At 31.2% G+C, this 57,671-nt stretch carries 55 protein-coding genes (2 of these 55 running past the window's edge); 35 read left to right on the top strand and 20 right to left on the bottom strand.

Annotated elements, in window-relative coordinates; translation table 11 throughout:
- A protein-coding gene (locus WHA43_RS08925; protein WP_105046711.1) for a branched-chain amino acid transport system II carrier protein crosses the window boundary here: on the bottom strand, positions 1-469 show its start. Its footprint begins 824 nt before the window's first position; only the first 469 of its 1,293 coding nucleotides appear in the window; it begins with the start codon at positions 467-469; its stop codon lies beyond the left edge, outside the window.
- A gap of 82 nt (positions 470-551) precedes the next feature.
- Between WHA43_RS08925 and WHA43_RS08920 the strand changes: the two genes are divergently transcribed.
- The 4 genes from WHA43_RS08920 (at position 552) to WHA43_RS08905 (ending at position 4,796) form a co-directional block, all read left to right on the top strand.
- Positions 552-884 (top strand): hypothetical protein, encoded by a 333-nt coding sequence (locus WHA43_RS08920; RefSeq protein ID WP_105046710.1) that lies wholly within the window; start codon positions 552-554, stop codon positions 882-884.
- 33 nt (positions 885-917) lie between these two features.
- On the top strand, positions 918-3,317 hold the full coding sequence (locus WHA43_RS08915) for a TonB-dependent receptor (protein ID WP_105046709.1): 2,400 nt from the start codon (positions 918-920) through the stop codon (positions 3,315-3,317).
- Positions 3,318-3,337: 20 nt separating this feature from the next.
- Positions 3,338-3,895: a type 1 periplasmic binding fold superfamily protein gene (locus WHA43_RS08910; protein ID WP_105046708.1), complete on the top strand. Its 558-nt coding sequence runs from the start codon at positions 3,338-3,340 to the stop codon at positions 3,893-3,895.
- 124 nt (positions 3,896-4,019) lie between these two features.
- Positions 4,020-4,796 (top strand): alpha/beta fold hydrolase, encoded by a 777-nt coding sequence (locus WHA43_RS08905; RefSeq protein ID WP_105046707.1) that lies wholly within the window; start codon positions 4,020-4,022, stop codon positions 4,794-4,796.
- A gap of 178 nt (positions 4,797-4,974) precedes the next feature.
- Here the strand turns inward: WHA43_RS08905 and thiL are convergent, their stop codons facing one another.
- Positions 4,975-6,024: a thiamine-phosphate kinase gene (gene thiL, locus WHA43_RS08900; protein ID WP_105046706.1), complete on the bottom strand. Its 1,050-nt coding sequence runs from the start codon at positions 6,022-6,024 to the stop codon at positions 4,975-4,977.
- A gap of 180 nt (positions 6,025-6,204) precedes the next feature.
- Here thiL and WHA43_RS08895 point away from each other — a divergent pair, with 180 nt between their 5' ends.
- The 10 genes from WHA43_RS08895 (at position 6,205) to WHA43_RS08850 (ending at position 16,890) form a co-directional block, all read left to right on the top strand.
- Positions 6,205-7,434: a choice-of-anchor B family protein gene (locus tag WHA43_RS08895; RefSeq protein ID WP_105046705.1), complete on the top strand. Its 1,230-nt coding sequence runs from the start codon at positions 6,205-6,207 to the stop codon at positions 7,432-7,434.
- 39 nt (positions 7,435-7,473) lie between these two features.
- Positions 7,474-8,775: a hypothetical protein gene (locus WHA43_RS08890; RefSeq protein WP_226742878.1), complete on the top strand. Its 1,302-nt coding sequence runs from the start codon at positions 7,474-7,476 to the stop codon at positions 8,773-8,775.
- Between the two features lie 3 nt (positions 8,776-8,778).
- Complete coding sequence (locus WHA43_RS08885) at positions 8,779-9,531, top strand: MbnP family protein (RefSeq protein ID WP_105046703.1); 753 nt, start codon at positions 8,779-8,781, stop codon at positions 9,529-9,531.
- On the top strand, positions 9,531-10,592 hold the full coding sequence (locus tag WHA43_RS08880; protein ID WP_226742877.1) for a cytochrome-c peroxidase: 1,062 nt from the start codon (positions 9,531-9,533) through the stop codon (positions 10,590-10,592). Before WHA43_RS08885 ends, WHA43_RS08880 begins: the two co-directional genes overlap by 1 nt.
- A 104-nt stretch (positions 10,593-10,696) precedes the next feature.
- Positions 10,697-11,026 (top strand): HesB/IscA family protein, encoded by a 330-nt coding sequence (locus WHA43_RS08875; protein ID WP_105046702.1) that lies wholly within the window; start codon positions 10,697-10,699, stop codon positions 11,024-11,026.
- A 48-nt stretch (positions 11,027-11,074) separates the two neighbouring features.
- Positions 11,075-12,523, top strand: a complete 1,449-nt coding sequence (gene sufB / locus WHA43_RS08870; protein ID WP_105046701.1) for a Fe-S cluster assembly protein SufB — start codon at positions 11,075-11,077, stop codon at positions 12,521-12,523.
- A gap of 11 nt (positions 12,524-12,534) precedes the next feature.
- Positions 12,535-13,371 (top strand): N-acyl homoserine lactonase family protein, encoded by an 837-nt coding sequence (locus tag WHA43_RS08865; protein ID WP_105046700.1) that lies wholly within the window; start codon positions 12,535-12,537, stop codon positions 13,369-13,371.
- A gap of 12 nt (positions 13,372-13,383) precedes the next feature.
- Entirely contained in the window at positions 13,384-14,136 is a 753-nt protein-coding gene (sufC, locus tag WHA43_RS08860) for a Fe-S cluster assembly ATPase SufC (RefSeq protein ID WP_105046699.1), read from the top strand.
- Positions 14,137-14,216: 80 nt separating this feature from the next.
- Positions 14,217-15,530 carry a Fe-S cluster assembly protein SufD gene (gene sufD / locus WHA43_RS08855; protein ID WP_105046698.1) on the top strand — a complete coding sequence of 438 codons (1,314 nt, stop codon included), beginning with the start codon at positions 14,217-14,219 and terminating at the stop codon, positions 15,528-15,530.
- Between the two features lie 226 nt (positions 15,531-15,756).
- On the top strand, positions 15,757-16,890 hold the full coding sequence (locus WHA43_RS08850; RefSeq protein ID WP_226742876.1) for an ATP-binding protein: 1,134 nt from the start codon (positions 15,757-15,759) through the stop codon (positions 16,888-16,890).
- A 42-nt stretch (positions 16,891-16,932) separates the two neighbouring features.
- Here WHA43_RS08850 and WHA43_RS08845 read toward each other — a convergent pair whose 3' ends face one another.
- Positions 16,933-18,252 (bottom strand): serine hydrolase domain-containing protein, encoded by a 1,320-nt coding sequence (locus WHA43_RS08845; RefSeq protein ID WP_105046696.1) that lies wholly within the window; start codon positions 18,250-18,252, stop codon positions 16,933-16,935.
- 97 nt (positions 18,253-18,349) lie between these two features.
- Between WHA43_RS08845 and WHA43_RS08840 the strand changes: the two genes are divergently transcribed.
- Positions 18,350-19,564, top strand: a complete 1,215-nt coding sequence (locus WHA43_RS08840; protein WP_105047355.1) for an aminotransferase class V-fold PLP-dependent enzyme — start codon at positions 18,350-18,352, stop codon at positions 19,562-19,564.
- A 73-nt stretch (positions 19,565-19,637) separates the two neighbouring features.
- Here WHA43_RS08840 and WHA43_RS08835 read toward each other — a convergent pair whose 3' ends face one another.
- On the bottom strand, positions 19,638-21,164 hold the full coding sequence (locus WHA43_RS08835; protein ID WP_105046695.1) for a G-D-S-L family lipolytic protein: 1,527 nt from the start codon (positions 21,162-21,164) through the stop codon (positions 19,638-19,640).
- Positions 21,165-21,182: 18 nt separating this feature from the next.
- The gene (locus tag WHA43_RS08830) at positions 21,183-23,981 is read right to left on the bottom strand and encodes a TonB-dependent receptor (protein WP_105046694.1); all 2,799 of its coding nucleotides are present in this window, start codon (positions 23,979-23,981) and stop codon (positions 21,183-21,185) included.
- A gap of 187 nt (positions 23,982-24,168) precedes the next feature.
- On the opposite strand from WHA43_RS08830, the gene WHA43_RS08825 reads away from it, so the two are divergent.
- Both WHA43_RS08825 and serS read left to right on the top strand, forming a co-directional pair.
- Positions 24,169-25,101: a bifunctional riboflavin kinase/FAD synthetase gene (locus tag WHA43_RS08825; RefSeq protein ID WP_211290325.1), complete on the top strand. Its 933-nt coding sequence runs from the start codon at positions 24,169-24,171 to the stop codon at positions 25,099-25,101.
- Positions 25,102-25,158: 57 nt separating this feature from the next.
- Positions 25,159-26,430, top strand: a complete 1,272-nt coding sequence (gene serS, locus WHA43_RS08820; RefSeq protein WP_105046692.1) for a serine--tRNA ligase — start codon at positions 25,159-25,161, stop codon at positions 26,428-26,430.
- Between the two features lie 59 nt (positions 26,431-26,489).
- Here serS and WHA43_RS08815 read toward each other — a convergent pair whose 3' ends face one another.
- Entirely contained in the window at positions 26,490-26,633 is a 144-nt protein-coding gene (locus WHA43_RS08815; protein ID WP_170039571.1) for a hypothetical protein, read from the bottom strand.
- A 121-nt stretch (positions 26,634-26,754) separates the two neighbouring features.
- On the opposite strand from WHA43_RS08815, the gene WHA43_RS08810 reads away from it, so the two are divergent.
- Genes WHA43_RS08810 through mgtE form a run of 4 tightly spaced genes read left to right on the top strand, consistent with a single transcriptional unit; the run spans position 26,755 to position 31,082 of the window.
- Positions 26,755-28,563 (top strand): tetratricopeptide repeat protein, encoded by a 1,809-nt coding sequence (locus WHA43_RS08810; RefSeq protein WP_105046691.1) that lies wholly within the window; start codon positions 26,755-26,757, stop codon positions 28,561-28,563.
- A gap of 43 nt (positions 28,564-28,606) precedes the next feature.
- Positions 28,607-28,933 carry a DUF4286 family protein gene (locus tag WHA43_RS08805; protein ID WP_105047354.1) on the top strand — a complete coding sequence of 109 codons (327 nt, stop codon included), beginning with the start codon at positions 28,607-28,609 and terminating at the stop codon, positions 28,931-28,933.
- A 3-nt stretch (positions 28,934-28,936) separates the two neighbouring features.
- Positions 28,937-29,740 (top strand): 16S rRNA (adenine(1518)-N(6)/adenine(1519)-N(6))-dimethyltransferase RsmA, encoded by an 804-nt coding sequence (gene rsmA / locus WHA43_RS08800; RefSeq protein ID WP_105046690.1) that lies wholly within the window; start codon positions 28,937-28,939, stop codon positions 29,738-29,740.
- The gene (gene mgtE / locus WHA43_RS08795) at positions 29,730-31,082 is read left to right on the top strand and encodes a magnesium transporter (RefSeq protein WP_105046689.1); all 1,353 of its coding nucleotides are present in this window, start codon (positions 29,730-29,732) and stop codon (positions 31,080-31,082) included. Before rsmA ends, mgtE begins: the two co-directional genes overlap by 11 nt.
- On the opposite strand, the gene WHA43_RS08790 is transcribed toward mgtE, so the two are convergent.
- On the bottom strand, positions 31,071-31,601 hold the full coding sequence (locus tag WHA43_RS08790) for an RNA methyltransferase (RefSeq protein ID WP_105046688.1): 531 nt from the start codon (positions 31,599-31,601) through the stop codon (positions 31,071-31,073). The genes mgtE and WHA43_RS08790 overlap by 12 nt on opposite strands.
- 139 nt (positions 31,602-31,740) lie before the next feature.
- On the opposite strand from WHA43_RS08790, the gene mutS reads away from it, so the two are divergent.
- On the top strand, positions 31,741-34,314 hold the full coding sequence (mutS, locus tag WHA43_RS08785; RefSeq protein WP_394372829.1) for a DNA mismatch repair protein MutS: 2,574 nt from the start codon (positions 31,741-31,743) through the stop codon (positions 34,312-34,314).
- Positions 34,315-34,375: 61 nt separating this feature from the next.
- On the opposite strand, the gene WHA43_RS08780 is transcribed toward mutS, so the two are convergent.
- Complete coding sequence (locus WHA43_RS08780) at positions 34,376-34,867, bottom strand: hypothetical protein (protein ID WP_105046686.1); 492 nt, start codon at positions 34,865-34,867, stop codon at positions 34,376-34,378.
- A 261-nt stretch (positions 34,868-35,128) separates the two neighbouring features.
- Here WHA43_RS08780 and WHA43_RS08775 point away from each other — a divergent pair, with 261 nt between their 5' ends.
- Positions 35,129-35,410 (top strand): Sec-independent protein translocase subunit TatA/TatB, encoded by a 282-nt coding sequence (locus WHA43_RS08775; RefSeq protein ID WP_105046685.1) that lies wholly within the window; start codon positions 35,129-35,131, stop codon positions 35,408-35,410.
- A gap of 1 nt (position 35,411) precedes the next feature.
- Here the strand turns inward: WHA43_RS08775 and WHA43_RS08770 are convergent, their stop codons facing one another.
- Genes WHA43_RS08770 through WHA43_RS08755 form a run of 4 tightly spaced genes read right to left on the bottom strand, consistent with a single transcriptional unit; the run spans position 35,412 to position 37,421 of the window.
- On the bottom strand, positions 35,412-36,053 hold the full coding sequence (locus WHA43_RS08770) for an O-methyltransferase (protein WP_105046684.1): 642 nt from the start codon (positions 36,051-36,053) through the stop codon (positions 35,412-35,414).
- A gap of 18 nt (positions 36,054-36,071) precedes the next feature.
- On the bottom strand, positions 36,072-36,344 hold the full coding sequence (locus WHA43_RS08765) for a hypothetical protein (RefSeq protein ID WP_105046683.1): 273 nt from the start codon (positions 36,342-36,344) through the stop codon (positions 36,072-36,074).
- A 3-nt stretch (positions 36,345-36,347) separates the two neighbouring features.
- Positions 36,348-36,914 (bottom strand): sigma-70 family RNA polymerase sigma factor, encoded by a 567-nt coding sequence (locus tag WHA43_RS08760; protein ID WP_105046682.1) that lies wholly within the window; start codon positions 36,912-36,914, stop codon positions 36,348-36,350.
- Positions 36,915-36,947: 33 nt separating this feature from the next.
- Complete coding sequence (locus WHA43_RS08755) at positions 36,948-37,421, bottom strand: nuclear transport factor 2 family protein (RefSeq protein ID WP_105046681.1); 474 nt, start codon at positions 37,419-37,421, stop codon at positions 36,948-36,950.
- Between the two features lie 139 nt (positions 37,422-37,560).
- Here WHA43_RS08755 and panB point away from each other — a divergent pair, with 139 nt between their 5' ends.
- Genes panB through WHA43_RS08730 form a run of 5 tightly spaced genes read left to right on the top strand, consistent with a single transcriptional unit; the run spans position 37,561 to position 40,644 of the window.
- Entirely contained in the window at positions 37,561-38,379 is an 819-nt protein-coding gene (panB, locus tag WHA43_RS08750; protein ID WP_105046680.1) for a 3-methyl-2-oxobutanoate hydroxymethyltransferase, read from the top strand.
- Between the two features lie 59 nt (positions 38,380-38,438).
- Positions 38,439-39,383, top strand: coding sequence for a 2-hydroxyacid dehydrogenase (locus tag WHA43_RS08745; protein ID WP_105046679.1), 945 nt, complete (start codon positions 38,439-38,441; stop codon positions 39,381-39,383).
- A 6-nt stretch (positions 39,384-39,389) separates the two neighbouring features.
- Positions 39,390-39,845 (top strand): DUF1801 domain-containing protein, encoded by a 456-nt coding sequence (locus tag WHA43_RS08740; RefSeq protein ID WP_105046678.1) that lies wholly within the window; start codon positions 39,390-39,392, stop codon positions 39,843-39,845.
- Positions 39,846-39,849: 4 nt separating this feature from the next.
- Positions 39,850-40,239 carry a VOC family protein gene (locus tag WHA43_RS08735; protein ID WP_105046677.1) on the top strand — a complete coding sequence of 130 codons (390 nt, stop codon included), beginning with the start codon at positions 39,850-39,852 and terminating at the stop codon, positions 40,237-40,239.
- Positions 40,240-40,245: 6 nt separating this feature from the next.
- Complete coding sequence (locus tag WHA43_RS08730; RefSeq protein WP_105046676.1) at positions 40,246-40,644, top strand: DoxX family protein; 399 nt, start codon at positions 40,246-40,248, stop codon at positions 40,642-40,644.
- A gap of 142 nt (positions 40,645-40,786) precedes the next feature.
- Here WHA43_RS08730 and WHA43_RS08725 read toward each other — a convergent pair whose 3' ends face one another.
- From WHA43_RS08725 to WHA43_RS08710, 4 genes are read right to left on the bottom strand one after another with little or no spacing between them, the layout of a single operon-like run.
- Entirely contained in the window at positions 40,787-41,644 is an 858-nt protein-coding gene (locus WHA43_RS08725; RefSeq protein WP_105046675.1) for a class I SAM-dependent methyltransferase, read from the bottom strand.
- 46 nt (positions 41,645-41,690) lie between these two features.
- On the bottom strand, positions 41,691-43,568 hold the full coding sequence (gene mnmG, locus WHA43_RS08720) for a tRNA uridine-5-carboxymethylaminomethyl(34) synthesis enzyme MnmG (protein WP_105046674.1): 1,878 nt from the start codon (positions 43,566-43,568) through the stop codon (positions 41,691-41,693).
- A gap of 44 nt (positions 43,569-43,612) precedes the next feature.
- Positions 43,613-44,026: an rRNA maturation RNase YbeY gene (gene ybeY / locus WHA43_RS08715; RefSeq protein ID WP_105046673.1), complete on the bottom strand. Its 414-nt coding sequence runs from the start codon at positions 44,024-44,026 to the stop codon at positions 43,613-43,615.
- 2 nt (positions 44,027-44,028) lie between these two features.
- Positions 44,029-47,349, bottom strand: a complete 3,321-nt coding sequence (locus WHA43_RS08710) for a DUF4175 family protein (RefSeq protein ID WP_105046672.1) — start codon at positions 47,347-47,349, stop codon at positions 44,029-44,031.
- 116 nt (positions 47,350-47,465) lie between these two features.
- Here WHA43_RS08710 and gltX point away from each other — a divergent pair, with 116 nt between their 5' ends.
- The 3 genes from gltX to WHA43_RS08695 all read left to right on the top strand — a co-directional run bounded on the left by gltX (position 47,466) and on the right by WHA43_RS08695 (position 50,573).
- Positions 47,466-48,986 carry a glutamate--tRNA ligase gene (gltX, locus tag WHA43_RS08705; RefSeq protein WP_105046671.1) on the top strand — a complete coding sequence of 507 codons (1,521 nt, stop codon included), beginning with the start codon at positions 47,466-47,468 and terminating at the stop codon, positions 48,984-48,986.
- A gap of 3 nt (positions 48,987-48,989) precedes the next feature.
- Complete coding sequence (locus tag WHA43_RS08700) at positions 48,990-49,526, top strand: hypothetical protein (RefSeq protein WP_105046670.1); 537 nt, start codon at positions 48,990-48,992, stop codon at positions 49,524-49,526.
- A 129-nt stretch (positions 49,527-49,655) separates the two neighbouring features.
- Complete coding sequence (locus tag WHA43_RS08695; protein ID WP_105046669.1) at positions 49,656-50,573, top strand: SPFH domain-containing protein; 918 nt, start codon at positions 49,656-49,658, stop codon at positions 50,571-50,573.
- A gap of 74 nt (positions 50,574-50,647) precedes the next feature.
- Here WHA43_RS08695 and tatA read toward each other — a convergent pair whose 3' ends face one another.
- The 4 genes from tatA to rnr all read right to left on the bottom strand — a co-directional run bounded on the left by tatA (position 50,648) and on the right by rnr (position 54,264).
- Positions 50,648-50,836, bottom strand: a complete 189-nt coding sequence (gene tatA / locus WHA43_RS08690) for a twin-arginine translocase TatA/TatE family subunit (RefSeq protein ID WP_105046668.1) — start codon at positions 50,834-50,836, stop codon at positions 50,648-50,650.
- A gap of 41 nt (positions 50,837-50,877) precedes the next feature.
- A complete protein-coding gene (locus WHA43_RS08685) occupies positions 50,878-51,567 on the bottom strand; it encodes a head GIN domain-containing protein (protein ID WP_105046667.1) in 690 nt (229 codons plus the stop codon).
- Positions 51,568-51,655: 88 nt separating this feature from the next.
- Positions 51,656-52,069: a hypothetical protein gene (locus WHA43_RS08680; protein ID WP_105046666.1), complete on the bottom strand. Its 414-nt coding sequence runs from the start codon at positions 52,067-52,069 to the stop codon at positions 51,656-51,658.
- Positions 52,069-54,264, bottom strand: coding sequence for a ribonuclease R (gene rnr, locus WHA43_RS08675; protein ID WP_211290324.1), 2,196 nt, complete (start codon positions 54,262-54,264; stop codon positions 52,069-52,071). The genes WHA43_RS08680 and rnr overlap by 1 nt, the downstream gene beginning before the upstream one ends.
- 245 nt (positions 54,265-54,509) lie before the next feature.
- On the opposite strand from rnr, the gene WHA43_RS08670 reads away from it, so the two are divergent.
- The 4 genes from WHA43_RS08670 to WHA43_RS08655 form a co-directional block, all read left to right on the top strand.
- Complete coding sequence (locus tag WHA43_RS08670) at positions 54,510-55,109, top strand: RNA polymerase sigma-70 factor (RefSeq protein ID WP_105046664.1); 600 nt, start codon at positions 54,510-54,512, stop codon at positions 55,107-55,109.
- Between the two features lie 101 nt (positions 55,110-55,210).
- Positions 55,211-55,420: a PLDc N-terminal domain-containing protein gene (locus tag WHA43_RS08665; RefSeq protein ID WP_105046663.1), complete on the top strand. Its 210-nt coding sequence runs from the start codon at positions 55,211-55,213 to the stop codon at positions 55,418-55,420.
- A 40-nt stretch (positions 55,421-55,460) separates the two neighbouring features.
- Positions 55,461-56,597, top strand: coding sequence for a FecR family protein (locus WHA43_RS08660; protein WP_146104914.1), 1,137 nt, complete (start codon positions 55,461-55,463; stop codon positions 56,595-56,597).
- A 67-nt stretch (positions 56,598-56,664) separates the two neighbouring features.
- On the top strand, positions 56,665-57,671 hold the start of the coding sequence (locus WHA43_RS08655; protein WP_105047353.1) for a SusC/RagA family TonB-linked outer membrane protein. Its footprint extends 2,260 nt past the window's final position; 1,007 of the gene's 3,267 nt are visible here — the first part of the coding sequence; its start codon is at positions 56,665-56,667; its stop codon lies off the right edge, out of view.

Below are 57,671 nucleotides of genomic sequence, written 5' to 3'. Positions count from 1 at the left end.
TTATCAATAAAATGATAACAATAATTGGTGTTAAAAATTTTCCAATAACATCAATAATTTTAGAACGATTGATGACAAAAACAAACACCAATCCAAAATAAATACTACTTGTAAGCAAAGGACTTACATCAAAAAAAGGCTGAATAGCCATTTCATGTGTTACAGCAGCCGTTCTTGGACCAGGAATTGCAATGGCAATTGTATACGTTAGCAAACAAAAAATAGTGCTAAAAACAGGAGACACTTTTTTGCCAAAATCAAACAAAGTTCCTTGTAATTTGGCATGTGCAAAAATGGATAAAATGGGAATAAAAACTGCTGTTAATGCAAAACCCAACAAAACAATCCACCAATTAAAGCCTGCTTTTAGACCCAAAGAAGTGGGTAAAATTAAATTTCCTGCACCAAAAAAAAGTGAAAAAAGCGCAAATCCACTAATCCAAATTTCTTTACTTTTAAACGAATTCATTTGTGATAATTTCGTTAAAAATAACAATGTTTCGCTTTAAAAAAGTGATTTCTCTTATATTTGCTAAACTTTTTGATAAAAAATGTTTCTAGTCATTAAAAATTTACTGCAAAAAACACTCAGCATTGTGCTTTTATTCGCGCTAATGTTACCTTTTGCATTGAAATTAGAACACGTTTTTCAAGATCACAATCACAGCATTTGTTCTAGCAAAATAGAAAGTCATATTCATCAATTAGAAGATGATTGCGATTTTTTAAATTATACGATAAACTCAGCAAATAGTCCATCAAACTTAGTTTTTGAAACTAAAATTGACATTCTTTTTGCTGAAAAAAACTTCATTTACACAACTGCCTTTTCTTCATCAGAAAAAGCAACATCTTTCCTTAGAGGACCACCAAGTTTGTCATAAAGTATTCGCTTTATTACAAACTAAAACAAACAGATGAAAAAAATACTCGTCGTGTTTTTTTGCATGAATGTCTTTTGGGCATTCAGTCAAAAATGCACCTATAACATACAAGGAACTATTGTAGATTTCCATGATGGAACTGCCATTGACAATGCAACCATTTTAATAAAAAACACCAATAAATTTGCTGTTTCTGACAGTGAAGGGAATTTTACTATCGCCAATGTTTGCAATGGAAAAATTACCTTGGTTATTTCGCATATTGGTTGTAAAACTTCCGAAAAAACCATCAAAATTGATAGAAATTATAAAGGAAAATTTTTATTAGAACATCATTCAGAAGAACTAGAAGAAGTTACTTTAAAAGGAAAAATAGTGGTCAAAAAAGTGACATCACTTTCAGAAACTGTGTTATCTAAAAAAATATTAGAAAACTACAGTGCTGCTTCTTTGGGTGATGCTTTGAAAGAAATTGCGGGAGTTTCATCAATCAATACTGGAAATGCAATTGTAAAACCCATGATCAATGGGATGCACAGCAGCAGAATTATTGTGATGAACAATGGAGTTCGTTTGCAAGACCAAGAATGGGGAATTGAACATGCACCAAACATCGATTTGAATTCTTCTGAAAACGTTTCTGTCATTAAAGGTGCAGGAGCTTTGGCTTTTGGAAGTGATGCTATTGGTGGAGTTGTGATTTTAAATCCCAAAAATCCTATCAGAAAAGATTCGCTTTTTGGAAGCACAATAACTAGTTTTCAAACCAATGGAAATGCCTATAATATTGCTACTTCATTGCATAAAACGTATAAAAACGGCTATTTTTTAGATGCCAATGCTACTCACAAACGTTTTGGAGATTTTAGAGCGCCTGATTATTTTTTAACAAATACAGGATCAGCTTCTACAGCATTTTCGTTGAATGCTGGTTATAAAACTTTTGAAACTGGCTGGAATATTTTTGTGAGTTCTGTTGCAAATGAAATTGGGATTTTAGGAGCTTCGCATATTGGTGGAATTCAGGATTTGGTGAATGCGTTAAACAGTCAACAACCTTTGATTCAGAATGATTTTAGCTACACTATTGATAATCCAAAGCAAGATGTGACTCATTTTATAGCCAAAGTAAGTTATTTTAAACGCTTTCAAAATATTGGAAAATTAACGTTGCAATATGATTTTCAAGAAAATCAACGTTTTGAATATGATCGTAGAATTGGCGAAAATCGATTTATTCCTGCTGTAGACTTGAATTTACAAACACATACTGCAACTGCCGATTTTTTGTTTGATGCCAAAAATTCATGGACTTTTCAATCAGGAATGTTGTTTCGTTTTCAAGAAAATGTGGCAAATCCTGCAACTGGTGTGCGTCGTTTAATTCCTGATTATCAAAAAACAGATGTTGGGGTTTACACAACCATCAAACATGAATTTTCAGAAAATTGGTTGTTTGATGCTGGTTTGCGCTATGATTTTAATTTTTATGGTGTAAAAAAGTTTTATCAAACAAGTCGTTGGAATGCTTTAGGATATGACGTGTTGTTTCCTGAGTTGGTAATTCAGGATTTAGGAACGCAATTATTGACAAATCCGGAGTTGAGTTTTCACAATTTCGCGATTTCTTTGGGTGCTAAAAGAACACTTTCTGATGAAAATTCGTTATTATTCAACTATACAATGGCAACAAGACCTCCAAACATTTCAGAATTGTTTAGTGATGGTTTGCATCATTCAGCAGCAAGAATCGAGTTAGGTTCTTTAACATTGAATTCAGAAAAATCGAATCGTTTTTCAATGTCTTTTTTAAGAGAGAATAGTTCTTCAAAATGGCAAATTGATACGTATGTAAATGCCATTCAAGATTATATTTTCATTGCTCCAAATGGCACAGAACAAACCATAAGAGGCGCTTTTCCAAAGTGGGAATATCGTCAAACAGATGCAATCTTGTTTGGTTTTGACATCAATATTCAAAAAGAATTTTCAGAAAATTGGGGATATTCTTTAAATACTTCTTACATCTATGCACAAGACACTGAAAACAAAATGCCTATTATTGATATGCCTCCTTTTCAAATGAGAAATTCGATAAGTTACAAAAACACTGATTGGCATGGATTTTCAAGCACCTTAATTAGCGAGTTTGTAGGTAGACAAAATCGTTTTCCTGATTTTAATTTCAATCAATTTATTGCAAAAACAAACACGACAGTTTTAGTAGATATTAGTACGCCACCAAATGCGTATCATCTGTTTCATATCAACAATACCCTAAATTTTGATTGGGGAAAACACTCCAAAATTCAGGTGAGTTTAAACATCAATAATCTTTTAAACACTTCTTACCGAAATTATCTGAACAGACTTCGATTTTTTGCAGATGATTTGGGAAGAAATTTTCAACTTCAAATCAAAATTAATTATTAAAAATTTTAAAAATACATATCATGAAAAAATACATTTTTTTATTTAGTTCATTAGTAATCATGTCATTAACCTCTTGCTCAAGTGACAATCCAGAGATCGTAAACGAAGAAGAATTGATTACTACTTTAAAAGTAACATTAACACCTCAAGGTGGAGGAAGTGTAGTTACTTTACAATTGCAAGATTTAGATGGTGATGGACCAAATGCTCCTGTAACCACTGTTTCAGGACCTTTGCTAGCAAATACAACCTATACTGGAGTAACACAAGTATTGAATGAAACTGAATCTCCTGCTGAGGATATCACTTTAGAAGTGGAAGAAGAAGGTGATGAGCACCAGTTTTTTTATACGTTTTCTAACAGTATTGCCACTATAAATTATACAGATGTAGACAAAAATGGCAGACCCATTGGAATCACTTTCAATTTAACAACTACAACTGCAGGAATTGGAAATTTGACAGTTACTTTACGTCATGAACCAAATAAAACTGCATCAGGAGTAAGTGCAGGAAACATTACCAATGCTGGAGGAGAAACTGATGTTGAAGCAACTTTCTCTTTAACAGTAAACTAGTAGGATAAATTTCCCTTTTCACCTTTCCTTTGGAAAGGTCAGATTTTTGAAAAAAATCTAGGATAGGAAAATATTTTATAGATAAAAGCGGGTTTTTACTCGCTTTTATTTTTTTCTTTGTAGCATGATTTTACCATTTAAAGGAGCCAATATTTATTTTGAAACTCATGGAAAAGGACCTGCAATAGTTTTGCTGCATGGTTTTTTAGAAAATTCCACGATGTGGAAAAACTTAATTCCTGAACTTTCTAAAAAAAACAAAATAATTATTATTGATTTATTAGGTCATGGAAATTCTGATAGTTTGGGATATATCCACACTATGGAACTTTTTGCAGAAACTGTTGCTGCTGTGTTGAAACATTTAAAGATTAGAAAATGTGTTTTGATAGGACATTCTTTAGGAGGTTATGTTGCGTTGGCTTTTGCTGAAAAAAATCCTGAAAAAATAAAAGGGTTGTGTTTGATGAATTCCACTTCTAACGAAGATTCTGAAGAGCGAAAAGACATTAGAACACGTGCTAATAAAATGGCACAAACCAATTTGAAAAGCATGATTCAAATATCAATTTCGAATTTATTTTATCAAGAAAACGTTTCGAAATTTACTTCTGAAATTGAAATCCTAAAACAAGAAGCGCTCAAAACTACTTTACAAGGATATTTGGCTGCACAAGAAGGGATGAAAATTCGCCCAAATAGAAATCACATTTTGACAGAAGCTACATACAGAAAACTAATAATTATCGGCGAAAAAGATCCTGTAATTGATGTAACTATTTCTTTGGAAGAAGCTCTAAAAACCAACACAAATTATGTAATTTTTGATGGTGGACATATGAGTTTTATTGAAAACGCCCAGGAACTTTTGGCTGCTTTGAAAACGTTATTGAAAAAATAAAATCAAATTAACGAAAATATAATGTTTGTTTTTGTATTTTATATATAATTTTCTTTTTGGAGTTTCTTTGTGAAACTTCGTGCCTTCTTTGTGAAACTTTGTGTAATAGTTATTCCACAAAATCCTCAAAGTAGACACAAAAAACACAAAGCTGTATGTTTTATAAAACTAGCTTAATTTAACTTTCTTTCAACGCATTCCAGCCTTGAGCGCGTAATTCAATTTCTTGACCTCCTCTTGTAATCAATTGCAAACCTTGATTTTGTTCAGTAATATGACCAATAATTGACAAGTTTGGATTGCCTTTTATTTTGTCATAAGCATCAATTGGAACTGTAAAAAGTAGTTCATAATCTTCACCTCCACTTAAAGCAATCGTAGTTGAATCCAATTCAAATTCTTCGCAAGCATTGATCACTTGTGGGTCTAAAGGTAATTTGTCTTCGTAAATTTTGCATCCTACTTTGCTTTGAGTGCATATATGAAACAATTCTGATGAAATTCCGTCAGAAACATCAATCATAGAAGTTGGTTTTACATCCAATTCTTTTAACAAATCGGCAATATCTTTTCTGGCTTCAGGTTTTAATTGACGTTCTATTAAATACGTGTAATTTTCTAAATCTGGCTGATTTTGAGGGTTTACTTTAAATACTTGCTTTTCTCTTTCCAAGACTTGCAATCCCAAGTAAGCTGCTCCAAAATCGCCCGTAACTACAATTAAATCAGTAGGTTTTGCACCATCTCTAAAAACCAAATCTTCTTTGTTTGCCTTACCAATGGCAGTAATTGACAACAACATTCCTTTGGTGGATGAAGTGGTATCGCCACCAATCAAATCAATATGATACGTTTCACAAGCTAACTGAATACCTGCATACAATTCTTCAATAGCTTCCAAAGGAAATCTGTTAGAGACTGCTAACGAAACTGTAATTTGCTCTGCAGTAGCGTTCATTGCATAAATATCAGACAAATTAACCATTACAGCTTTGTATCCTAAATGTTTTAAAGGCATGTAGCTCAAATCAAAATGCACACCTTCAATCAACAAATCTGTAGAAATTACGGTTTGTTTTGTAGAAGCATCCAAAACAGCAGCATCATCTCCAACACCTTTTAGGGTTGATTTGTGAGAAATCGAGAAATATTTCGTGATGTGATTGATGAGTCCAAACTCACCCAATTCAGCCAATGACGTTCTTTGTGGATTTTTATCTTCTAACATGTTGCAAAAATAGCAAGTTCTTTGCTTTTAATTGATTTTTTAAGAGTGAAATTTATCAATAAGCAATTGCTTTTCAATTCTTGTGCAATAATTAATTACATTTGTTGAAACAGATTTGATGCTGGTAAAATAGATATCTTAATTGTTTCGTTATAAACACAAAACTCAAAAATTATATTGATGAAAAAAATAGCCTTTTTCATAAGTTTTTTAGCAATTATTTCTTGTTCAAAAACAGAAATCATTGAAGATGAGCCCAATGTTGATTATGTTCCTTTGGCAAAATGTGTAAACGGATTTGCAGACATTTATCCTTGCAATAAGTACGATTTGATGGCGCATATAACTTTATCAGATTTAGATGGATCAAATACTCCCTCAAGTAATTTGTCAGGAAATGATTCTTGGGGTTGGACAGATCCAACAACTAAAAAAGAATATGCTTTGGTAGGTTTAAACACAGGTGTTTCTTTTGTAGATATTAGCAATCCATCTGCGCCAATCGTTTTGGGTTTTTTACCAACAGCAACCGTAAATAGCGATTGGAGAGATATCAAAGTTTACAATAATTATGCGTTTATCGTAAGTGAGGCAGCAAACCACGGAATGCAAGTTTTTGACTTGACAAAGTTGCGCTCTGTAACAAATCCTCCTCAAAATTTTACTGCAGAAACTACATTTACAGGTTTTGGAAGTGCGCATAATATTGTCATCAATGAATCAAAAGGATATGCTTTTCCTGTTGGTACAAGTAGAAGTGGCACTTATGCAGGAGGTCCTTTATTCATCAACATTCAAAATCCTTTGAATCCTATAAGTGAGGGCGGGTTTAGAAATTATAGTCATGATGCTCAAGTTGTTACTTATGCAGGCCCAGATTCTGAACATACAGGAAAAGAAATTTTAATAGGAAGCAATGAAACCGAAATTGTCATTGTAGATATTACCAACAAAGCAAATCCTATCAAACTTTCTTCAATCAATTACGCAAATGTTGGTTATGTACATCAAGGTTGGTTTACACAAGATATGCGTTACTTTTTATTGGGTGATGAAATAGATGAAATGCGTTTTGGAAACAAAACACGAACCATTATTTTTGATTTTTCTGATTTAGACAATCCTCAGTTTTCATTCAATTATTTTGGTCCAACAGACGCCATTGATCATAATGGTTATGTTAAAAACAACACGTTTTATTTGGCAAATTATACAGCTGGTATTCGCATTATTGACATTACCAATATTGCCAACAAAAGCATGACTGAAGTTGGTTTTTTTGATACCTATCCAACAAATAATATTGCTGGTTTTAACGGAGCTTGGAGTGTGTATCCGTATTTTGAAAGTGGAAATATCGTAATTAGTGATATTGATAATGGCTTATTCATCGTCAGAAAATCACAATAATATTTCTTGATTTTTATGAAAAAATTACTGTTTTTTTTGATGCTTTTATTCATAGTAAATTGCTCAAAAAATAACGGAATTTTTTTTCCAGAAAATGAAGAAAACTCACCAAAAATATCAATTGTAAAAACCTTTGGAGGATCAAAAAATGATGCTTTTCAATCAATCGTAAATTCAACAGATGGTGGTTATGCCATTTTAGGATTTACGCAAAGTAATGATCTTGATATTACTGATAAAACCGATGAAAGTTTTGATTATTGGGTTTTGAAGTTTTCTACTGATGATTCTTTGATTTGGAGTAAAACTTTTGGAGGTTCTGAAGATGACAGAGGAGCAGACTTAATTGCCACAAATGATGGTGGTTTTGCCCTTTTTGGATACAGCAAAAGTATTGATGGTGATGTTACTGAAAATAACGGTGATCAAGATTTCTGGATAATAAAAATCACTGCAAATGGTGACATTTCTTGGCAAAAATCGTTCGGTTTTTCTGGAACAGATACTGGTTATGCAATCACTGAAACCAATGATAACGGCTTTTTACTTTCGGGAGTTTTAGATGTTTCTGCTTCTGGAGGACAAGGAAATAAATCCGTTCAAAAACATGCAGGTGGTGACGTTTGGGCAATAAAATTAGACGCATTAGGCAATAAACAATGGCAAAATTATTACGGAGGCACATTTACTGATACTCCTTTTGGTATCACAAAAACCAATGACAATGGATTTATAATTTGCGCTTCTTCTGATAGCAATGATTTTAATATTTCAAACAATAAAGGTCAATACGATTTTTGGATTTTAAAAATTGATGCAAACGGAACCTTAATTTGGGAGAAAAATTTTGGTGGTTCAGAAATTGAAGAACCAAGAGGAATTTGCCAAACCAATGATGGAAATTTTATGATTGTTGGCGATACTAGAAGTTCTAACCAAGACGTTTTTAGCAATAATGGTGCTGCTGATTTGTGGCTCATCAAAATGACTTCTGATGGAAATTTGTTGTGGGAAAAAACTTTTGGAGGAAGTAGTTTTGATGTAGGTAGGGCAATTTTTCCATCTCAAAATGGCGGATTTTTAATTGCAGGAAACTCTAGAAGCCAAAACGCAAACTTTACCAATTTAGGTCAAAATGATGGTTGGATTTTAAAAATCGATAATGCTGGAAATCAAGTTTGGCAACAATTTTTAGGAGGTTCTGAAAACGATTTTTTAAATGATATTATTGAAATGCCAGACAATTCAATCATTGCCATTGGTGAATCTAATAGTAATAATGAATTAATTCCCATCAATAAAGGCTTTTCTGATGGTTTACTCATCAAACTAAAAAACTAAAAAATGAAACGGATTTATGTACTTATTTTTCTGACTTTTCTTTTTAATTCATGCGAAAAAAAAGACTGTTGCGTTAATTTTGATCCAGTAAATGTTACTGTAAAATTTACCCACAATTGGGATGGAATTCCCATAAATCAAAACGATTTTGACAATTTTAAATTTACGACTGAAAACGGAGAACTCATCAGTATTGACTTGTTGAGATATGTAGTTTCTAATGTAACTATTGGGCAAATTAGCAAGAAATATCAACTCATCAATGTTGGTGAAAATACAGGAACTGAAATTGTGTTAAATCAAGTTCCTAAAGGAAACAATTTTGTAAAATTTCGTTTTGGATTTGCAGATGTTGACAATGTAGATGGTGTGTATCAAGACTTAAATTCTACGTCATTCAATGTGCCAATGATGATGGGTGGAGGGTATCATTACATGCAATTTGACGGAAAATATAAAGACTCAAATAATCAGGATGCAAATTTTAACTATCACACAATCAGGGCTGTAAATATGTCAAATCCAATGAATTTAATTTTGGAAGATACTTCTTTTGAAGTTGAAATTGGTACAATCGAGTTTTCAAAAAACACAACAATCGAAATCAAAATGAATGTGGCTGAGTGGTTTAAAAATCCGAATTTATGGGATTTGAATGTGCTAAATACTGTTTTAATGCCCAATTTTGATGCTCAAAAATTGATGAGTGAAAATGGTAGAAATGTGTTTTCTTTGGGTGAAATTTCAAATGAATAATGACTAAAAATTGGGTTTTTCTATCTCTCATTTTTCTTTTGATGAATTGCTCATCCAAAGAAGAAGATTTATATGCACCTGTTGCTTATAATCTAGAAATTCCTTCGCTTTTTTCACAAAAATTGATTGCGCCAATTATTCCCGCAAACAATCCTTTGACACAAGAAGGTGTTGCTTTGGGAAAAAAATTGTTCTTTGAAAAATTGCTTTCAAAAGATAATACACAATCATGTGCAACTTGTCACAATCCACAAAATGCTTTTTCAGATTCGCAACAATTTAGTGTAGGAATTGATGGAAAAAAAGGATTTAGAAACGCAATGCCTTTGTTCAATTTGGCTTGGAATTTTGATGAATTATTCAATTGGGATGGAAGTGAATTTAGCTTAGAAAATCAAGCTTTTGAACCTGTCAGAAACCCAATTGAAATGCACGAAACTTGGAAAAATGTAACTCAAAAATTGCAAAATCATCCTGAATATCCAACCTTATTTAAAAAAGCTTTTGGAATAGCAACCATAGATTCTGTTTTAATCACCAAAGCAATTGCACAATTTGAACGCACTTTGATTTCTGGAAACTCGAAATTCGACCGATTTTTAAGAGGCGAAACCACCTTAACTCCTGAAGAAGAAAATGGATTCAACGTATTTATGGACGAAGCAAAAGGCGATTGTTTTCATTGTCATGGCAGCAACAACAATCCACTTTGGACAGACAATTTGTTTCATAATAATGGTCTTGACAAAACTTTTTCTGACCTTGGTTTGGGCGCAAAAACTGGCGATCCAAAAGACAATGGAAAGTTTAAATCACCATCAATCAGAAACTTAGCATTTACAGCACCTTATATGCATGATGGAAGATTTACTACTTTAGAAGAAGTTATCAATCATTATTCTGAAGGTTTGCAATTTTCATCAACCATTGATCCTTTAATGAAAAAAGTATCACAAGGTGGCGTGCAATTATCTGCAAAAGACAAAGCCGATTTGAAAGCATTTTTACTTTCGTTATCAGATGTTGAGTTTATCAACAATCCTTCTTTTAAAAATCCATAAGAAAAATCAATAGTTACATAGTAGTTGATAATAAATTATTAACAATTTTTATTGATGAAATGTGGTATATTTGCACTCAATTTAGATTTAATCTATTTAAGTTTATGATAAAAGTTTCTGACACAGCAAAAAAGAAAGTCATTGAATTAATGACGGAAGATGGCTTTGATGCCTCAAAAGATTTTGTAAGAGTTGGTGTAAAAAGTGGTGGTTGCTCTGGTTTGTCATACAATTTAACTTTCGACAACCAACAACATGAAAACGACAAAGTTTTTGAAGAAAATGATGTCAAAATCATTGTTGACAAAAAGAGCTTTTTATATTTAGTAGGAACCACATTAGAATATTCTGGAGGTTTAAACGGAAAAGGATTCGTTTTTAACAATCCAAATGCCAATAGAACTTGTGGTTGTGGAGAGAGTTTTTCTCTGTAAATGCCCATCCCAAACCTTCCAAAAGGGAAGGAGTAAAACGAAAAAATTATGAGTAAATATACTGAAGAAGACTTAAAAGAAGAATTAAAAACCAAGCAATATGAGTATGGTTTTTATACAGCAATAGAAAGTGAAACCTTTGCAAAAGGATTGAATGAAGATGTAGTTCGTGCAATTTCCAAAAAGAAAAACGAACCAGAATGGATGACGAATTGGCGATTAGAAGCGTATCGCAGTTGGACAAAAATGAAAGAACCAGAATGGGCAAACGTCAACTACCAAAAACCAAATTTTCAAGAAATTGCCTATTATTCTGCACCAAAAAAGAAACCAACACTAAATTCTTTAGACGAAGTTGATCCTGAAATGTTGGCTACATTCGAAAAATTAGGAATTTCTTTAGCAGAACAAAAAAAATTGGCAAATGTAGCTGTAGATATTGTGATGGATTCTGTTTCTGTAGCAACAACATTTAAAAAAACCTTGGCAGAAAAAGGAATTATTTTTATGCCAATTTCTGAAGCGATTCAAGAACATCCAGAGTTGGTAAAAAAATACATTGGCTCTGTAGTACCAACTACTGATAATTTTTATGCAGCATTAAACTCGGCTGTTTTTTCTGATGGATCTTTCTGTTACATTCCAAAAGGCGTAAAATGTCCTATGGAATTATCAACCTATTTTAGAATCAATGAAGGTGGAACTGGTCAGTTTGAAAGAACATTAGTGATTGCTGACAAAGGAAGTTATGTATCATATTTAGAAGGATGTACAGCTCCACAAAGAGATGAAAATCAATTGCATGCAGCAGTTGTAGAATTGATTGCGTTGGATGATGCTGAAATTAAGTATTCAACCGTTCAAAACTGGTTTCCAGGTGACGCAGAAGGAAAAGGTGGTGTCTATAACTTTGTAACTAAAAGAGGTTTGTGCGAAACCAATGCAAAAATTTCTTGGACTCAAGTTGAAACTGGCTCTGCAATTACGTGGAAATATCCAAGTTGTATTTTGAAAGGAAATAATTCTGTTGGCGAATTTTATTCGATTGCAGTAACCAATCATTTTCAACAAGCAGATACAGGAACTAAAATGATTCATTTGGGAAAAAACACCAAATCAACCATCATTTCTAAAGGAATTTCTGCTGGAAAATCACAAAATAGTTATCGTGGTTTAGTACAAATAAATTCAAGAGCAGAAAATGCTCGAAATTTTTCACAATGTGATTCTTTATTGATGGGTAATGAATGTGGTGCTCACACATTTCCGTACATCGAAGCAAAAAACAATACTGCAAAAATAGAACACGAAGCTACTACAAGTAAAATTGGAGAAGACCAATTATTTTATTGCAATCAACGTGGTATTGATACTGAAAAAGCAATTGCGTTAATCGTTAACGGATTTAGTAAAGAAGTATTGAACAAATTGCCTATGGAATTTGCTGTAGAAGCTCAAAAATTATTAGAAATTTCATTGGAAGGTTCAGTAGGATAAAATAAAAAAAGATGAAAAAAATTATTATATTATTTTTAGGTTTAGCTATCGTAAGTTGCAAAAACACTGAAAAGAAATCAGAAGAAAACACCAAACCCGAAGTAAAACTTTTTCAATTAGTGGGAGGCTCTATTTTGGTAAAAAAATTAGAAGTTTTTTCTCAGGATACAACTTACACAGGGCAATCAAAACAATTTACAGACGCCTATTATGTAATTTCTCATCCAAAAGGAAATTTAATGTGGGATGCAGGTTTGCCTGAACAATTGGTAATTCCTGAACCTTATGATGAACCAAGTGGTGTTTACAGAATTCAACGCCCAGATTCGTTGGTAAATCAGTTAAAATCTATCGGATTTAAAGTAGAAGATTTTCAATATTTTGCAATGTCTCATTCACATTTTGATCATACAGGTCATGCCAATTATATGAAAAATGCTACTTGGATTGTTCAAGAAAATGAATACAATGCTGTTTTAGGCGATTCATTGCCACAAAAAGATCCATCATTGGCAAGTTTAACAAAAGTGAAAAAAATCAAAGGAGATTATGATGTTTTTGGTGATGGAACTGTGATTATCAAATATACTCCAGGTCATACAATTGGTCATCAAGCTTTGTACGTAAAAGTTTCTGGACTGGAAAAACCAATTTTATTAACAGGTGATATGTATCATTTTGAAGAAAACAGAAAAAATAAAGGTGTTCCATCATTCAATTATGATGTAAAACAAACTTTAGAAAGTATGGCCGTTTTTGAAGCTTTTGCAAAAGAAAAAAATGCAGAAGTAATCATTCAACATTCGCCTAAGGATTTTGAAAAATTAGGAAAATTATTAAACAAATAAGATATTGAAATCATGTTAAAAATTAACAATTTACACGCTGAAATTAACGGAAAATCAATCTTAAAAGGATTAAATATCCATGTAAAAGCTGGTGAAGTTCATGCAATTATGGGTCCAAATGGTGCTGGAAAAAGTACCTTAGCAAACGTAATTGCTGGTAAAGAAGATTATGAGGTTACAGAGGGAATTATTGAGTTGAATGGCGAAGATATCAGCGAATTGGCTCCTGAAGAAAGAGCACATGCTGGCGTGTTTTTATCGTTTCAATATCCAGTAGAAATTCCTGGAGTTTCTGTTACGAATTTCATCAAAACTGCGATTAACGAAACTAGAAAAGCAAGAGGTCAAGAAGACATGCCTGCTAAAGATATGTTGCAAAAAATCCGTGAAAAATCAGAATTATTAGAAATTGATCGTAAATTCTTATCACGTTCTTTAAACGAAGGATTTTCTGGAGGAGAAAAAAAACGTAACGAAATTTTTCAAATGGCAATGTTAGAACCTAAAATCGCCATTTTAGATGAAACAGATTCAGGTTTGGATATTGATGCCTTGAGAATCGTTGCAAATGGTGTAAACAAGCTAAAATCAAAAGACAATGCGGTTTTAGTAATTACACATTATCAGCGTTTGTTAGATTATATTGTACCCGATTTTGTACACGTTTTATACGATGGAAAAATCGTTAAAACTGGTGATGCATCATTGGCTTTAGAATTGGAAGCAAAAGGATATGATTGGATTAAACAGGAATTGGTAAGCTAAAATTGAATTCAAAATTCAAAATTTGTGATTCAAAGTTGAGAAACTTTGAACTCTGAACTTTGAACTTTAAACTAAAAACAATGGAATTAAAAGATAAAATTCTTTCATCATACGTAGCATTTGAAAACGACATGGATATGAATTCTGATATTCATGAAATTCGTATGAAAGCGCTTGAAAATTTTGAAAAACTCGGTTTTCCATCAAAAAAATTAGAAGCTTGGAAATATACTTCCTTGAATGTAATTTTAAAAAATGATTATTGCTTGTTTCCAAACAAAGAAACTGCAATTGATTTGGCAGATGTTAAAAAATATCTGATTCAAGAAATTGATTCGTATAAAGTAGTTTTTATTGACGGCAAATACAATTCATTTTTATCAGAAACTACACACGATACGATTGATGTTTGCTTAATGTCAGCTGCATTAACAAAACCAAAATACAAAATTGTTATTGAAAATTATTTCAATAAAATTGCAAAACAAGACAACTTAACTTCTTTAAATACAGCTTTTGCAAAAGAAGGCGCTTATATTTACATTCCAAAAAATGTCGAAGTTCAAAAGCCAATTCAAATTGTAAATTTTACAACTGGGGCTGAAATTGCAACCATGATGCAACCACGAAACTTGATTGTTGTAGAAGAAAATGCACATGTTCAAATCATTGAGCGTCATCAAAGTTTGACTTCAAATGCTGTATTATCAAATGTGGTTACTGAAGTTTTTGCTGCCAGAAATTCCACTGTTGATTATTACAAAATTCAAAATGATAATTTACATGCTTCATTGGTTGATAATACTTACATAGAGCAAAAAACCAACAGTGAAGTATCTGTTCATACATTTTCATTTGGCGGAAATATCACAAGAAACAATTTGAACTTTTATCAAAAAGGCGAACACATTAATTCAATTTTAAAAGGAATTACCATTATTGAAGAAAAACAGCATGTAGATCATCATACATTGGTGCATCATTTAGAGCCAAATTGCGAAAGTCATCAAGACTACAAAGGCATTTATGACGAACGCTCTACAGGAGTTTTCAACGGAAAAGTAATTGTAGAAAAAGAAGCTCAAAAAACGAATGCATATCAACAAAACAACAATGTTTTAGTGAGTGACAAAGCCACTGTAAACGCAAAACCTCAACTAGAAATTTTTGCAGATGATGTAAAATGTTCTCATGGTTGTACCATTGGTCAATTAGATGATGATGCGTTATTTTACATGCAACAACGTGGAATTCCAAAAAAAGAAGGAAAAGCTTTACTGATGTATGCGTTTGCAAATACAGTTTTAGATAGCGTAAAAATCCCTGAAGTTAAAAAGAGAATTACCAAATTAATTGCTCAAAAACTGAAAGTAAATATTGGTTTTGATCTGTAATTAATTGTATTAGAATAATTTAAAAACGCAATTTTCCAAAAAAATTTTGGGAGATTGCGTTTTTTGTTTTTATAAAATAATACAATTTCAAAGTTAATACTAGTGTAATTTCAAAATATAATATTGTGCAATTTCAAAGTTAATACTAGTGTAATTTCAAAATTATTTATATATTTGACTCATAATCAAGTAACTTATGAGTGTAAATAGAAAGATTAAACATGAAATGGATATATATAAAAATAAATATCCTATTCTGGCTTTAACGGGTCCAAGACAATCTGGTAAAACTACTTTTTTGAAAAGCTATTTTTCTGATTACGAATATGTAAATTTAGAGAATTTAGATATCAGAAAATTTGCAATAGATGATCCAAATGGTTTTTTAAAGCAATATAATAACTATGTTATTTTTGATGAAGCACAGCGTGTTCCAGAGTTATTTTCATATTTACAAACCAAAGTAGATGAAGATAAAATTATGGGACAATATATTTTGTCTGGTTCTCAAAACTTTCATTTAATGCAAAATATTACGCAAAGTTTAGCTGGTAGGGTTGCCTTATTTAAGTTATTGCCTTTTGATGTATCAGAAATGCAAGAGGCAAATTGGCTTGATGATGATTTTGCTGTGAATCTTCAAAAAGGATTTTATCCTGCAATTTACGACAGAGTTATTTCATCCAAAGTTTTTTATTCAAATTACATTCAAACCTATGTTGAACGAGATTTATCAGAACTTATCAACGTAAAAGATTTAAAACAATTTCGAAATTTTATTTCACTTTGTGCAGCAAGAGTAGGTCAATTATTAAATTTGAATTCCCTTGCAAACGAATGCGGCATAACACAACCAACAGCCAAATCTTGGATTTCTGTTTTAGAGAGCAGTTATATTGTTTATCAATTGCAACCTTATTTTTCTAACTTTAATAAACGAGTAACAAAAACTTCAAAATTGTATTTTTATGATACTGGACTCCTATGTTTTTTGTTGAAAATAAATGATGCTGAAACCGTAAAATTAAGCTCACTAAAAGGAAGCCTTTTTGAAAATTATGTGATAAATGAATTCATCAAAAAAAATTATCATAACAATCTATTATTAGATTTTTGGTTTTGGAGAGACGCTGTTGGTCATGAAGTAGATTTAATTTGGCAAAATTCTGAACTTTTAAATTTAGTGGAAATCAAAGCATCAGAAACTATCATGCCTCATATGTTCAAAGGATTAACCTATTTTGAAAAACTAAAACCCTCTTTAGTTAAGAGTAAAACCATAGTTCATACTGGACTTTTTAACCAAGAGCGAACACTAGGAAACGTAACTAGTTGGAAAGAAATATTGGAATCAATTTGATAAAAGGAGAAAAATAGTTTTTGAAACTTTTAATCGATAATTTTATTTTTTTATAGACGAAATAATCCCACTCAAAAAAGCATTTTCATCCATTTGAGAAAGTCCCATTCTTACCACAACCAACTCTTGATCAGGCAAAATATACACACGTTGTCCCTGATAACCATCTGCATAAAACATGTTTTTCGGCACATCTTGAAACGTTGGTTTGGCATTCAACCAAAATTGTGCGCCATAAGTTCCATCAGAAGTTGGAGTAGGAGTTGAAACATAATCAACCCAAGTTTCATCAAACAATTGTTGTCCATTCCAATTCCCTTTGTATAAATATAACAAGCCAAATTTTGCCCAATCTCTAGCAGTTGCCCAAGCATAAGAAGAGCCAATATACTTCCCGGCTAAATCCGTTTCTAAAAGCATGGAATTCATGCCAATTTTATCAATCAAATTGGTGTACCAAAAATCCAAGTATTCTTGCTGCGTTTGAAACTGATTTCTGATGATTCCTGACAATAAATTGGTTGTTCCTGACGAATAGTTCCATGAAGCATTTATTTTGCCTGAAAGCGGCTTTTTTTCTTGCGCTTTTGTCATGTCTTTTTCTAAAAAAAGCATTTTAGTAACATCCGAAATTTTATCATAATTTTCATCCCATTCCAAACCTGAATTCATTTGTAGTAAATTATGAATCGTGATGTTTTTTCGCCCATCATTTTGCCAAGATTTGATGGGAGCTTTGTCATAAACAGACAACTTTTTTTGATATTGTAAAATCCCAAAAATGGTACTTGTAATGCTTTTTGTCATTGACCAACCTAAAATTTTGGAGTTTTTATCAAAACCTTCAGCATATTTTTCGGCGATAATTTGGTCTTTGTAAATCACTAAAACTGCTCTAGAATTGTTTTTCCCAAAAACCGAATTCACAGTTTCATTCAATTTTTGATAATCAATTTCTGATAAAATCGTGTCTTTTGGTTCAGCATTTCCATAAGGAAAAGGCGTTTTTTCATCAGAAATTGCTCTTTTTGGTTGTAAAAAAGGCGCATTTTCATCTTCATCATTCAATGTTAAAACTGCTCCTAAACCCTCTCTGTAAATTGCTTTTCTTGACAATAAACCAAAAACTGAAGAAATGGCTAATTTTTTTTCATCATCAATTTTATCATTTGCCAAATTTATAGGCGAAAAATTATTGTCAGTTGAATCTGTAAAAGCCAAACTCCTTTCTGCTAAAAAAACTGAAGAAGCTGAATTTTTCGCTGAATAACCTGCAATAATATTCAACTTTGGATAATTGATCATCACAACCAATAAAATTGCTGAGGAAAGAAGAAGTAAAATGCGTTTGAAAATTTTCATCGAGTAAATTTTGAATATGTAAAAATAAGAAATTCGTATGGAGTTTTTTAAAACATTCAAAATTCATAAGTTATCTTTGTATTTTAAATTTGATATTATGTTTGATGTTGCTAAAATTCGTGAAGATTTTCCCATTCTTAAAAGGTTTGTTAACGGAAAACCTTTGGTGTATTTTGACAATGCTGCTACGTCTCAAACTCCGCAAGTAGTTATTGATACTATTGTAGATTATTACAGCAATTACAACGCAAATATTCACAGAGGTGTGCATGCTTTGAGCCAAGAAGCTACTGATAAATATGAAGCTTCTCGTATCAAAATTCAGCAGCATTTCAATGCAAAACATTCGTATGAAATCATTTTTACTTCTGGCACAACTCATGCTATAAACTTGGTTGCAGCTGGATTTTCTGAGATTTTAAATCCGAATGATGAAATTATAGTTTCGGCTTTAGAGCATCATTCCAATATTGTTCCTTGGCAAATGTTGTGCGAAAAAACGGGCGCTTTTTTAAAAGTGATTCCAATGACTGAAGCAGGAACTTTAGACATGACTATTTATCATCGATTATTGAATAAAAACACCAAATTGGTTTTTTGCAATCACGTTTCTAACGCTTTAGGTACTGTAAATCCTATCAAAGAAATCATTGATGCCGCACATAAAATTGGAGCAGCAGTTTTGATTGATGGTGCACAAGCAACTCCACATATAAAACCTGATGTTCAAGCGTTGGATGTTGACTTTTATGTGGCCTCAGCGCATAAACTATGTGGACCAACAGGAGTTGGAATGTTGTATGGAAAACAAGCTTGGTTAGAGAAAATCCCTCCTTATCAAGGTGGAGGAGAAATGATAGAAACCGTAACTTTTCAAAAAACAACTTATGCAGGATTACCTCATAAATTTGAAGCTGGAACGCCCAATATTTGTGGAGGAATTGCTTTTGGAGCTGCTTTAGATTATATGAATGCTGTTGGATTTGAACAAATTGCAGCCTACGAAAATGAGCTTTTAAAGTATGCTACTGAAGAATTATTGAAGATTGAAGGACTCAGAATTTACGGAACAGCACCTGAAAAAACAGCCGTAATTTCATTCAATGTTGGAGCGATTCATCCTTATGATATTGGTACAATTTTAGACAAATTAGGCATTGCTGTTAGAACAGGACAGCATTGTACACAACCCATTATGGACTTTTATAATATTCCTGGAACTGTAAGAGCATCTTTCTCTTTTTACAATACCAAAGAAGAAATTGATGTGATGATTACTGCGTTGAAAAAAGCAGTGATGATGCTTTCTTAGATTTTAAAAATTTTATCTAATAAAAAAGGTTGAGAAAATTCTCAACCTTTTTTGTATAAAATACTTTCTAAAATTATCTCAAAGCTGGTGAATAGTTTGTTGGATAATTTCCTGCTTTCGCCAAACCATTGGTTGCTGTAGTAAAGTTTGAGCCAAATTTAGCATCAATTGCTGCTAAAATTTTATTTGCCATTAAAGCATATCCTCTTGCAGTTAAATGTACACCATCCAAACTGATTAAACCTCCTACAACAAGTCTTGTTGTCATTGTATAACCATCAAAACGAATTCCAGCTGAAGCTTCTTCTAAAACTGCTTTAAAATCAACCAAAGCTACATTTGGATTTGAATTTGCAATAGCAGTAATTGTAGTATTGTAGGCATCAGTAGCCGTTTTGATTGCTGTTTGTTCTTGAGGTGTAATTACCCATCTATCAGCTAATGGCACAGTAACTCCATTAATCATTTGAGGATTTCCTCCAACAGTCGTTCCAATAAAAGTAGAGCTTGGCAAAACTAATAAATCTGCGGCTGTTGCTTGTCTATATTTTGGTAATGCAGCAAAGGCAGGATTAATTGCCCCTAAATCTGTTAAATCTTCATCAACAATAACTACTGCATTTCCAGCACCTGCTGAAAAATTAATTTTTCTTTTATTAAGTTCCTCTTGTGTAAACAAACCTGGAATACCAGACAAAGCGTTGTAAGCTGCTTGTAATCCTGCATTATATGCTGCATACGCCCCATTAACCGCTGTTGCAGTAGCTGCATCCAAAGGAACTGGATTGTGAGGAACTGTTGTAAAGTGTGCTAAATTCGTTATATAAGGAACTGTAGCAACTACTCCTTTTGCTCCTCCAGAAGTTAAGGTTGTAACCATATTGCTGAATACTTGAGCAAAAACATTTGGATCCGTAATATCACTACTACCATATGTAGCTGGATTTAAGTTTCCTGTTTGATTTACTCCTGAACCACCAGAAAGTGCATAGCCTAAAACATCATTTCCTCCGACTTCAGAAAGTGTAAAGAATGTAGGAACTTGAGCCATTGCATCACCTATAACAGTTGCATTTGCACTTGTTGACATTCTCGCAAAATATGGATTTGCCAAACCTAAAGGTACTCCTGCTAAATTTCCATAACCTGGAGCCACTAAATGAAAACTTTTTGCACCAGGAATTCCGAAATTATGTAATGCACCTGTTACTTTAGAAGTAACTTCGGTAGTTGGAGCTGCTGCTAAAGGAGCAGGACCTGAGCCATTGAAAAACAATCTTGGTCCTTGAATGACATTACCTGAAAAAAGTAATCCGCCAATGTTATCATTCATCATTGGTTGATTAAATTCTGTGCCAAATTTGCTTGCTAAAATGTTTGGAAATGAGTTTTGCTGAGCAGCAATAAAAAGTGCGTTATCTGTAAATCCTGCTGTGAAAGAAGCGCCAATTGCAACGTATTTTGAAAAATCTAATCCGTTTGTATTTAACTCAACTTCTGCAGGAAGATTTGCTGGAATTTCATCTAAATCATTATTCACATCACAAGAAGCAATGGCTAATGACGCTAGAAATAATCCTATATATTTATAATTTTTCATGTATAAAATAGTTTTTTATTAATTATTAATTGTCCAAGAAATATAATACTGAGACCCAATTGCACCAACTCCAGGAGCACTGAAATATTCTTGACCTCCTAAGTTAGCTCCTCCTAATTTGATTACAGATTTTAATTTTGGAATGCTATAGTTAATTTGAGCATCTAAAACTGTACGTCCATCAATTGTAGCATCTAAGAAAGTTGATTCCCAAACGAAAGCGTTTTGCCATCTTAGGTTCATATTAAATCCGAAGTTTTTGAACAAGTTTGTGTTTCCGAACTGAACTTTAACTTTGTGCTCTGGAGTGTTAAATCCTGCTTCAAAATCTGGATCAGTTGATTGATCAAAATCAAATTTTGCATAGGTATAATTCAATCCAAAATCAAAGTCTTTGAAAATTTTGGTATTCAAACCAATTGAAACTCCATAAGAATTGATATCGGCTGCAGAGTTTGTATATGTTTGAAATACTGTAAAATCGCCATTTTGAAGTGCAGCTAATGAAAGTGAATTATCTCCTACAGTTCCATAAAAAGGAGTGATTACGTTTTTCCCTGCAATAAAGTCTTCATAACTATTGTAATACCCACTTAAATCTACGGTAATATTTTGTTCGCCAGCTTTTACCAATCCCCTATATCCTAATTCGTAAGCAGTTACTTTTTCTGGTTGAACAAGTGGTACATCTGCTTTTGTTGGAGCTCCATTTGCAACAGATTCAGCTGAAAATGCATTTTCATACGCTGCTCTTCCTGAAACTCTTGTAGTTGGTGTTCCTAAAATTCCTTGTCCAAAACCACTTACAATTAATGGTTGTGTTAAATATCTGTCTAAGTTATCAGGAGCTGATCCTACTAAATAAGCTCTTCCTGCATTTAAACCAATGTATTGATCTTGTGTTGTTGGGTTTCTAAATCCTGTTTGAAAAGATGCTCTAAAGTTTTGATTTTTTCCTTCTCCAGCTGCATAAGCTAACGAAATTCTTGGTGAATAATTTCCTTGGAAATTTTGCGCTTTATCATAACGTAAAGATGCTGTTAATTTTAAACGATCTTCTTCTAAGAATTTCTTTTGCATTTGAGTGTAAATACCAAATTCGTCATAATCAATAGGACCATCGTAATCTGTAAAAATACTTCCATTAGAATTCAAAGAATACAATCTGTAAGAACCTCCAATTTGGAATTCTGCCCAATCAATTACATCTTGAAAATTGTAATTTGCGTCTACGTGATATAATTTCGTATTGTCTTGAAATTTAGAACCTGTAACTAAATCTGGATCAGCAGTAATTCTGTCAAAAGCTTCTTGAAACTGAGGTGTTCCTGGCTCAAATCTCCCTGATTCAGCAGTTTGTCTTGCAATTGCGTGTGCTTGATCTGAAGTTAAGCCTCCTAAAGTTCCTTGAACATAAGCTCCTACATATTGACCAAACCAAACGTTGTCTGGTTTCCAAGCTCTGTTGATGTTAATTGCCGCAAAACGAGTATCGTATGAATTTCCTGCATCTTCATTGGTCATATAACCTCTAACGAAAAAGTTTTTCCCTCTGAATTCTAACTTGTGTTGCTCCATGAAGAAATCTTTAATGTTGTACCTATTTGTACCTTGATAAATAGTGTTTCCAACACCAAATTTTGAATCCCAAATAATTTCTAGACGATCATCTCCAAAAGGACGATAATTTAACGAACTTCCAAATTTTACACTTTTTGCTTCATAGGTCATTAAATCTCTTTCGTTGTAACCAGTTCTACTGATGTTTTCACTTGGCACTAATGCTGCTGCGCCATTTGGTAAAATTCCTAAACCAACTAACGTTTGTGCAACACCTCTAATGTTCGTAGAAACCTCATCACCATAAACGTTTAATCCGTCATAGTTTCTATCAGAATTTCTATCTCCAGAGGTATAAGTACCATTTCTAGTATTTCTGTAATCTGTTGCAAACCACTCAGTACCATCTAAATATGATAAGGTTGCTTTAGCTGCAAATTTATCAGAAAATGCATACGCCATTCTGATGTTAAAATCGTTGTATGCATTGTCTCCTGCTGCATCTTGGCTAGTAATTCCTGTTTTTAAAGAAACGCTAATTCCTTGGTGTTCAAAAGGATTTTTACTAGTCATAAACATAATTCCGTTGAAAGCATTTGCTCCGTATAAAGCTGATGAAGCTCCAGGAAGTAACTCAACAGTATTTACATCCAATTCAGACATACCTAATAAATTCCCCAAAGCAAAGTTTAACGCAGGTGAAGAGTTATCCATTCCATCAACCAATTGCATAAAACGAGTGTTGGCGAAAGTGGCAAATCCACGAGTGTTTACAGACTTAAAAGTTAAGCTGTTTGTGTTCACATCAACACCCTTTAAGTTCTCTAAACCATCATAAAAAGACGGAGCAGAAGTATTTTTTATCTCTCTAATGTCCATTCTTTCAACAGTTACTGGAGATTCCATAATACGTTCTGGAGTTCTTGATGCAGATACAACAATCTCATCTAAAGAAGTTTCATTTTCAGATAAACTAACATCAACTTTTTGATTTTTTTTCGTTATTTGAACTTCTTCTGTTTTGTATCCAATCATGGATATTTCTAACGTAAATGGCGGATTATCAGTTACTTTCAATTCGAATTTTCCATCGAAATCAGTACTTGTGCCAACAGATTTTCTTGAAACCTTGATGTTTGCACCAGGAAGTAGCTCTCCTGTTTTAGCGTCTTTTACAGTCCCTGAAATCGTAGTTTGAGCCACCATAGACAAACTACCAAAAGCTATAAAAGCAATGAATAAAATCTTTTTTATCATAATTTGAATTATTAGTTAAGTAGTATGCAAAGTACAAAAAAATTTGAATTTCTGAATAGTTGTGTAAAATTTTTATGAAATTGTCAAAAACGACACTCTTTAATTGGTAAATAGGCATATTAAAAAAGTAATTTTACCTTAATTTAAACTTCAGAAATTGTACCTTTGCGTTTTGAAATTTGCTTTTTTGAAAACAATATATAACACCTCAAATTTTATTTCTGACACAAAAACCTATGTCACAATAGGCACATTTGATGGCGTACATTTTGGACATCAAAAAATTATTGAAAAGCTAGTTTTTGAAGCAAAAAAGGCACAAAAAAAATCTGTTGTGCTTACTTTTTTCCCTCATCCTAGAATGGTTTTACAAAAAGATGCTTCCGTAAAACTTATAAATACAATTGATGAACGCGCAAATTTACTTGAAAAAACAGGATTGGATTATTTGATTATTCATCCGTTTTCAGTGGAATTTTCAAAAATGACTGCTTTAGAATTTGTAAGAGATATTTTGGTAAATCAGCTAAACATTGCTAAGTTGATTATTGGCTATGATCATCATTTTGGAAAAAATAGAGAAGGAAACATCACTCAACTTTCAGAATACAGTGATGTGTATAATTTTGATGTTGAAGAAATTCCGGCGCAAGATATTGATGAAGTTTCGGTAAGCTCTACAAAAATTAGACGTGCTTTAGAATCTGGAAATTTACAAACCGCAAATCATTATTTAGGATATCCTTTTATGCTGAATGGAACTGTGGTAAATGGAAAAAAATTGGGTGGAAAAATTGGCTATCCAACAGCAAATATAGCTATTGAAGAACCGTATAAATTGATTCCAAAAACAGGTGTTTATGTGGTAAAATCAACCATAAATGAAAATGTGGTTTTTGGAATGATGAATATTGGAAACAGACCTACTGTTGATGGAAATTATCAAACTATTGAAGTGCATTTTTTCGATTTTAACGAGGATTTATATGGGAAAAAGTTACGCATTGATTTGCTCTATTTTTTACGTGATGAACAAAAATTTGATTCGATTTCTTTGTTGGTAAATCAACTAAAAAATGATGAAAAAAACGCTAAAAACTATCTAAAAAACAAACTATAAACGAGCGTTGCTTAAATGTGATGCTTGCCCTATATTTGCGCTATAAAACAACCAAAAATGTTACAAGTAAACTTTATCAGAGAAAATAAAAAAACGGTTTTAGAAGGATTGGCAAAACGTAATTTTGCTGATGCTGAAAATATCATTGAAAAAGTGCTTACCGCTGACGAAAACAGACGTGCAACTCAAGTACTTTTAGACAATATTTTGGCTGAAGCAAATGTAATTTCAAGAGAAATTGGCCAGTTTTTTAAATCGGGTGAAGTTCAAAAAGCGAACATTTTAAAAGAAAAAACAACTTTATTGAAAGAGCAAACCAAAGAACTTTCAGAAAAGTTAACTGCTTATGCTGATGAATTAGAATCTCTTTTATACTTGATTCCTAACATTCCTCATCATTCTGTAAAAGCAGGAAAATCTGCCGATGATAATGAAGAAATTTTTGCAGAAGGTGAAATTCCTAATTTAGGCGAAAATGCGCTTCCTCACTGGGAATTAGCAAAAAAATACGACATCATTGATTTTGATTTAGGCGCGAAAATCACAGGTGCAGGATTTCCTGTTTACAAAGGAAAAGGCGCCAAATTGCAACGTGCATTGATCAGTTATTTTTTAGATAAAAATACAGCTGCAGGTTATCAAGAAGTGCAAGTGCCTCATTTAGTGAACGAAGCTTCTGGTTTTGGAACAGGTCAATTACCTGATAAAGAAGGACAAATGTATCATGCAACTGAAGATAATTTGTATTTAATTCCAACTGCAGAAGTGCCAATCACGAATTTATTTCGTGGAGATTTACTACAAAATGCTGATTTACCAATAAAACTAACAGGTTACACACCTTGTTTTCGTAGAGAAGCAGGAAGTTATGGCGCTCACGTTCGTGGTTTAAACAGATTGCATCAATTTGATAAAGTAGAAATCGTACGCATTGAACATCCTTCAAAATCGTATGAAGTTTTGGAAGAAATGGTAGAACACGTAAAAAATATTTTAAAAGAATTGAAATTGCCTTACCGAATTTTACGTTTGTGTGGAGGAGATATGGGTTTTACATCGGCTTTAACGTATGATTTTGAATTATTTTCTACTGCGCAAAACAGATGGTTAGAAATTAGTTCTGTTTCAAATTTTGAAACTTTTCAAGCAAATAGATTGAAATTGCGTTTTAAAAACAGTGAAGGAAAAAATGAATTGGTGCACACGTTGAATGGTAGCTCTTTGGCTTTGCCTCGTGTTTTAGCTGGAATTTTAGAGAATTATCAAACAGCTGAAGGAATTCAAATTCCGGAAGTTTTGATTCCTTATACTGGATTTGATAGCATTTAGTTCAGAGTTCAAAATTCAAAATTTTGAGTTTATTTGAGCCTGAAAACTGCAACTGAATTTTAATTTGAAATTACAGCAGTCATCATTCTTTTGTATTTATTCATCTCTAAAAGCGCATTTAAATAAGCGCTTATTTGTCCGTCTTTCATGAAATCGTTCGCATTTTGCTTGGCAATTTCATATTGGTCTGATAGTTGATTCATGGCGTTTACTTGTTAGTTATTTCCCTTAAGACAATTTCTGTGCCAAAATGTTACAGCTAGTATTTTAAAATTTAAATCGTTTCACAAAATTTTAACAGCATTCTTGTTATATTTGAAGATTATGAAACACTTTTTCACCATAATTTTATTTCTGATCAACGGTTTTGTAGCGGCTCAAGAAATTTCTGAAAATGAATTTTTCTTAGCAGAAAGCTATTTTAGAGAAGGAGAATATGAAAAAGCTACTCAGATTTATAAAAAATTATACGATCAAAGTCCTTTCAATAGCACGTATTTATTCAGATTAATTACTTGTTATCAACAAACAGAATCGTTTGATATTGTTGAAAATCTACTTGTAAATCGTATTAAAAAAGAGCCTTCTCAAACGTATTTACATGTTTTTTTAGGATACAATTACAGTAAAAAACAACAAGAAGATGAAGCAAAAGTTCAATATGAAAAAGCGATACAATCCATAGAAAATAACAATCCGTATACGATTACAATAGCGCGTGCTTTTAGCGATTATAATTTGCTTGATTATGCCATTTTAGCGTATGAAAAAGCAATGAAAGTAAATCCAACAGCAAATTTTGGATTTCAAATAGCACAGATTTATGGCGAAAAAGGAGAATATCAAAAAATGTTTGAAGCTTACATTGATTTGCTCGATTCAAATGAACGCTATTTAAATTTGGTTCAACGTTCTGCAAGTAAATACATTACTGATGATGCTGAAAACGAAGCAAATATTTTATTCAGAAAAGCGGTTTTACAAAAATCTTTGAACAATCCAAAAAACGAATGGAATATTCTGCTAAGTTGGTTATTTATTCAGCAAAAAGAATACGAAAAAGCATTTGTTCAAGAAAAAGCGTTGTTTAATAGAAATCCAACAGATGTTTCAATGATTTTTGAATTGGGTGAAATTGCTTTCGAAGACAAAAACTATGAAACAGCTGAAAATTGCTTTCAATTTATCGTCGAAAAAACAAGTTTGACTGAGGATAAAATCAGTGCGAATTTATACCTCGTAAAAATTGCAATAGCCACAAAAAATCCTGAAACGACTAAACTTTTTGATAAACTTTTTAACGAATTTGGCATCAATCCTGCAACCATAAACCTGCAAGTTGCTTATGCCGATTTTTTAACGTTTCAAAAAAACAATCCAGAAAAAGCCATTGAAATTTTAGAAAAAGCGCTGACTTTTTCTTCATCAAAATTTGAAGAAGCGCGAATCAAACTTAAATTAGGCGATGTTTTCGTTTTTATAGGACAATTTAACAAAGGATTGATTTATTTTTCGCAAATTCAAACACAGTTAAAAAATCATGAATTGGGTCAAGAAGCACAATTTAAAGTTGCACAAACCAGTTATTTTAAAGGCGATTTTGAATGGGCAAAAGCACAATTAAAAGTACTAAAAGGCGCTACAACTCAACTCATTGCAAATGATGCTGTAGATTTATATTTAAAAATAATTGACAATGAACCTGTTGATTCTACTCCTTCTGGCTTGAAAGAATTTGCAAAAGCAGAATTGTTAGCGTATCAAAATAAAGATGAGGAAGCTTTACAAGAAATAGAAAAGTTATTTTCATATAAAGAACTATTTGTAAATGGCTTAACTCCTGGCGAAGTTATGTATGATGATGTCTTGTTTTTGCAGGCAAAACTTTTTATGAAAAAAGAAAAGTACCAAGAAGCTATTGTTAGTTTAACCAAAATTATTGACGCTGATAATCAGGGATTTTTAACAGACGATGTATATTATTTGATAGCAGAAACCTATAATTTTAAACTTAAAAATCCTGAAAAAGCAAAAGAATATTATCAAAAAATTATCTTTGAACAACCTTCTAGTATTTATTTGGTTGATGCCAGAAATAAATTCAGAAAAATACGAGGAGAAGTCATTAACTAATGTGAGTTTCTCATTAAATCATTCACTCAATAAATCATTAAAAATGTACATATACAACGTAACCATCAATATTGAAGACAGTTTGCATGATGAATGGCTTGTTTGGATAGAAACTCACATTAGTGATGTATTAAATACGGGGAAATTTACTTCCGCAAAACTGACAGAAGTGTTGGCCGAAAACGAATCTGGAAGAACGTATTCTGTGCAATATTCAGCCAATTCGCGCAAAGATTTAGACGATTATTACCAATTTGATGCTGATAAATTACGCTCAGATGCCATTCAAAAATTTGGGAGTAAAATGCTCGCTTTTAGAACTGAATTAAAATTAGTTAAAGAGTTTTATCCCATAAATACAAGCAACTAAAAAATGACTGTAAAAGCAAAAAAACATTTAGGACAGCATTTTTTAACAGACGAAACTATTGCTCAAAAAATAGCAGATTCTTTATCAGAAAATGGGTATAATGAGGTGTTAGAAATTGGACCAGGAATGGGCGTTTTAACAAAATACCTATTGCAAAAAAAATCAAAAATTACTGTTTTTGAAATTGATAGAGAATCAGTTGAATATCTAAAAGAAACGTTTCCAAAAGAACATTTTCAACTAAATACATCCAAAGAAAAATTTGAAATTATTGAAGGCGACTTTTTGAAAAAAAATCTGCACGAAATTTTTAAAGGGCAACAAGTGGCAATTATTGGCAATTTCCCTTACAATATTTCAAGTCAAATTTTGTTCAAAGCTATTGAAAACAGAGTCATAATTCCTGAATTTTCAGGCATGTTTCAAAAAGAAGTTGCGCTGAGAATTGCTGAAAAAGAAGGCAGTAAAACATACGGAATTTTATCAGTTTTATCACAAGCTTTTTATGATGTTGAGTACTTATTTACTGTTCCACCCACTGTTTTTAATCCGCCTCCAAAAGTAGATTCTGGTGTAATTCGCCTTGTAAGAAAAGAAAACTTTACGCTTCCTGTAGATGAAAAATTGTTTTTTTCTGTGGTAAAAACCGCATTCAATCAACGCAGAAAAATGCTGCGTTCGAGTTTAAAATCATTCAATATTTCTGATTCTTTAAAAGAAGACCCTATATTTGCAAAGCGTCCTGAGCAATTATCTGTTCAAGAATTTATTTTTCTCACACAAAAAATCGCAAATAATGACCTTTGAAGTGACTTCAGAATTTGTTGAAAAGCTATCTAAACTGATTGAACTTAGAAAAGATTCTGCTATCAAGAAACTTTTTGAAGATGTTCATTATGCAGATATTGCTGAGGTTTTAGATGAAGTAGATTTTGATGAAGCTATCTATATCATTAAACTTTTAGACAGTGAAAAAACATCAGAAATTCTTACAGAATTAGATGAAGACACGCGTTTAAGAATTCTTGATAATTTATCAGCAAAAGAAATTGCAGAAGAAATTAGTGAAATGGACACTGATGATGCTGCAGATATTATTGGCGAACTTTCTGCAGAGCGTCAAAGAAATGTTATCAATGCTCTTGAAGATATTGAACATGCTGCTGATATTAAAGAATTACTCTCTTATAAAGATAACACAGCAGGAGCCTTAATGGCTAAAGAGCTTGTAAAAGTATATGAAACTTGGACAGTTGCTGGTTGTCTGCGCAGAATTCGTGGACAAGCAAAAGAGGTAAGCAGAGTGCACTCTATTTATGTAGTTGATAAAAAAGAGCGCCTTGTTGGGCGATTGTCTCTAAAAGATTTGATTGTTGCAAAAAACGATCAAAAAATTGCTGATATTTATATTTCTTCTGTTGATGCTGTAAATGTCAATGAAGATGATGAAGAGGTTGCAAAAATCATGTCGAAATACGATTTAGAAGCCATTCCTGTGGTTGATGACAACAACGTTTTATTAGGCAGAATTACCATTGATGATATTGTGGACGTTTTAAAAGAAGAAGCGGATAGAGATTATCAATTAGCAGCGGGTTTAACACAAGACGTAGATTCTGATGACAGTATTTTAGACTTGACAAAAGCGCGTTTGCCTTGGTTGATATTGGCGTTGTTTGGTGGTTTTATCAGTGTTTCTATTTTGGGAGGTTTTGGAGATGCAATGAGCAAATTTCCTGAGCTCTTTTTCTTTACGCCTTTAATTGCAGCAATGGCTGGAAATGTAGGAGTTCAATCTTCCGCAATTATTGTTCAAGGTTTGGCAAATGATAGTTTGCGAGGCTCTTTATTTAAAAGACTTTTAAAAGAAACCATTCTCAGTTTGTTTAACGGATTAATTTTATCCGTTTTATTAATGTCTGCAGGAATGTTGATTCTTGGATTTAATTTTAATGTAGGATTAACAGTAGCAATTTCTTTGATTTCTGTAATTATTTTAGCTTCCTTAATAGGAACTTTTGTCCCAATTATTTTGGATAAAAAAAATATTGATCCTGCTTTGGCTACAGGTCCTTTTATCACAACAAGTAATGATATACTAGGAATTTTAATCTACTTTTTGATCGCAAAACTAATTTTAGGATTTTAATTTTACGAAAATATCCCACAAAACAATTCCTGCGCTTACTGAAATATTTAAGGAATGTTTGGTTCCCAATTGCGGAATTTCAATGCACAAATCACAAGAATTGACTACTTTTTGTTGTACGCCTTTCACTTCATTTCCAAAAATAACTGCATATTTTTGTTTTTTATCAGGATGAAAATCGTTCAGTTTTGTGCTATTTTCTGCTTGTTCAATTGCCAAAACTGTTACATTTTCAGATTTTAATTTTTCAACAACATCAATTGTATTTTCAGCATATTCCCAATCTACAGAATCTGTTGCACCTAAAGCTGTTTTATGAATTTCGTTGTTTGGTGGTGTTGCTGTAATACCACACAAATAGATTTTTTCAATCAAAAAAGCATCACTTGTTCTAAAAACGGAACCAATATTATTCAAACTACGGATATTGTCTAAAACCACAATCAATGGCGTTTTTTCAACTGCTTTAAATCCTTCAATTGTGAGTCTTTTTAATTCGGTATTTTTTAATTTTCTCATAATCTCTTTTTATCCGTTGTTTTTTTTGGACTTTAAACTTTGAATTTTAAATATTGAAATTTCTTTTTCTATCTTCGCAAAACTAACGTAAAAAACCGAAAACTTGTCAAAAACGGAAGGTAAAAAGGAGACTCCTTTAATGAAACAATACAATGCCATCAAGAAAAAATATCCTGATGCTATGTTGCTTTTTAGAGTAGGAGATTTTTACGAAACTTTTGGTGAAGATGCTAAAAAAGCTGCACAAGTTTTGGGAATTATTCTTACAAAACGTGGTGCAGGAAGTGAAACAGAAACAGCTTTGGCTGGTTTTCCTCATCATTCTTTGCATACCTATTTACCAAAATTGGTAAAAGCAGGAATGCGTGTTGCTATTTGTGATCAATTAGAAGATCCAAAAATGACAAAAACCATTGTTAAACGTGGTGTTACAGAATTGGTAACTCCTGGAGTTTCTTTAAATGACGAAGTGTTACAATCTAAAAGTAACAACTTTTTGGCGGCAATTCATTTTACTAAAAATGTGGTCGGAATTTCATTTTTAGATGTTTCTACAGGCGAATTTTTAGTGGCTCAAGGAACTGTTTCAATGATTGATAAATTGTTGCAAAATTTCTCGCCAAGTGAAGTGTTGGTTCAAAAACAATTCAAACAAACATTTTTAGAAAAATTTGAAAATAGATATCACACTTTTTATTTGGATGATTGGGTTTTTCAAGAAACTTTTGCAAACGAAACCTTGCACAATCATTTTGATGTAAAAAGCTTGAAAGGTTTTGGAATTCAAGAACTTACCTATGGAATTATTGCTGCTGGAGCCGTACTTTTTTATCTTTCAGAAACGCAACATCATCAGTTAAAACACATTCAAACCATCAGCAGAATAGCAGAAGATACATACGTTTGGATGGATCGTTTTACGATTCGAAACTTAGAATTGTACAATCCGAATGCTGTAAATGCAGTCACACTATTAGATGTCATTGACAAAACCATTTCTCCAATGGGAGGAAGGATGTTGAAACGTTGGTTGGCATTGCCTTTAAAAAATATTGATGAGATAAAAAATCGTCATGAATTGGTGAAGTTTTTTATTCATTCTGAAAGCTATTTTGAGATTATCAATTATCAGTTAAAACAAATTTCTGATTTAGAACGATTGATTTCAAAAGTGGCAACAGGAAAGGTTTCTCCTAAGGAAGTAATTGATTTAAAAAACTCTTTAAAGGCAATTTTACCCATCAAAGAAGCATCTGAAAAAAGTGCCAATTCTACGGTTCAAAACTTTGGAAAAAAACTACATTCTTGCAGCAATTTGATTGATAAAATCAGTGAAATTCTTTTTGAAAACGCACCTGTAAATATTTTAAAAGGAAATGCAATTGCCAAAAATGTGCATCAAGAATTGGATGATTTACGCGCAATTTCAACATCTGGAAAAAATTATTTGGATGATATGCTTGCTCGTGAAACCGAAAAAACAGGCATTTCAAGTTTAAAAATTTCATTCAATAATGTTTTTGGATATTATATTGAAGTACGAAATACACACAAGGACAAAGTTCCAGAAACCTGGATTCGCAAACAAACCTTGGTAAATGCTGAGCGTTATATTACAGAAGAGCTCAAAGAATATGAAACCAAAATTTTAGGCGCTGAAGAAAAAATTCAGGTTTTAGAGCAGCAAATTTTTGCTGATTTGGTTCAATATATAATTCAATTTGTGCAACCCATTCAAGAAAATGCACAAACCATTGCAACATTAGATTGCTTATTGTCTTTTGCAAAATTGGCTATTGATAACAATTATGTGTGCCCAATTATAGATGAAAGTACGGATTTAGAAATCAAAAACGGACGTCATCCAGTGATTGAAAAACAGTTGCCCATAGATCAACAATATATTGCCAATGATGTGGTTTTGAACAGAAATCAACAGCAAATCATCATGATTACTGGGCCTAATATGTCTGGAAAATCAGCAATTTTAAGGCAAACTGCTTTGATTGTTTTGTTGGCGCAAATGGGCAGTTATGTGCCTGCACAACATGCAAAAATTGGAATTGTAGATAAAATTTTTACAAGAGTTGGCGCTAGTGATAATATTTCTATGGGAGAATCAACTTTTATGGTTGAAATGAACGAAACTGCTGCCATTTTAAACAATATTTCTGAACGAAGTTTGGTGTTGTTGGATGAAATTGGACGTGGAACATCAACCTATGATGGGATTTCTATTGCATGGGCAATTGCCGAATTTTTACATGAACATCCAAGTAAGGCAAAAACGTTATTTGCTACGCATTATCATGAATTGAATGAAATGACTGCTACTTTTGAGCGCATTAAAAACTACAATGTTTCTGTAAAAGAGTTGAAAGATTCTATCATTTTCATCAGAAAATTAGTTGCAGGTGGCAGTAATCATAGCTTTGGAATTCACGTTGCAAAACTAGCAGGAATGCCAAGTATGGTAATTCACAGAGCAAATAAAATATTGGCACAATTAGAAAAAAACAACAAAAATGCCAATGTAAAAGAAGCTTTAAAACAGACACAACATCAAGAAATGCAATTGAGCTTTTTTCAATTGGATGACCCTTTGTTAGAAAACATTCGCGAAGAAATTTTGGCAACAAATATTGATACATTAACGCCCATTGAAGCTTTGATGAAGTTGAACGAAATAAAGCGAATGTTGGTAAAAAAATAAAAAAAAGTCAACAAGAATTGCTTCTCATTGACTTCTCCCTAATTTAAAAACTAAAAATATTTTAAATAGATCTGTCTAGGTTTAATAATTTGTTAGTTGAATTAATATAACTATTGTAAACCATTTCATACTCCATTAATTCACTAAAAGAATAGTTGCCAGAGTTATCGTTTCCAACAATTTTATCGCCATTTACAAGTGTTACGAGCTCCAATTCAGTTTTGGTAGAGTCATAATCAAGCGCAATCATGTCTTTGTGAAATGGTATTGCAACATTCTCTGAAGCTAATAAATTGTATTGACCTGTTGATCTATCAATCATGTAAACGCGAGCATTTACAGTATTAAATCCTCTTGATTTTTTAACTAAAGAAGATTCAACATAAAATAGAAAATCAGAATTTGGCCTGCATGATACATCTTGCTTAGAAAGAATTTCTAAAACGTTTAAATTGTCAATATTTAATTTGGATTGTGAATTTTCAGATTTACTAAATGAAAATATACCAACAAGAAGTACAGCAATTAATGCTATGTTTTTTAGGGGTTTCATAATGTAGGGGTTTAATAATGTTGTAAAAGTACAAAAAATATTTAATTTTTAAGTAGTTAAAAATCAAATAGTTAAAAAATTTATAAATTTATTTAAAAATCAGATTAAATTTATTGATAATCAATGATTTAACAAAATTAAGTGGCTTTTTATGAACATTAAAAATTTATGTTTCTCAAATAAAATTACCCAACAAATACCTTTATCTTTGTATTCGAAATTATCAACCTTTTTAAGAGATATTCATTTATTTAAGAAACAATGAACACACCTTTTTTATTTATTAGTGGTCAAGAAATATTTGTGGTTTTACTTTTTGTAATCATGTTTTTTGGAGCAGATAAAATTCCAGAAATTGCTCGTGGTTTAGGAAAAGGAATGCGTCAAATAAAAGATGCAACCAATGATATTAAAAATGAAATCAACGAAAGTGCCAAAAACAATACGGTTACTACTGATGTTACAAAAAGTCTAAATGAAAATGTAACTGAAGTAAAAGATGCCATTGATGAAATTACGGGTCCTATAAAAAGAAATATGTAATTTATTTTACTCTGCTGATTGTTAAACCATCTCTGATTGGAAGTAAAACAGTTTCTACTCTTTGATCCGAGTTTAAAAGTGCATTATAGCTTAACAATGCTTTTGTATCAACATCTTTGGGATCTAACTCTTCAACAATTTTTCCACTCCAAAGCACATTGTCAGATAAAATAATTCCTCCTGGATTCATTTTATCAATAATCAAATGAAAGTAATTTTCATAATTTACCTTGTCAGCATCAATAAAAACTAAATCAAATTTTTCATCAATTGTTGGAATAATTTCTAGTGCATTTCCTACTTTTTGAATAATTTGATCTCTAAAACCGGATTTTAAAAAGTACTTGTTTTGCAAAGTTTCTAGTTCTTCGTTTTTATCAATCGTGATTATTTTTCCATTTTTTGATAATCCTTCAGCAAAACAAAGAGTTGCATATCCTGTAAAAGTGCCGATTTCTAAAATTGTTTTTGGTTGAATCAATTTTGAAATCATTGACAAAACTCGTCCTTGAAATGCCCCACTCAGCATTCTAGGATTCAATACTTTTTGCCAAGTTTCTTTACTTAATGCTGCTAAAATTTCGGGCTCTTGTTGCGAATGTTTCACAACATAGTTTTCAATTTTTTCAGGTAAAAAATTCATGAAGGTAAGATTGTTTCTTTAAGAAATTTCGCTTTTTAATTGCTCTAATTGCTTTTTAATTTCCTCTTTTTCTTTTGAAGAAATGCAAATAGCTTGCTTTTTACAGCTACTTGCTTTTGACTTGTAGAGTCTGGATAAAAAATTGTTTTGTTTTGAATACAAAGTACAAACTTTACAAAATAAAAAATGAAGTTTCAATTGAAATATTTCAAAAATACTTGCTTCTTTGTATTGACTTTTGTCGCAAATGGTAGTTGCTTCATCGCAATTAATAAAAAATTTATGTGCCATTTTTTACTTTTTAAACCAATTATCTTCCATGCATTTTCTAAGTTGCGTTCGAGCTCTGTGAATCATAACCCATAAATTGGACGACGTGATGTCTAATTCCTTACAAATATCCTCGGTTTCAAACTCTTGAATGGTTTTCATTGTAAAAACCATGGCATATTTTTCTGGTAATTTGGAAATACAATAATCCAACTGCTGTTTTAACTCTTCATTTTCGATAGATTTTTCTGTAGCATTATCCCAACTTTGAGGAACACGTTCTTCAATCCAACTTCCTTCGTTTTCGCCATCTTCATAAAAGTTCATTTTTACTTCAGCTTGACCTTTTATGGAATTTATTTTTCGATAGTGATCAATAATTTTTCTTTTTAAAATAGATACTAACCAAGTTCTTTCAGAAGCTTTTCCTTCAAAGTTTTTGGCAGATTTTAATCCAGCAAAAAATGTTTCTTGCACCAAATCTTTTGCTAAATCATAATTATTTACACGCGCAATAGCAAAGTTGAACAAGTAATCAGAATGCTTGTCAACCCAAAAATCAGGATGTAAAATATGTTGCTGTTCAGCCATGCTCGAAAACAAAAACCCAAATATAGGATATTTTTATTTCTGTAAGTAAGTGCAATCGTCTCTTCTTCTCATATCCACTATAAAAATAATTTCCCAAGTGCCATTGTTATTAAAAAGCTGAAAAGAATTGGCGCCACAATGACTAAAAGTATCATTGTAAAAGAACTCATAAGGTGTCCAAACTGAAGCTAAATTTCCATCAATTTTAATGTCGTAAGAAAGTAATTTTTCAAAGAATTTTTGGTTTGATTTTTTTGATGCTATTGCTTTTAAAAGCTGGTCTCTTGTTTCATCTAGCAGCACTTTTTTACCTTCTTTCGATGTATTTGTTGTTTGAATTTTAATGTTTTTGTGAAGTGTTTTTGCTACAATGCTACTGTCTCCTTTGTGCAATCCATCAAAAAAAGTGTCAATTACATTTTTGATTTCTATTTCTGAATTTTTTTCTTGAGAAGAGCTTGTAAAACTGATAATAAATGCTGCTAATACTAAAATAATTTTTTGCATAGTTTAGTTGATTTTAAAAGTTTAAAACTACCATTTTTTTAGTTTTCTGATTTAGAGTAAGATAAGATTAACGAAACATTAACTTGTTGAATATCTGCTGATATTTCTTACTTTTACAGTCATTATAAAAAATCTAAATATGTCTGTAGCAAAAAAACAGTACAAGCGAATTACCGTAAAATCTCTAGTAGAAATGAAAGCCAATGGCGAAAAAATAAGTATGCTTACTGCTTACGATTATACCATGGCAAAAATTTTAGACAATGCTGGTTTGGATGTGCTTTTGGTAGGTGATTCTGCATCAAATGTTATGGCTGGTCACGAAACAACACTACCAATTACGTTAGATCAAATGATTTATCATGCAAGTGCTGTTGTAAGAGCTATTGAACGTAGTTTGGTAGTGGTTGATTTGCCTTTTGGAAGTTATCAATCTGACCCAAAAGAAGCTTTGCGTTCAGCCATTAGAATTATGAAAGAAAGTGGTGGACATGCTATTAAATTAGAAGGAGGAAGTGAAATTAAAGAATCTATCAAACGCATTTTAAACGCAGGAATTCCTGTAATGGGACATTTGGGATTAACGCCACAATCAATCTATAAATTTGGCACGTATACAGTTAGAGCCAAAGAAGAAGAGGAAGCCCAAAAATTGATGGAAGATGCCTTATTGTTGGAAAGAATTGGCTGTTTTGCAATTGTTTTGGAAAAAGTTCCTGCAAAATTGGCTGAAAAAGTAGCAAAAGCTTTAACGATTCCAATTATTGGAATTGGCGCTGGAAATGGTGTTGACGGTCAAGTTTTGGTAACTCATGATATGATTGGAATGACACACGAATTTCACCCACGTTTTTTACGTAGATATTTGGATTTATATGATGATATGACAAAAGCTTTTGAACAATATGTAACTGATGTGAAAAGCAGTGATTTTCCTAGTGAAAAAGAGCAGTATTAAAAGCCCATCCTAACCTTCCCAAAGGGAAGGAACAGAATCAGTTACAACTATTTATTACAATGAAAATTCTTCACTTAGACACCAATAACTCATTATTAATCAACCAATTGAATGATTTTGGTTTTGAAAATGAAGAAGATTATACTTCGTCAAAAAGTGATATTGAAGCTAAAATTCATTTATATGATGGCATAATCATTAGAAGTCGATTTTCAATTGACAAAACTTTTTTAGAAAAGGCAACAAACCTCAAATTTATTGGTAGAGTTGGCGCAGGTTTAGAAAATATTGATTGTGAATTTGCATCATCAAAAAAGATTCATCTCATTGCTGCTCCTGAAGGCAACAGAAATGCTGTTGGAGAACATACCTTAGGAATGTTATTATCGCTTTTTAATAAGCTAAATAAAGCAAATTCTGAAGTGAAAAATGGCATTTGGCAACGTGAGCAAAATCGTGGAATTGAGTTGGATGGAAAAACTATAGGTATCATTGGCTATGGAAACATGGGAAAATCCTTTGCAAAAAAACTAAAAGGTTTTGATGTAGAAGTGATTTGTTATGATATCAAACCCAATGTTGGTGATGAAAATTGTAGGCAAGTTTCTTTAGCTGAACTGCAAGAAAAGGCGACAGTTGTAAGTTTACATACACCACAAACTTCAGATACAAAAAAAATGATTTGTGAAAGTTTTATCAATCAATTTCATCATAATTTTTGGTTATTAAATACAGCAAGAGGTTCTGCAGTTATAACTACTGATTTGGTAAAAGCATTACAATCAGGGAAAATTTTAGGTGCAGGATTAGATGTTTTGGAATATGAAAAAACTTCATTTGAAAACTTTTTTTCTGATGAAAATATCCCAGAAGCTTTTCAATATTTAATTAATGCTGAAAACGTAATTTTAACACCTCATATTGCAGGCTGGACAGTAGAAAGTCATGAAAAATTGGCACAAACTATTGTCGATAAAATCAAAAATATATTCATAAAAAATTAACGTCTTATGACTTCAAAAGCGAATACAGTAGATGATTATATTTCGGAATTAACTGATGAAAGAAAAATAATCATAGAAAAACTAAGAAATTCTATTTTAAACAACCTTCCAAAGGGATTTGAAGAAGGAATGCAATATGGAATGATTGGGTATTTTGTTCCCCACAAAATTTATCCAAATGGCTATCATTGTAATCCTAAAGAACCATTGCCATTTATGAGTATTGCTTCTCAGAAAAATTCTGTGAATATGTATCATATGGGATTGTATGCAAAAAAAGATGTGTATGATTGGTTTGTAACTGAATATTCCAAACAATTTTCAAAGAAATTAGATATAGGAAAAAGTTGTATCCGTTTTAAAAATGAAGCAGCTATTCCTTTTGAAATATTAGAAGAATTAGTTCAAAAAATAGCTGTTGATGAATGGATTTCTATTTATGAAAATACCATGAAAAAATAAATTTATGAAAAAAAGAGTTACTGGAATTGGCGGATTATTTTTTAAAACAAAAGATGTAAATGCCACAAAAGATTGGTATCAAAAACACTTAGGTTTTAACACGGATGAATGGGGCTGCACATTTAAATGGAAAGATGATTCTGGAAATTTAGGCACAACTCAATGGTCTCCATTCTCAGAAAAATCAACTCATTTTGAACCTTCTAAAAAAGAATTCATGTTCAATTACCGAGTTGAAAATTTAGTTGAATTGCTTAAAGAATTAAAAAAAGAAGGCGTAACTATCTTAGGCGAAATTCAAGAATTTGAGTACGGAAAATTCGGTTGGATTTTAGACAATGATGGGAACAAAATTGAACTTTGGGAACCTATTGATGAAAATTTATTCAAATAAAAAATTATGAAATTATTTAGTGATTATCCAACAGAGATTTTAATATTGCTTTTTTTGATTGTTACTTTTTTACAATCAGGAATTGATAAATTATTGGATTGGAAAGGAAATGTTTCATTTATAAATGAACATTTTAAAAATTCACCTCTCAAAAATAATGTGCCTGTTTTATTAGGAATCATTTTATTGATTGAAATTGTTGCCACAATTTTAATGAGTATAGGAATCTATCAATTGTATCATTCAGGCGAAAAAGAAATGGCTCTTTTAGGAATTGAACTTTGTGCAATTACCTTGATTTTTTTATTGATTGGTCAACGTTTGGCAAAAGATTATGCAGGTGCTATGTCTTTAACAGTTTATTTTATTTTGACCGTTTTTGGAGTTTTTTTATTACATAACTAAAACTTATATCAACAAAATATTGCTATAAGAATTTCTTATAAAATTCAAGCCAAAATAAGACGTTTTAAGACGCTTTTAAAAAACCCGAATACGTTTACTTGATTTTTAAATTTAACCACAATTAAATCGTTTTAAATTTGTTTTAGCTCTTTTTTATGATGTAAATCAGAGAAGAGTACTCAGAAGTTGAGCGAGCTTTCCAATTAGAAACAAAACCTCGCCAAAAACCATTCAAAAAATTCATTTTCCCTTTTTTGTATTTTTCACTTAACATCGAAACATAAAAAGAATCAAACTTCATAGGAAGCGTTTTTTCTACAATGAAATTTTCAGTTGTAAAAATTTTAGAAATAGATTGTTGCGAAAAATGCCATAAATGTCTTGGCACATCAAAAGCGGCCCAAAACTCTCTATAATACTTTGCATCATCACTTTTATAATTTGGAACAGCAATAATTAGTTTTCCATTTTCAGAAAGCAAATTATTCAATTGAGAAATAAATTCTGATAAATTTTCTACATGTTCCAAAACATGCCAAAGCGTTATAACATCAAATTTTTGGTTTGAAAAATCAGCTACATTTTCATGCAGAAGAATTCCTTTTTTGACTGCAACTTCTCTTGCTTGTTGATTGGGTTCTGTTCCAAAAACATTCCAATTATTCTGCAAACAAACTTTTAAAAAATCGCCTGTTCCTGCTCCAATATCTAAAATTGTTTTGTTTTCAAATCCAAAAGAATTGATTAAATCAACTTTTTTTTTAACTGTAAAATTCTTTACAAATTGATAAATTTTATCAAAAAAACTTTTTTTACTGTCTGTATGAGAAATGTAATTTTCGCTCTTGTAATAATCTTCTAACTTTTTAGGAACAGGATAAGTAACCAACATATCATAGGTTTTATTTCTTTTTACATCATACAATTCTTGCGAAACTGTATGATCTTTACATTGTAAAAAGGGTTCTAAATCGCTATAAAAATCAGATTGTTTTTTCATTTTTTTGGAAATGTTCCTCGTGGAACATTTTAAAAATTCCGGAAAATTATCTTCCCATATACACTAATAAAACAGAAATATCACTTGGTGAAACACCACTGATTCTACTTGCTTGCGAAATGGAAGTTGGTTTAATTTTAGTTAATTTTTGTCTTGCTTCAATTGATAAACTATGTAGTTTATGATAATCAAAACTTGACGGAATTAACACATTTTCTAATCTGTTTAATTTATCCGCATTGTTTTTTTCCTTGTCAATATATCCAGAATATTTCAAATGAATTTCGGCTTGTTCAATAATTTCTGCATCAATGAAATTATCATCTATAAATTGTTTTAAAGACGAAATCACTAATAAATCATCAAAAGCTAATTGAGGCCTTGTCGCAATTTTAAAGAGCTTTAAAGATTGAGAAACCAATGCCAATTCTTTAGCGGCTAAAATAGGATTTACCTCTTCCGGTTTTACGCTCGTATTCTCTAAAAAAGAAATCAATAAATCTGTTTTGCGTTGCTTTTCCAAAACTCTTTCCATTCGTTCTTTTGACGCTAAACCAATTTCAAAACCTTTTGGTGTGAGTCGTAAATCAGCATTGTCTTGGCGCAACAACGTACGATATTCAGCTCTTGATGTAAACATTCTGTATGGCTCTTCTGTGCCTTTTGTAATTAAATCATCAATCAAAACTCCAATATAAGCTTCGTTTCTTTTTAGGATAAAAGGTTCTTTTTCTTGAACTTTTAAAGCGGCATTTATTCCCGCCATCAAACCCTGAGCAGCAGCTTCTTCATAACCTGTTGTTCCATTTATTTGACCCGCAAAAAACAAGTTTTTAATCAACTTAGTTTCTAAAGAATGTGTCAATTGTGTTGGGGGAAAATAATCATATTCAATTGCATAGCCATATCTGAAAAACTTTACGTTTTCAAAACCTTCAATAGCTCTGATTGCTTTGTCTTGAATATCTTCAGGAAGCGATGTTGAAAAACCATTCACATAAATTTCAACCGTATTCCAACCTTCAGGCTCAACAAAAATTTGATGTCTTTCTTTAGATGCAAAACGATTGATTTTATCTTCTACAGAAGGACAATATCTTGGTCCTGTAGATTGAATTCGACCATTAAACATTGGCGAACGATCAAAACCTTCGCGTAATAAATCATGTACTTTTTGATTGGTATAAGTCAAATAACAAGAACGTTGTTCTGTTAATGGTTTTGTGGTTGGCAAATAAGAAAACTTTACAGGAAATTCATCTCCTGGTTGTTCTTCCATTTTTGAATAATCTAAAGAACGACCATCAACTCTTGGTGGCGTTCCTGTTTTCATTCTTCCTGCCTCAAATCCTTTTTTAACTAAATCTTCTGTAATTCCTGTTGAAGAACTCTCTCCTGCTCTACCTCCACCAAATGTTTTTTCACCGATATGAATCAATCCATTTAAAAAAGTCCCAGCAGTAATTACAACAGCTTTTGCTTTAATTTCAATTCCCAAAGCTGTTTTAACACCAACAATTCTATCATCTTCAAACAACAATCCATTTACAGAATCTTGAAAGAAATCTAAATTTTCTGTTTGTTCTAACATCATTCTCCAACATTCAGCGAATTGCATTCTGTCAGATTGCGCTCTTGGACTCCACATTGCAGGACCTTTTGATTTGTTGAGCATTTTAAATTGTATAGCAGTTTTGTCAGTTACAATTCCACTATACCCTCCTAAAGCATCAATTTCTCTTACAATTTGTCCTTTTGCAATTCCTCCCATTGCAGGATTACAACTCATTTGAGCTATATTTTGCAAATTCATTGTAATCAATAATGTTTTTGCGCCCATGTTTGCTGATGCAGCTGCAGCCTCACTTCCAGCGTGACCACCTCCAACTACAATTAAATCATATGTTGTTGTAAATAAACTCATTTTTTAATGTTTCACGTGAAACGTTTACTATAGTTAATTGAATATCAATTGTTTAATAAAGACAAAGCGTTATTTTCTTCTTGTCTCATCAATTTTTCATCTTCTGGAGTTTTATCTTTAAAACCCAAAAAATGCAAAATCCCATGAATCATTACTCTGTGTAATTCTTCGTCAAAAGTAACATTGAAATCTGACGCATTTTCTTTTACTCTTTCAACAGAAATAAAAATATCTCCTGAAATTAATTTTCCTAAAGAATTATCAAAACTAATCACATCCGTTAAAGTATCGTGTTGTAAAAACTCAACATTTAAACGATGTAAATATTCATCATCACAAAATATAAAATTGATTTCACCAGGTTCAAATCCTTTGTTTGAAATTATCATTTCAACCCAAGTTTCTAATGCAACTTCATCAGAAAGTTCAAAATCAGTTTCGTAATTAAACGTTGTCATTGTTATTGTTTTTTTTCTTCAGAAAAATACGTTCGCACTTTATTTTTGTATAATTGCTGCAAAGGTAATGATTGTCGATTTAATATTTCTATCTGATTGTAAAACTGCTTTTTAAATTCTAACGCTTTCAAATTATTACGCTCATTAATAATTTGGTTGGTGTTTGACTTTCTATTATTCTCTTTTCCTTGATTTAACGCTGCTTTATCTAACTTCAATAATTCATAGTTTAGTTGTTGCATTTTTTGCAAAACCTCTTTATTAAAACCTTTTTCAAGAATTTCATTTTCTAATTCTTCCATCGTTTTTAAAGCTTTGTTAGCATTATTTCCACCAGGTTTATCAGATTCATTTTCATTGATTGCATCTTGCAATTGTTGTCTTAATTCGGTTTGTTGTTTAAATATTTTATACAATTCACCATTTAAATCATCATTTTTATTTCCTTCTCCTTGACCGTTTTTCTGTCCATTTTTTTGATCTCCCTTTTCATCTCCAGATTCATTTCCCTTACCCTTCTCATCTCCCTTTTTCATTCCATCTTCCATCTTTTTTGACAAACCTTCTTGCTTTTTAATCAAATCTGGCAAACTAAAATCTGATGATTTTCCTTTTCCTTGCTTCATTTGCATAGACATATTTTGCTTCATGTTATTCAACACATTGCTTAAATAATCTGACAGATTATTGGTGGCAGTCATTACATAACGTTGGTTCGAAATTCCTTGAGAAAATCTGTTTTCAGCAAAATTATCTAAGGATTGATCTAAATTATAATGCGCAGTTGATAAGTCATTTTGAATTTTTGTTGAAATCGTTGGAACTCTCATTGAAAGCACATACAAACTATCATCAATATGTTCAAAGTATTTCTTTATTTCATTTTGCATTTTCAAGGCTGTACCAAAATCAGGATGTGAAGTAGAAATTTGATTGAACTTTTTCATCAAATTTTCTTGTTCCAATGAAAAAATTACTAAGTTTTCTAGAATTTTACGCAAATCATCCATGTTTTCTTCCATAGATTCTCCTTGCATTTCCATCAAAGATTTTTGCATTTTAGAACTCATTTCTTTCATTTTTTGAGCACTTTTTTGCTGATTTTTTTTCGCTTTTGAAGATTCTTTTTTATCTAAATTTTCTTCAGCATTCTTTAATTCCTCATTGATTTTATCACTTTCATCATCAACATCTGGCAATTCCATTGGATCTTTTAATTTCTCATTGTCCTTTTTTACTTCTTCCAATTCTTTTTCAATTTCCTGAAAATCCTTTTTTATCTCTTTTTGCTTAGAATTTACGTTTGTAGAATCTTTGGCAATAGCTTCTTGCTTTTTTGAAAGTTCCTCAACTTTTGATGCAATTTGCATAGTTTTTTGCTCCACATAAAAACGTTTCACTAATTCCAACGTTTTTTCTAAACTTCGTTGTTGTTGTTTGTTTTGTTGCGCCAATTCTTTGGCTTTTTCAACCAAATCTTCTTTGTTGAGTTTTTCAGCCATTTTCTGAATTTCATCCAACAATTTTTGTTGCTTTTCTGAATTTTTCAATTCTTGGATACGTTCTTTTAAGGCTTCTTTTTTATCTTGTAAAGACTGATTTTGCTCCTTTTTTTCATCCAAATTTTCTTGCAATTTGTCAGTTTGACGTTGCATCATTTCTTTGTATTGCTCTTGACGTTTGATGAAATTTTCAATCTTTTTTTGATCATTCCAATTGGCATTCTTTTTTTGTTGCAAATCTTGTTGTAAAGTTTCTAGTTGCTTTTGTTCTTTTTTTTGAGTTTGAACCGATTTTTCTAAATTCTGAATCGTATTTTTTTGTTCAATTAACAATTCTTCTTCAATTTCATCAGATGATTTTTGTCGATATTGAAACACTTTTGATGTTGATTTTTTTGATCCATTTACACCATCATTATCAAAAATCTGAAAAAATAATTCATAATTTTTTCCTTCAGCTAAGTTTATTCCATTTGGAAATTGGTAAAAAAAAGTTTGAATATTATCAGCAGAAATTGGAATATCAATCATTTTTTTGATTTGTGAATTTGCTTCATCATAATACACCAATTGCAATTTTTTAAATCCATAATCATCAGAAATTTGTCCAGCAAATTGAGCTGTTCCTCTTGAAATACTATCAATATTTGAAACTACTGAAATTGTTGGAAATTCATCAGAAATAACATTTACAGAAAATTGTAGGTTTTCGAAATCTGATAAATTTTTGTTTGATGAAGAAATTTGATAGTTGAAGGACTTTGAAATTGTTTTCGAAAATTGAAAATTATCTAGAGTTGTTTTCAAAAAACTAGATTTCTGTTTATTTTCAATAAAAGTAATTTTATCGGTATTTGAAGTGCTTACTTTCCAATTGATTTTTGTGCCTTCAGGAACTGAAATATTTCCAGCATTTTGAATCGTTTCATTCTTTTTTCCGATATAATTTGGATAGCTTATATCTAAAAAAATGTTGTTGATTATTGGAGCATTTATTACGTCAATTTGATACGAATTAGATTTAACTCCATTGGCTTCAAGATTAAATTCGATGTTTTCTTTTACATCAGAGAAAGTGTATAAAAAAGTTGCATTTCCTGATTGTTGCATAAAATACTGTTGGTCATTGAACACAATTTTTACTTCATCAGGAAGCAAAGAACCCACAATTTTAAAAGCGATTGTTACATCATTTCCTTGAACAACTTGTAAGTTTTTAGAAATCAACAAAAACGAAAACGGAGCTGGAGGTGTATATACGGTTTTGTAATTTACAACTCGCTCCAAACTTTTAGTAAGTGCACCATTTGTTCCAGAAATTGAGCTTAAAAACCAAATAAAAATTGGAATCAAAATGTATTTTAAATACTTTTTATTTTTTGAATAATCAATCGCTTTTGCAAAAGGAATGGGTTGCAAAGCAGCCGATTTTTGATCAATACTCGCCAACAATAAATCTGATTGATTGGATTGTTGCTGCAATTGTAAAATATTAAGCAACTTGTCTTCTACTTCTGGAAAATGGTTTCCAATAATTTTTGATGCTTCTTCGAATGAAATTCCTTTTTTTAAACCAACGATTTTAAAAAATGGAAATAGAATAAATTTAGTGAGTAAAAAAAGTTCAACGAAAATAAAAATCCAAAATAAAAGGGTTCTAGAAATTGGTTGTAGCCATAAAAAATACTCAACAAAAAGTGTAAAAAACAAGTACAAAATTCCGAATGAAAGGAATAAAATACTACCTCTAATCAATTCATTGGTATAGAATTTTAGAGAAAACTGATGTAGCTTTTGTGTTATTTTCGTAAATTCATTCATAATTAACTCATAAAAATACAGTATTTGAGGTAAAATGCAATCAAATATTTGTTAAAAGCTATTTTGATTTTATCTCGTGTGTAAAAAAAGTATCTTTGCAGCACAAAAAAAATCATATGAATTCATCAGTACGCGTTCGTTTTGCACCAAGTCCAACAGGCCCTTTACACATTGGTGGAGTAAGAACTGCTTTATATAATTACCTTTTCGCAAAGAAAAATAATGGCACTTTTATTCTTAGAATTGAAGATACAGACCAAACTCGTTATGTGCCAAATGCAGAAAAATACATTATTGATTCGTTAAATTGGTGTAAAATTCCTTTTGATGAAGGTCCAGGAAAAAATGAAAAATTTGGACCTTACAGACAATCTGAACGCAAAGAAATCTATAAAAAATACGCTGAAATTCTTCTTGAAAATGGTTGGGCATATTATGCTTTTGACACTGCAGAATCTTTAGATTTTTTGAGAAAAGAACACGAAGAAAATGGCAAAACGTTTATTTATAATTGGCATAACAGAAGCAAAGGAAATTTAATTAATTCGTTGATTTTGAGCAATGAAGAAGTTCAAAAAAGAATCGAAAATGGTGATGATTATGTAATTCGTTTCAAATCTCCACAAGATGAAATCTTGGAAATGGAAGATGAAATCAGAGGAAAAATTAGCATTGATACCAATACTTTAGATGACAAAGTGTTGTTTAAATCTGATGGAATGCCAACGTATCATTTGGCAAATATTGTAGATGATCATTTAATGGAAATTACGCATGTAATTCGAGGTGAAGAATGGCTTCCTTCTATGGCTTTACACATTCTTCTATACAGAGCTTTTGATTGGAAAGCACCTAAATTTGCACATTTACCTTTGATTTTAAAACCAATTGGAAAAGGAAAATTAAGCAAACGTGATGGAGATCAATTAGGATTTCCTGTATTTCCATTGGCATATAAAAACGAAGAAACTGGAGACGTTTCTAGAGGCTACAAAGAAGATGGCTATTTTGAAGACGGATTTATAAATATGTTGGCTCTTTTAGGTTGGAATCCTGGAACTGAACAAGAAATTTTTTCTTTGTCAGAATTAGTACAAGCATTTGATTTAAATAGAGTTAGCAAATCTGGAGCGAAATTCAATCCTGATAAAACAAAATGGTTCAATCAACAATACATGCAGCAAAAATCTGTTGTGGAATTGGCAAATTTATACGAGCCAATTTTAAAAGAAAAAAGAATTGTTGCTGAAAAAAACAAAATTGAAAAAATAATTTCTTTAGTAAAAGAGCGTGCTGTTTTTGTAGCTGATTTTTGGGAATTATCAAACTTCTTTTTTCAAGCTCCTACAACTTTTGATGAAAAAGCAGTAGCAAAAAATTGGAAAGAAGACACCAACAAATTGATGGAACAATTATTGATTGTAATTTCAACAATCGATGATTTTTCATCGCAAAATACCGAAATAATAATCAAAGATTGGATTACTAAAAACGAAATTGGTTTTGGAAAAGTAATGCAACCTTTGCGTTTGAGTTTGGTTGGCGAAATGAAAGGACCACATTTGTTTGACATCATGGAAATCATTGGAAAACAAGCAACTATACAAAGAATTGAAACAGCAATTAAAAAATTTTAACTCATGAAAAAAATCGTATTTCTACTATCAATCATGACATTTTGTACTGTAAATGCACAATTTATGAATGGAGGATTGCAAAATCAGCGTCAAAGACAAATGATGCAAACTCCCGAAAGAACTCCTGAACCAAATTTTGATGTTGATCAATATTTAGGAATTGTAATCTACGATATTGAAAAAACTGCTAAAAAATCGGGAATAAAACTAGATTCTGATGAAGGAAAATCGTTCTCAAAAATAATAACAGATTACAATAATAAAATCAAACAAATCCGAAGAATTAATTCATTCACATTGAACAGTTCAAAAGAAATGGTTGAAAATTTTCAAAGAGCGGTAATTAAAAATAGAGATTACTCTAATCAAGCTGAGGTTCAAAAAAAATTAGCTGAAGATTTAAAACCAATTTCAGAAACTATGAAAACTGAAGATCAAAAATTGGATGAAGAAATCAAAAAAATCCTTTCAGACAAGCAATATCAAAAATGGTTGAAATACAACAAAAGCTTAAATAAAACGTTTTCAGAAGAAAAATAGATTCAACTTCACAAATATCAAAAAAGTCCTGATAAATTATTATCAGGATTTTTTTTGTAACAACTCAAAAAAATCACGTCAAATAAATCGTATATTTACGAAAAATCAATTTCACTAAAAAATTTTATTATGTTACCTATCCCATTAATTATTGTTATTCTTATTGGTCTTGTCATTTTTGCTTCTTACTTTATCGTAAAACAACAAACAGCTGCAATTATTGAAACTTTTGGAAAATTTACGAGCATTCGTCATTCTGGTTTTCATCTAAAAATTCCTGGAGTTCAAAGAATTGCAGGAAGATTAAGTTTAAAAATTCAGCAGTTAGACGTTATTATAGAAACCAAAACTCTGGATGATGTTTTCGTAAAATTAAAAGTTTCTGTTCAATTTAAAGTTATTAAAGACAAAGTGTATGATGCTTTTTATAAATTAGATTATCCTCATGATCAAATTACTTCGTATGTTTTTGACGTTGTAAGAGCTGAAGTTCCTAAAATGAGATTGGATGATGTTTTTGTTAAAAAAGACGATATTGCTATTGCTGTAAAATCAGAATTGAATGATGCTATGATGGAATATGGCTATGATATCATAAAAACATTAGTTACTGATATTGATCCTGATGCGCAAGTAAAAGCAGCTATGAACAGAATTAATGCTGCTGATAGAGAAAAAACAGCTGCACAATATGAAGGAGATGCGCAACGTATTTTAATTGTAGAAAGAGCCAAAGCTGAAGCTGAAAGCAAGCGTTTACAAGGACAAGGTATTGCTGATCAACGTAGAGAAATTGCTCGTGGATTAGAAGAATCTGTAGAAGTTTTAAATCGTGTTGGCATCAATAGTCAAGAAGCTTCTGCATTGATTGTTGTAACTCAACATTATGATACCTTGCAATCATTAGGAGAACAAACCAATAGTAATTTAATTTTGTTACCTAATTCGCCGCAAGTTGGCAGCAATATGTTGAATGACATGGTTGCAAGTTTTGCAGCAAGCAATCAAATTGGAGAAGCAATGAAAAACACAAAGAAAAAAGAATAAACTTCAAAACCCAAAACAAAAAAGCTCTGTAAAAATTTTACAGAGCTTTTTTGTTTTATAAATGGTAACAATCGTTACTTTTTATCACCTAATTTATCAGAAGAATCTTCTTTTGTAGCGTTTTTAAATTCTTTGATTCCGTTTCCAAGTCCTTTCATCAATTCTGGAATCTTTTTTCCACCAAATAAAAGCAACACAACTACCAAAATAATAACTACTTGAGTGCCACCAACAAAACCGAAATGCATTAATAAGTTGTTCATAAATAAAAAATTAACTGTACAAAGATACAAAAAGGTTTCTATTAATTTCTTTTTTGAATAATTCCTCCTATTACTTTTTTATCTTTTACAATTTCAGGGTCTCCTTTGTAAAAAATAGAACCTCCAAAAGTGACTTTTGCGTTTAAAGATTCGCCAGCAAAAATTTCGGCTTTTGCTCCAGTTCCTGATTTTACAACAGAATTTGAGCTACATTCTAAATTAAAACCATTATAAATTCCGTATAAATCTACATCTACATGTTGGTTTTTTGTAGTTCCTGTAAGTTTAATAACTCCTCCTGATGACACTCTCACTTCTAAATGTTTTACTGCAACAACCATGTTTATAAACGCTTTTTCTTGAGCATTTACTTCTAATTTATCTTGTCGAATTTCTTTTGCTGTAATTGTTGAAGCTTCATTTGCATCAATAACATCAATGTTTTTATTGTAATAAATAGTAACTAAAACTTCTCTTTTAGTGAGATTTTTATCAGGATTTAATGAAAAAGGCAATGAAATCTTTAAGGTATTGTCTATGTTTTTAATACTAACACTTTCTGATTTTTCTCCTGAAATTTCAATTTTTTGATCTGATGATTTTACCAATTCTACTTCAATTCCGTTGTAAACTTTTAAGATTGAAAAATCTCCTAGGTTTTTAGTGATCGTTGTTTGAGCAACAAGTGTATAACTAAAAATAAATAAGAGTATAAATGCTGGTATTTTCATTTTATAAGTTTTAAATAAAATGCATAAGTAATCAATAATTATGCCTCATTAAAAACGACTGTCTGTGATTTTTGTTGTAAAATAATTCTTATTTTTTGATAAAAGCTCTTCCTTTGATGGTAATTTCTTTAGCATTTTCAACGGAATCAATTGAATTTATCACAAATTTTGAATTGCTATTTTCACTTAGCATTTTAAAAAAATCATTTCTCAAAAAATCTTTAAATATGTTTAATAAATACTCAGGATTGTCTAATAATTTTTCAAAGGAACAATAATTAATTTCAGAAAAATCCGAAAGTTCATTGTACTGTAAATCATCAAGTTGTATTTCATCTTTAATACGATTGTATTCTTTTTCTAAAGATTTTATAAAGGTATTTTTTGTAACAATCAATGAATAACTTAAGATGTTTGAATCGAAAAATCGATTAAAATTTAAACCATCATTATAGGATAAATCGCTTAATGAAATTTCTTTATTATTGATAAAAGCTTTCATTAATCTTCAATCAAATTAAAATCTAAATGTTTACGTTCTAAATCGGTTTTTTTAACCTGCACTTTTACATCATCTCCTAATTGATACAATTGTTTGGTTGATTGCCCAACAATAGCATATTGCTTTTCATCAAACAAATAATAATCGCTTTTAATATCGCGAATACGAACCATTCCTTCACATTTATTTTTGGTAATTTCTACATAAATTCCCCATTCTGTAACACCTGTGATTACTCCTTCAAAAATTTCGTCTTTATGATTTTGCATGTATTTTACTTGCATGTATTTGATAGAATCACGCTCTGCTTTTGATGCCAATTCTTCTCTTTTAGAAGAGTGTTTGCATTTTTCTTCATACAATTCAACTTTTGGAGAGCTTTCTCCATCTAAATAATGTTGCAATAATCTGTGAGTCATTACATCAGGATAACGTCTAATTGGCGATGTAAAATGGCTATAATATTCAAACGCTAAACCATAATGGCCAATGTTTTGTGTTGTATAAACAGCTTTACTCATAGAGCGAATTGCCAAAGTTTCAATCATGTTTGATTCTGCTTTTCCATGAACATCAGCCAATAATTGATTCAATGTTGCTGAAGTAGATTCTCTTGTATCCGTATTGATTTTGTAACCAAATTTACTGATGATATTCTGCAAAGAAGCTAATTTTTCGGTATCAGGTTCGTCATGAACTCTGTACACAAATGTTTTTCCTGAAGGTTTTTTGTTTTTTTGACCAATAAATTCTGCCACTTTTCTGTTGGCTAGTAACATGAATTCTTCAATCAATTTATTAGCATCTTTTGCTTCTTTAAAATACACACTTGTTGGATTAGCATCTTCATCTAAATTGAACTTCACTTCTACTCTATCAAACGAAATTGCTCCTTGATTCATTCTACGTTTTCTGAGAATTTTTGCCAATTCATCCATTTTTAAAATGGCTTCAACAATAGCTTCATCAACTGTGTAATCTTGACCAGTTAAAGAAACGTTCGCAGGAACTATGTTTGTTTTGGTTTCAATAATTGCTTGTGCTTCTTCGTACGCAAAACGTTTGTCAGAATAAGTAACTGTTCTCCCAAACCATTGGTTGATCAATTCTGCGTTTTCGTTCAATTCAAAAATGGCAGAAAAAGTTAATTTTTCTTCTTCAGGACGTAAAGAACACACACCATTACTCAATATTTCTGGCAACATAGGCACTACTCTATCTACTAAATATACTGATGTTGCGCGTTCGTAAGCTTCATCATCTAAAATAGTTTTTGGTTGTAAATAATGAGAGACATCTGCAATGTGAATTCCAATTTCATAATTGCCATTTTCAAGTTTTTTGAAAGATAATGCATCATCAAAATCTTTGGCGTCTTTTGGATCAATGGTAAAAGTAAGTGTTTCTCTGAGGTCTTTTCTTTTGGATATTTCTTCTTTGGTAATTTCAATAGGAAGATGTGATGCCTCTTCTTCTACCTCTTTTGGAAATTCGTAAGGCAAATCATATTCTACTAAAATTGAGTGCATTTCAGTGTTTTGATCTCCTGGTTTTCCTAAAACAGCGGTGATTTTTCCAAAAGGATTTTTTGAGTTTTCTGGCCAATCTAAAATGGTTGCTTGCACTTTATCTCCGTGTTCAGCGCCATTCATTTTGTTTTCAGATATAAAAATATCTGCATACATTTTGTTGTTATCAGGAATTACAAATCCAAAGTTTTTACTCTTTTGCAACACCCCAACAAACTGCGTTTTTGCTCTTTCTAAAACCTCTACAACATCCGCTTCAAGCTTATTACTTCTGCGTTTTTTATACACATAGGCTTTTACCAAATCGTTGTGCAATCCTTTGCCAAGATTTACATTTGGAACAAAAATATCATCTTCATAATCATCTGTTATAAAATAGCCATTTCCATTAGAAGTAATGTCTAATTTCCCAACAGAATATTTGCGTTCTTCATTTACTTGATATTTTCCTCTATCAACTTCTTTTAATTTTTTAGCAGCAGTTAATTCAGCTAATTTTTGAATAATTTGATTTTTACCTTCAGTATCAGAAACCTGAAGTTTCGCTGCAATTTGTTTATAATTAAACTGTTTTGTTGCATCTTCTTTTAAAATTTTGAAGATATTTTTAGTTAAATCTTTGATGATATTGCCTTTCTTTTTAAATATTTTTTTCTTTCTTGACATTATTAATTCATTTCTTAAAATATGAAGTTACTAAAATACACTATTTTACAATGGTCATCTATTAAAATTGGTCATAATTCATTTTTTGAACCTGAAAAAGACTAAAAAAAGCATTTTCAATAAAAATGTTTGTGAATAATGCTATTGTTCATTGATTAATTACTTTTGTAAGATACTGATTTTCCTTAGATTCGTAGGTTGAAAGTAGCTATTTTAGATTGACACATTAATTTCTTAATCTCGAGATGAAAGATATTCAAAATGAAGATTTTTTAAAATTTCTTCTCTTTAAAGAAGGGAATGAAGCTGCTTTTGAGTATTTTTTTTATAAGTTTCACCATCATATTGTCGGTTTTTGTGTGCAATTCATACACGAAGAAAATGACGCAAAAGGAATTGCACAAGAAGCTTTTTTACATCTTTGGAATCAAAAAGAACAAATTGAAACTGTCAACGGAATTTCATCTTTTTTATATACGTACGCAAAATCTAAGTGTTTAAATATCATCAGACACAGAAAAGTAAAAGCAAAATACGTTGATAAAACGATCAACGAAAAAGAAGAAAATTTACATCAAGAAGTATTGCAATCTTTGCAATTCGACTCATTAACATTTGCTGAATTAGAAACTCTTATTTTTAAATCTATTGAAGAATTGCCCGAAAAAACCAAAGAAATTTTCAAAAGCAAACGATTTGAAAAAAAGAAAAATCAAGAAATTGCAACTGAAATGAATATTTCTATAAAAACTGTTGAAGCGCATTTTTCGAGTGCTATAAAGGTTTTAAAGCAAAAACTTGCGGATTATTTACCATATTTACTGTTTTTATTACATTTTTTTTAAAAATAATATAGGGTTTTTAAACTTTCGCGTGTACAAACATACATGGAGCTTAAAAATCAACAATGTTTTGATGTAAGTTCTTTAAAAAATGTAAAATTTTAATGGAAACTCTTATTCCCGATTTTTCTTACAGTTTAGTATTTTGGAATGCCATTTTGCTTATTTCAATAGTATTTTGGATTTACGCGCTACTCAACTTACTAAAAAGTAAACTTGAAAAAGATGATAAAATTATTTGGCTTTTAGTGATTTTATTTATCCCAATAATTGGTTCGTTATATTACGTTTTCATTGGTAAAAAAGAAATTTAACACAAGTAATAGCGGAGATAAATCACTATCAAAAAATAAAATGATTCAAGAATTAGTTTTTAAATACTTACAAAACGAAGCTTCAGAAGAAGAAGTTGTTCAAGTGTTAAATTGGATTGAAAAATCAGAAGAAAACAAACTAGCTTTCATAGAATTGAAAAAAATGTGGTTGTTTATAACACCAAATTCCGATGCTAAAAACTTGTTTGATTGGAATCAACTAAAGAATCAATTTCCAACTCAACGTCGTAAATTTTATTCAAGAAAATGGGGATATGTTGCAAGTATTGCAGTTATATTGGCAAGTTTAAGCTACTTTTTTACAAAAACAAATTCAACAGATACAAAAATTAATGACAATTTAGAAAATGTAATTGTCTTAGAAAAAAGCTCTGGAAGTAAAGAATATATTTCTGACAAAACCAATAAAATTATCAAAGACGAAGCTGGAAATGTAATTGCAAAACAAAATGATAAAGAGCTGGTTTATTATAAAAATGAGGCTATCAAAACAACTGTTTACAATACCATAAAAGTTCCTTTTTCAAAAACTTTTAAAATAACGCTCTCAGATGGAACAGTAGTACATTTGAATGCAGGAACCACTTTTACATATCCTGAGCAGTTTGTTGCAAGTGAAAATTCACGTAATGTTGTTTTAAAAGGAGAAGCATTTTTTGAAGTTTCAAAAGATAAGTCAAAACCTTTTATTGTAGAAGCAAATGAGGTTTCTATTGAGGTTTTAGGAACCACATTTAACGTTAGTAATTATCAAGAGGATGATTTTATCAATTGTGTTTTAACAGAAGGTTCTGTTCGCTTATCTGAAAAAATAAATCCTGAAAATAGTGTTTTATTAGAACCAAATACCAAAGCAACTTGGCAAAAAGGAAAGAAATTTTTCACAAAAAAATCTGTAAAAACAACGAACTATAGCTCTTGGACTGGAGGAGAATTGATTTTTGACAAAGAAACATTTAGTAGTATTGCCAAAAAAATTGAACGTTATTACAATATAAAAATCAACAATAATTATCCGTTTTTAGCTTCACAAGAATTTACAGGAACCATAAAAATTAAAGAAACAGCGGTTGAAAATATTTTAGAGTTATTCAAATTAGATACTCCTTTTAATTATACCATAGAAAATGGAATTATTGAAATTACAAAACCATAATTCAATGAAAATACTGTTAGAAAAAATACTTTATACATCCTTGAAAACGAAGAAAATTATCTTTCTAATGGCATTTTTGTGTTGTGTTATTGCAAATTCTTTCTCGCAAACAGTTTCAATCAATAAAATAGACAAACCGCTTCAAGAAGTAATTACTTCTATTGAACAACAAACTTCTTACAGAATTTTATTCAACGCTAAAAAAATCAATACTTCTGCAAAAATTACTATTGATGTAAAAAATGTACCCTTAAAAGAGGTCTTAGATATTATTAGTAAAAATCTTGAAATCAATTACATAATTAGAGAAAAACAAATCGTTTTTGTTGATAAAAAACCTATAATTCAATCCAGACAAATTTCAGGAGTTGTAAAAAGCAAGTCTGAAAATACAGGAATTCCCAATGCAACTGTTTTGATAAAAGGAACCAAAAAAGGGGCAGTTACTGATTTTGACGGAAAATTTACATACCTAATAAAAGACGATAATATCAATAATGTAACTTTAGAAATCTCTTATTTAGGCTATCAAACTAAAGAAATTGTTGTTGGAACAAAATCATATTTTGATATTACTTTAGAAGAAGCAGCAACTTCTTTAGATGAAATTGTAATTACCTCTTCTTACGGAACAGCAAAATTAAAAGAAGAAGTTGTAGGAAGTATTGCCACAGTAAAAGCAAAGGATTTAGGTTTAGAACAACCTGTAATTTCTATTGATGAACTTTTAGAAGGTCAAGTTGCAGGTGTTTCTATACAAATAAGTTCGCAATTGGGTGAACCTGTAAAAATTGATATTCGTGGTCAAGGATCTATAACACCTTTAAACAGCAATATTGTGGGTACTTCAACACAACCTTTAATCATTATTGACGGAATTATTTTATCTGAAGAAATTGGATTAGATGGAAATAATTTCTTTGATGTTGGTACTGGAAATTTATCCGAAAATATCTTAAATCCATTAGCAAAAATTGGTATTGACGATATTGAAAGTTTCAATATTTTAAAAGATGCAGCTGCTGTTGGTTTGTATGGAGCTGATGCTGCAAATGGTGTTATAATCATCACCAC

It is taken from the genome of Polaribacter gangjinensis (assembly GCF_038024125.1).
GTDB classification, from domain to species: domain Bacteria; phylum Bacteroidota; class Bacteroidia; order Flavobacteriales; family Flavobacteriaceae; genus Polaribacter; species Polaribacter gangjinensis.
The sequence above is the reverse complement of the archived record's forward strand: the minus strand, read 5'-3'. Positions and strand labels throughout refer to the sequence as shown.

Coding starts and splice junctions, on each gene's coding strand:
- WHA43_RS08920 (WP_105046710.1), top strand. CDS start 552: ATGTTTCTAGTCATTAAAAATTTACTGCAAAAAACACTCAGCATTGTG.
- WHA43_RS08915 (WP_105046709.1), top strand. CDS start 918: ATGAAAAAAATACTCGTCGTGTTTTTTTGCATGAATGTCTTTTGGGCA.
- WHA43_RS08910 (WP_105046708.1), top strand. CDS start 3,338: ATGAAAAAATACATTTTTTTATTTAGTTCATTAGTAATCATGTCATTA.
- WHA43_RS08905 (WP_105046707.1), top strand. CDS start 4,020: ATGATTTTACCATTTAAAGGAGCCAATATTTATTTTGAAACTCATGGA.
- thiL (WP_105046706.1), bottom strand. CDS start 6,024: ATGTTAGAAGATAAAAATCCACAAAGAACGTCATTGGCTGAATTGGGT.
- WHA43_RS08895 (WP_105046705.1), top strand. CDS start 6,205: ATGAAAAAAATAGCCTTTTTCATAAGTTTTTTAGCAATTATTTCTTGT.
- WHA43_RS08890 (WP_226742878.1), top strand. CDS start 7,474: ATGCTTTTATTCATAGTAAATTGCTCAAAAAATAACGGAATTTTTTTT.
- WHA43_RS08885 (WP_105046703.1), top strand. CDS start 8,779: ATGAAACGGATTTATGTACTTATTTTTCTGACTTTTCTTTTTAATTCA.
- WHA43_RS08880 (WP_226742877.1), top strand. CDS start 9,531: ATGACTAAAAATTGGGTTTTTCTATCTCTCATTTTTCTTTTGATGAAT.
- WHA43_RS08875 (WP_105046702.1), top strand. CDS start 10,697: ATGATAAAAGTTTCTGACACAGCAAAAAAGAAAGTCATTGAATTAATG.
- sufB (WP_105046701.1), top strand. CDS start 11,075: ATGAGTAAATATACTGAAGAAGACTTAAAAGAAGAATTAAAAACCAAG.
- WHA43_RS08865 (WP_105046700.1), top strand. CDS start 12,535: ATGAAAAAAATTATTATATTATTTTTAGGTTTAGCTATCGTAAGTTGC.
- sufC (WP_105046699.1), top strand. CDS start 13,384: ATGTTAAAAATTAACAATTTACACGCTGAAATTAACGGAAAATCAATC.
- sufD (WP_105046698.1), top strand. CDS start 14,217: ATGGAATTAAAAGATAAAATTCTTTCATCATACGTAGCATTTGAAAAC.
- WHA43_RS08850 (WP_226742876.1), top strand. CDS start 15,757: ATGGATATATATAAAAATAAATATCCTATTCTGGCTTTAACGGGTCCA.
- WHA43_RS08845 (WP_105046696.1), bottom strand. CDS start 18,252: ATGAAAATTTTCAAACGCATTTTACTTCTTCTTTCCTCAGCAATTTTA.
- WHA43_RS08840 (WP_105047355.1), top strand. CDS start 18,350: ATGTTTGATGTTGCTAAAATTCGTGAAGATTTTCCCATTCTTAAAAGG.
- WHA43_RS08835 (WP_105046695.1), bottom strand. CDS start 21,164: ATGAAAAATTATAAATATATAGGATTATTTCTAGCGTCATTAGCCATT.
- WHA43_RS08830 (WP_105046694.1), bottom strand. CDS start 23,981: ATGATAAAAAAGATTTTATTCATTGCTTTTATAGCTTTTGGTAGTTTG.
- serS (WP_105046692.1), top strand. CDS start 25,159: ATGTTACAAGTAAACTTTATCAGAGAAAATAAAAAAACGGTTTTAGAA.
- WHA43_RS08815 (WP_170039571.1), bottom strand. CDS start 26,633: ATGAATCAACTATCAGACCAATATGAAATTGCCAAGCAAAATGCGAAC.
- WHA43_RS08810 (WP_105046691.1), top strand. CDS start 26,755: ATGAAACACTTTTTCACCATAATTTTATTTCTGATCAACGGTTTTGTA.
- WHA43_RS08805 (WP_105047354.1), top strand. CDS start 28,607: ATGTACATATACAACGTAACCATCAATATTGAAGACAGTTTGCATGAT.
- rsmA (WP_105046690.1), top strand. CDS start 28,937: ATGACTGTAAAAGCAAAAAAACATTTAGGACAGCATTTTTTAACAGAC.
- mgtE (WP_105046689.1), top strand. CDS start 29,730: ATGACCTTTGAAGTGACTTCAGAATTTGTTGAAAAGCTATCTAAACTG.
- WHA43_RS08790 (WP_105046688.1), bottom strand. CDS start 31,601: ATGAGAAAATTAAAAAATACCGAATTAAAAAGACTCACAATTGAAGGA.
- mutS (WP_394372829.1), top strand. CDS start 31,741: ATGAAACAATACAATGCCATCAAGAAAAAATATCCTGATGCTATGTTG.
- WHA43_RS08780 (WP_105046686.1), bottom strand. CDS start 34,867: ATGAAACCCCTAAAAAACATAGCATTAATTGCTGTACTTCTTGTTGGT.
- WHA43_RS08775 (WP_105046685.1), top strand. CDS start 35,129: ATGAACACACCTTTTTTATTTATTAGTGGTCAAGAAATATTTGTGGTT.
- WHA43_RS08770 (WP_105046684.1), bottom strand. CDS start 36,053: ATGAATTTTTTACCTGAAAAAATTGAAAACTATGTTGTGAAACATTCG.
- WHA43_RS08765 (WP_105046683.1), bottom strand. CDS start 36,344: ATGGCACATAAATTTTTTATTAATTGCGATGAAGCAACTACCATTTGC.
- WHA43_RS08760 (WP_105046682.1), bottom strand. CDS start 36,914: ATGGCTGAACAGCAACATATTTTACATCCTGATTTTTGGGTTGACAAG.
- WHA43_RS08755 (WP_105046681.1), bottom strand. CDS start 37,421: ATGCAAAAAATTATTTTAGTATTAGCAGCATTTATTATCAGTTTTACA.
- panB (WP_105046680.1), top strand. CDS start 37,561: ATGTCTGTAGCAAAAAAACAGTACAAGCGAATTACCGTAAAATCTCTA.
- WHA43_RS08745 (WP_105046679.1), top strand. CDS start 38,439: ATGAAAATTCTTCACTTAGACACCAATAACTCATTATTAATCAACCAA.
- WHA43_RS08740 (WP_105046678.1), top strand. CDS start 39,390: ATGACTTCAAAAGCGAATACAGTAGATGATTATATTTCGGAATTAACT.
- WHA43_RS08735 (WP_105046677.1), top strand. CDS start 39,850: ATGAAAAAAAGAGTTACTGGAATTGGCGGATTATTTTTTAAAACAAAA.
- WHA43_RS08730 (WP_105046676.1), top strand. CDS start 40,246: ATGAAATTATTTAGTGATTATCCAACAGAGATTTTAATATTGCTTTTT.
- WHA43_RS08725 (WP_105046675.1), bottom strand. CDS start 41,644: ATGAAAAAACAATCTGATTTTTATAGCGATTTAGAACCCTTTTTACAA.
- mnmG (WP_105046674.1), bottom strand. CDS start 43,568: ATGAGTTTATTTACAACAACATATGATTTAATTGTAGTTGGAGGTGGT.
- ybeY (WP_105046673.1), bottom strand. CDS start 44,026: ATGACAACGTTTAATTACGAAACTGATTTTGAACTTTCTGATGAAGTT.
- WHA43_RS08710 (WP_105046672.1), bottom strand. CDS start 47,349: ATGAATGAATTTACGAAAATAACACAAAAGCTACATCAGTTTTCTCTA.
- gltX (WP_105046671.1), top strand. CDS start 47,466: ATGAATTCATCAGTACGCGTTCGTTTTGCACCAAGTCCAACAGGCCCT.
- WHA43_RS08700 (WP_105046670.1), top strand. CDS start 48,990: ATGAAAAAAATCGTATTTCTACTATCAATCATGACATTTTGTACTGTA.
- WHA43_RS08695 (WP_105046669.1), top strand. CDS start 49,656: ATGTTACCTATCCCATTAATTATTGTTATTCTTATTGGTCTTGTCATT.
- tatA (WP_105046668.1), bottom strand. CDS start 50,836: ATGAACAACTTATTAATGCATTTCGGTTTTGTTGGTGGCACTCAAGTA.
- WHA43_RS08685 (WP_105046667.1), bottom strand. CDS start 51,567: ATGAAAATACCAGCATTTATACTCTTATTTATTTTTAGTTATACACTT.
- WHA43_RS08680 (WP_105046666.1), bottom strand. CDS start 52,069: ATGAAAGCTTTTATCAATAATAAAGAAATTTCATTAAGCGATTTATCC.
- rnr (WP_211290324.1), bottom strand. CDS start 54,264: ATGTCAAGAAAGAAAAAAATATTTAAAAAGAAAGGCAATATCATCAAA.
- WHA43_RS08670 (WP_105046664.1), top strand. CDS start 54,510: ATGAAAGATATTCAAAATGAAGATTTTTTAAAATTTCTTCTCTTTAAA.
- WHA43_RS08665 (WP_105046663.1), top strand. CDS start 55,211: ATGGAAACTCTTATTCCCGATTTTTCTTACAGTTTAGTATTTTGGAAT.
- WHA43_RS08660 (WP_146104914.1), top strand. CDS start 55,461: ATGATTCAAGAATTAGTTTTTAAATACTTACAAAACGAAGCTTCAGAA.